The sequence below is a fragment of the Azospirillum lipoferum 4B genome, assembly GCF_000283655.1.
In the GTDB taxonomy this organism is placed as follows: domain Bacteria; phylum Pseudomonadota; class Alphaproteobacteria; order Azospirillales; family Azospirillaceae; genus Azospirillum; species Azospirillum lipoferum_C.
In genome coordinates, this window is the sequence record NC_016622.1 from 2,619,708 (window position 1) to 2,673,587 (window position 53,880).

Genomic DNA, 53,880 nt, shown 5'->3' on the forward strand with positions numbered 1-53,880 from the left:
AGATCGCCGTCACGCTGAAGGACCGCCGCCGCCTGCGCGCCAAGCTGATCGGCCGCGACGCCGCCACCGACATCGCGCTGCTGCAGATCAAGGCGGAGAGCCTGACCGCCCTGCCGCTCGGCGACTCGGACCGCGCCAAGGTCGGCGATTTCGTCGTCGCCATCGGCAACCCGTTCGGGCTGGGCCAGACCGTGACCTCCGGCATCGTCTCCGCGCTCGGCCGCAGCGGGCTGAAGATCGAGGGGTACGAGGACTTCATCCAGACCGACGCCTCGATCAACCCCGGCAACTCCGGCGGCGCGCTGGTCAATTTCCAGGGCGAGCTGATCGGCATCAACACCGCCATCATCGGTCCGGCCGGCGGCTCGGTCGGCATCGGCTTCGCCGTTCCGGTCACCATCGTCCGCTCGGTGATGGAACAGCTGCGCGAATATGGCGAGGTGCGGCGCGGCCGGCTGGGCGTCGCCATCCAGGACCTGACGCCCGATCTGGCGGAAAGCCTGAACCTTAAGGGCGACGAGGGCGCGCTGATCGCCAAGATCGAACGCGGATCGCCCGCCGACAGCGGCGGCCTGCGCAGCGGCGACGTGGTGGTGGCGGTCGACGGCCGCGCCATCCGCAGCGCCACCGATTTCCGCAACCGCATCGGTCTTCTGCGCGTCGGCACGCCGGTGCAGTTGACGGTGGTGCGCAACGGCGGGCAAAAGTCGGTGACCGTCCGCACCCAGCGCTAGAGTGTGATCGGTTCGAGCGGAAACGCTTGAACCGTGAATCACACGGAAAACCATAAGCTTAGAGTCTGTCTGGTGCTTCAATAAGCACCAGACAGACTCTAGAGTGTGATCGGCAGAGGCCCGGCGCAGGGTCGCGGACAGCAGAGGAGCCACCCCGTACCGGCATGATGCGTTCCAACCCACCCCGCCGCCCGGCCGCCCCGCCGGCCCCCTCGCCCGGCCGCAGCGCGGCCCAGCGCCAGCGCGAGATCGCGACGCTGCTGATGCGGCTCGACGCCATGCTGAAGCAGTCGGCGGAGCTTGCCCAGACGGCGCGCGAGCGGGTGTCGGTCGGCGGGCTGGCCCGCTACCGCCGCTTCAGCCGGCGCGTGCGCGACTTCTTCGCGCTTGCCGCCCTGGCGCAGGAACGGCTGGACGCCGCGCCGGAGGAGATGGAGGATCTGATCGATCCCATGACCACCGCGCTGGAACGTCTGCACGCCCGCATGGTGGTCCAGTTCGTGGAGGGCAGCGCCGGCTTCTTCTCCAGCTTCGCCCGAGTGAAGGCCCTGCCCATCGGCACCCACGAGATGTGCGGGGTGGAACTGCGCGGCGTCCTGGAAATCCGCAAGTTCCTCGACGATCCACTCTATGAGGGGGAGCGCGGGCAGGCCCTGCGTGCCGAGACCGACCGCATCGCCGCCCTGATCCGCCGCGTGATGGACCGCATTCCGCCACTGCCCGATTTCGGCGACGAGCCCAGCATCGGCCCGCGCGGCACGCTGAACAGCCCGCTGAAGGGCCCCAACGCCCATCTGCCCGCCGGCCGCAGCGTCGCCCGTCCGGCGCCGCCCCGCCCCGCCGGCATGCCGCCCGCCGCGCCCCCGGCCCCGAACCCCAGCACCGAGGTCCGGTCGCTGAGCCTCGACCAGTTCGAGGACGACGAGGACGAGTGAGCGCCCAAGCGGGCGGCGACACCATGCCCCGGGCCGCCCGCCATCGATTCGTCAGCGGCGGTGCTTCTTGCCCTCGTCCGCGGTCAGGGCGCCGACCGCGGCGCCGGCCGCACCGCCCAGCAACCCGCCATAGATGGCGCTGCCGCCGGTAACCGCGCCGATGGCCGCACCGCCGGCAGCACCGATCGCGCCGCCGGTCAGGGCACGGTTTTCGCGGTGGTTCAGGTTCGAACAGCCGCCGAGCAGGGCCGCACCGATCAGCAGCACCGTCGCCCCGGTGGTGGCCCTGCTGGCGGTCCGGTTGGTGGCCCTGGTGATGACTGTCCCCATGGTCGTCTTCATCGCTCTCTTCCTTCAAAAAAAGGCTTGGCCGCCGGGTGCCTCTCTCGGGCTGTCGCTGCGGCCATGCTTATGTTTGGTGAGCCGCGCCTTGCGCTGCTGTGACCATTTCGGGGTAACGACCTCACCCGTTCGATGCGGGGCACATCGTTCGCGTTACAGCGATCAACGAAGACGACGGGGAATGAACGACAAGACTTCCCCAAGCCGGCCGGGCCGATTTTCCCCAATCAAAGTATGGTTACCAAATGGTGTGGTAAGACCATTTGAATTGTTTTTGTTAGCCGACAAATAATTACAACTTTCCGAATGAAATCCGGCCGCGAATTGGTTACGACCTTGCCTTCCCTCTGAAGCATCGTGCTCATGGGGAGACAGAGATCGGCTCCTTGCGCTGGCATTTCGAAGCCACGCGATGAAAGGCCGGCACAGGGAAGAGTAGAGATGATGTTCGACGAAAAGCACTATGACGACAGCCGCCCACCCGACCGGAACCGATCCTCCACCCACTCCCCGCCGATGGGCCGGATCATCGAGATGGCATTCAGCGGCTTGTGGGTGATCAAGCGGCAGGGTGTGCTGACGGAGGTCGGCGGCCGACTCTATTGGCCCGACCGCCAGTCTCTGGAGCGGGCGGCGGCCCAGGCCGGCATTCCGCTGTCGGATGTCGCGGTCCATACCGGACGCCTCGACGCCGACTCCCGATAGGGGGACAGGCTCCACCCCTTCCGGGGGATGGAACCGCGACGAAGGGACAGTTGCACAGGCAGGGGGCTTCTTCCAATATCCGGAGTGCGGACAAACAGCTGGTATGGACCGTCCACAATCTCCGTTTCATTGGGGCCCATGGAAGACATCGACCGCCAAAGAACGCTGGATTATTTCGAAAGGCTGGGGAAAAAGCGCGTGCGCCTTTACACCGCCATCGACTGCGAGCGCTTTCTCGGCGACTGGCAGGTCCGCGAGTTGGCGGACCAGTGGCTCGATGCCAAGAATGCGGAAGACACGCCGCAGCCGCTGTGGCGGCGGCTGCTCGCCGACCGCCGCTGACGCTTCTCCTTCCCCGCCTGTCGGCCTAGGCCCGTTCCGGAAACAGCCCGAGCAGCCCGTCGCGCTCCTCGATGGGAGCGTGGGCGGCCTCCTCCAGGCCGGTCAGGCGGACGACGGCGAAATCATGCGGCAGCCGGGTCTGGTCGATGATGGCGACGCTTCCCCCGCCTTCCGACCAGATGGTGCGATAGGCCGTCCCGTCGATCCGCATAACACCATCCTCCGGATATCCGCCATTCCACCCGACAAAGCAGGATGACTTTGTCGGCACCTCGCAATAGGTGGTGGCCGCTGCCGCTTCAACACGGGTAGCGTTCGGCGGAACAGTCACCCGCCGGGCGGTGTTACCGTTTCCGGCCAAGCATGAATGGCCGCACCCCCCACATGGTTTCCGACACGATGCCGTTGCGCGCGCTGCGTTCCCAATCCTCCCCGCTCTACCGGCTGCCCGGTTCGGCGCTGGTCCTGATCGCCTGCACGGCGGCCGTTCTGCTGACCGTCGGGCTGTCGGCCGTCTTCGCCTGGCGCGACCGCAACGAGGCGGTGCAGCAGGCGACCGGGGTCGCCGGCAACATCGGGTTGCTGGCGGCGGAGCATGCCGCCCGCCTGATCGAGACCGGCGACCTGCTGCTGACCCAGACGGCGACGCTGGCCGGCACGACCGGCACGCCGCTGCCCGACGACCGGGCGACGCGTGACCGCATGGCCCTGCTGGCGGCCAGCACTCCGCACATGGTGGGGTTGGAGATCCGCGACGCTTCCGGCGCCCTGCGCCTGTCCAGCCTGCCGGATGCGCCCCCTGCCGCCTCACCGGCACTGCGGCCCGATGGCCGCGCCATCGGCGACGGCCGCATGGGCGGCCGGGCGGTGGTCACGCTGGCGCAGCCGCTTCCCGGCAGCGCGCCGCGCGGCTGGGCGGTCGCCGGGCTGGACGCCCGGGCCTTCCGCGACGTCTACCGCGCGCTCGACGTCGGCTATGGCCACAGCATCTCCATCCTGAAGCCGGACGGCACGCCGCTGCTGCGCGAGCCGGAGGGCGGCGGCACCATGGGCGGGCGCAAGGGCGACGACAACACGGCAAGCCACGCCGACGACATCACCGTGACGCGCCCGATCGGCGACACCGGCCTGTCGACGGTGGTGACCATCGCCACCGGCAGCGTTCTGCAGCGCTGGACGGAGCGGCTGTGGATCTACGCCGCCTTCGCCGCGGCGGCCTGCGCCACCGTGGCGGTGATCGGCGCGCTCGCCATCCAGCGGGCCCGGCGCGAGCGCGAGGCGGAGGACGCCCTTCAGCACGCCTACGACACGCTGGAGGAGCATGTCCACCAGCGCACCGCCCAGCTGGAGCGCGCCAATGCCCAGCTGGAAGCCGCAGTGACCGACAAGGAGGTGCTGCTGAAGGAGGTCCAGCACCGGGTGAAGAACAACCTTCAGGTCATCTGCAGCCTGCTGCGCCTGCAGGCGGCCCGCATCGACGAGCAGGCCCGCCGCGGCTTCGACGAGAGCCTGCGCCGCATCCAGACCATGAGCCTGCTGCACGAACTGCTCCACCGGTCCGACGAGCCGGCCCACATCAACTTCGCCGAAGCGCTGCGCCAGATGTGCGACGGGCTGGTGCGTTCCGACAACCCGACCGCCGCCCGGCTGGAGCTGGAGACGGAGGATTGGATCGTCGATGCCGACCGCGCCACGCCGCTGGCCATCGCCACCAGCGAACTCGTGTCGAACGCCCTGCTGCACGCCTTCCCGCACGGCCATCCCGGCACCGTGCGCGTGATGCTGGAGCGCGAGGAAAACGGAATGCGGCTGATCGTGCGCGACAACGGCGTCGGCCTGCCCGCCGGCATGCCGAGCCAGCACAAGCGGCCGAGCCGCGGCGGCGCCGGCAGCGGGCTGGGCCTGAACCTGGTGCAGGCCTTGTCGCATCAGGCCGGCGCCACCCTGAAGATCGAGCGCGACAGCGGCACCATCTTCACCCTGACCATCCCCAAACTGCCGATCCGCCAGCAGGCCAGGAACGCGGCGTAAGGCGGGACGCGGCCGGAGCCCGAACGGAAAGGGCCTCCCCATCCATGGACGGGGAGGCCCTTTCCGTTCGAACGCGTGCCAGGAAGACGCTCCCGCGACTACTCCAGCATGCTGCGCAGCATCCAGGCGGTCTTGTCGTGGATCTGCAGGCGCTGGGTCAGCAGGTCGGCGGTCGGCTCGTCGCTGCCCTGCTCGGCCGCCGGGAAGACGCTGCGGATGGTGCGGGCGGCGGCCTCGTGGCCTTCGACCAGCTGGCGGATCATGTCGTTCGCCTTCGGAACGCCCACTTCCTCCTTGATCGAGGCCAGCTCCGCGAACTGCGAGAAGCTGCCCGGCGCCGGATACCCCAGCGCGCGGATGCGCTCCGCGATCTCGTCCAGCGCAGTCCACAGCTCCGTGTACTGGGTCATGAACATGGTGTGGAGCGTGTTGAACATCGGCCCGGTGACGTTCCAGTGGAACGAATGGGTCTTGATATAGAGCGCGAAGGTGTCGGCCAGAACCTTGTTCAGCCCTTCGGCAATGGATTTGCGGTCTTCGTCCGAGATCCCGATGTCGATCTTCATGGTTCGATCCTTCTTGTTCGGTCCTGCATCATACCCCGGCATCGGCGTGGCCGTCACCGGCCGCCACCCCACCGTCCCCGCACATCAGCTTGGGCGCGGGCGAATGGTTTCAAGGCTGATGCGACCAATCTTCGCGGCCAATCCTCGCGGAAGGCATGGCAGACCAACGGAAGGTGAATGGCGGAACGGGCGTTCCTCAGCCCGCCCGCAGCCGGCCGATGAAGTGCTTGACCTCACGGCTCAGCGTCACCGCCTGCCCGTCGAGCAGCTCCGCCGCGCGCAGGACCTCGCCGGCGGCGGTGCCGGTCTCGCTTGCGCTGGCGGATACGGTGGTGATGGTGCGGGACACGTCGCTGGTGCCGGCGGCGGCCTCCTGCACGTTGCGGGTGATTTCCTCGGTCGCAGCGGCCTGCTGTTCCATGGCGCCGGCGATGGACCCGACGATCTCGTCGATGCCGACCACCGTCTCGCCCACCCCGCGGATGGCGGTGACAGCGGCGCCGGTCACCTGCTGCATGGTTGCGATCTGGGTACCGATGTCCTCGGTGGCCTTGGCCGTCTGGTTGGCGAGGTTCTTCACCTCGCTCGCCACCACGGCGAAGCCCTTGCCGGCCTCCCCCGCCCGCGCGGCTTCGATGGTCGCGTTCAGCGCCAGCAGATTGGTTTGCGCCGCGATGGAGTTGATCAGACCGACGATCTCGCCGATGCGGTGGGCGGCGTCGGACAGGCCGACGACATGGCCGTTGGTCTCCTCCACCGCACGCACGGCACCGCGCACCATGTCGAAGGAGCGGCGGACCTGGGCGCCGATCTCGGCGATGGAGGCCGACATCTCCTCCGTCGCGGCGGCGGCGGTCTGGACGCTGGAGCCCGCCTGGGCGCTGGCGGCGGCGACGGTGGCGGCCTGCCGGTTGGCACTGTCGGCGCGCTCCAGCATGCCGGCGGCGTTGCTGCGCACCTGATGGGCGCCAGCCCCCACCTGCTGAACCACCTCCGCCACACGGGCCTCGAACAGGTCGGCCAGCTCCTGGATGGCGCGGTGTTTTTCGGCTTCGGCCTCCGCCTTCTGGCGCTGCTGGTCGGCGGTCAGCCGCTCCACCTCGCGGGCGTTGGTCTGGAACACCTCCAGCGCGCGGGCCATGGCGCCGATCTCGTTGCGCATCCAGCCGCCCTCGACCACGCCGTCCAGCTTTCCGGCGGCGAGCTCCGTGGTGGTGCGCGAGAGTTGCTGCAACGGCCTGGTGATGGAGCGGGCGAGCACCAGCCCGGCCGCCATCATCGCCAGCAGCAGCCCGCCCATGACCAGCGCGAAGTCGCGCCGCGCCGCGGCGGTGGCATCGCGGGTGGCCTGGGTGGCGGCGGAGGTGGAGCGGCCGATGGCGGCCTGCGTCTCCATCACCTTGGCGGTCAGGGCGTCGAACTGGGCGTCGGTGTGGGCCATCATCGGGATGCCGATCAGGCGGTCGATGGCCGCCATCTGGTTCATCTCGTCCACCGCCTTGGCATAGGCGCCGAGCCGGACCGACACCTCGTCCAGCATCGCCCGCTCCGCCTCGGCCAGCGGAATGGCGCGCAGCTCCGCGATCGCGCTGCGCGCCTTGCCCAGGTTGGCGGCGATGGCGTCGCGCATGGCCTGGAGCTTCGCCTCTTCGATCCCCGACCCTGACAGGGCCAGATGCCGCGACACGTCACTGTGGATGACATAGGCGATGGCGACCAGCCGGTCGATGCGGCCCAGACGCTCCGCCGCCTCGCTGTGGATGCCGTCCACGGCGCCGAGCGCCTGCTCCGATTCACGGTCGGCCAGGACCAGGGCCGCCACCGTCAGGACGATCCCCATCAGGGGTGCCGCGAACACCCGGCCCGCCACCGACAGGCCCGACAGACGCGCAAAGACACCGCCGCTCATCCCCACTCCCCCATCAACGTCGCCGTACGGTCACCGCCGGACGCGGCGGCCGTCATTCGCCGTCGTCACTTGTAGATGCCGACATAGGCGACCAGATCCTGGCCGGGCACGCGCTTCACGTAGGTGATCTTCGGCTCGATCTTGTTGCTGGCGGGGTTCAGCCAGCGATACTCGACCCAGCCCTCGCCCTTGTCCTTGGCGACGGCCAGCACGTCCTGGACGATGAAACGGCCATCCGGGTCCTTGACGTTGATGACGCTCTGACCGACGCCGGCCGGACGCGGCGGATAAACCTTCCACACCCCGGCGAAGTCGATGACGTTGACGTAGATCTCGCCGTACTTGAACGGACCGTCGGCGTTGAAGGCCTTGGCGGCCTCGTCCAGTCCCTGGGCGGCGATCAGCTCCGCCGCCTTCAGGGTGATGGACTTCGCGTCCTCCTGGGTCGGCTTGGCCGTCTGGGCCAGGGCGGGGGTGGGCATCGGGGCGGAAACGGCAGTCCCGGCGGCGATCAGGCCGGCCACCAGCAAACGAAACCACAGGTGCATGTGCTCTATCCCCAAGGAATGGAGGCCAGCCGGCGGACGCCGGACGGCCCGCAGATTGTTGTCCGGCCGTCGCCGCTTCCGCGCGCAGCCGTATTCCGATCAAGCTACTAGCAGAAGGTTTCATGCATTTGTCCGTCCTATTTCGACACGGTCATACTGCATTGCGACATAGCAATATTTCCACAAACCTCCCGATCCACACACTTTTAAAACGTACTCCTTTGAATCCAAACGCCTTATCCGCGCAGGGTCGCCATCGGCACCGGATCCGGAACGGCCGCTGTCCACAGATGCGGCCTATCGACGCATCGAACGCCTCTCCCCCGCCGCGCCGAGCCTGCCGGATCCCCGGCGCCGCCCGCGGCTGCGTGACGGTTTGCCGCCCCTTTTTTCCATCGACAGCCGCGCTGATCGGGTGGAGCATCGAAAGTCCGATGCGGGCGTTCCGCCGGCCCCGGACCCGATGCGCCATCCCCGCACCCGTCCGCCGCCGCCCGTCGCCCCACCCGGACGTGCCGGTTTTCCAAGTGACTGTCTAGAGCCACACGCGAACGGGCCGCCAGAGCGGCCGGCACCAGCGCCCCATCCCCGGCGCGGCCCGGCCAGGACGGTCCGAAGCTTCCACGGGAGGTGTGAATGCCGCATACGCAAATCCGGACGGCGCGCTGCGCGGCGCTGGTCGGCCCCTATCTCGCCGGCAAGACGACGCTGCTCGAAAGCCTGCTGTTCGCGGCGGGGGCCGTCACCCGCAAGGGCAGCGTGCGCGACGGCAACGCCGTGGGCGACAATTCGCCGGAGGCGAAAGCCCGGTCGATGAGCACCGAGTTGAACGTCGCCTCCTTCGATTACCTGGGTGAACGCTGGTCGATCCTGGACTGCCCCGGCTCGGTGGAGCTGGCGGGCGAAGCGCAGGCGGCGCTGATGGCCGCCGACATCGCCATCGTGGTGGCGGAAGCGGCGCCGGAGAAGGCGGTCTTGCTGGCCCCGCTGTTCAAGGTGCTGGACGACCACCGCATCCCGCATCTGCTGTTCATCAACAAGATCGACACGCTGGGCGACCTGCGGGTGCGCGACGTCGTCGCCGCCTATCAGGAGGTCTCGGCCCGCAAGCTGGTCCTGCGCGAGGTGCCGCTGCGGGAGAACGGCCAGATCACCGGGCTGGTCGATCTGGTCAGCGAGCGCGCCTGGCGCTTCAACCCGCACAAGCCGTCCGATCTGGTGGCCCTGCCCGACAGCGTCCGCGACTGGGAGGCGGAGGCGCGGCAGGCGATGCTGGAATCGGCCGCCGACTTCGACGACGCCCTGCTGGAAAAACTGCTGGAGGATATGGCCCCCGACAGTACGGAGCTGTACGAGACGCTGGCGCATGAGCTGGCCGACGACCTGATCGTTCCCGTCTTCTTCGGATCGGCGGAGAACGACAACGGCATCCGCCGCCTGCTGAAGGCCCTGCGCCATGACGGGCCGGAGGTCGGCGTCGCCGCCGCCCGCATCGATATCCCGTCGGATGCGGCGGTGGCGGCCCAGGTGGTCAGGACGATGGTGGGGTCCCATGCCGGGAAGCTCAGCCTTGCCCGCATCTGGCGCGGCACCGTCACCGACGGCATGACGCTGGGCGGAGAACGGGTGTCCGGCATCTTCCAGCTGTTCGGCCGCGACCAGACCAAGGTGCCGCAGGCGGCGGCGGGCGATCTCGTGGCGCTCGGCCGGCTGGAGAAGGCGGCGACCGGCGACCGGCTGACCGAGAAGGCCAATCTCGGCCCGCCCGCCGACTGGCCGGCCGCCGCCCCGCCGGTGCATGGGCTGGCGCTGCGCGCCGAGAACCGCAATGACGAGGTGAAGCTGTCCGCCGCCCTGCAGAAGCTGCGGGAGGAGGACCCGTCCCTGACGCTCGACCAGTCGCCCGAAACCGGGGAGCTGGTTCTGTGGGGCCAGGGCGACGTGCATCTGAAGCTGGCGATGGACCGGCTGCGCAGCCGCTTCAACGTCGCGGTGAAGGGCCAGCCGCCGCAGGTTCCCTATAAGGAGACGATCCGCAAGAGCACCAGCCACCACGCCCGCTTCAAGCGCCAGACCGGCGGCCACGGCCAGTTCGCCGACATCCATGTGGAGATCCGGCCGCAGCCGCGCGGCTCCGGCATCCAGTTCGAGGATGCGGTTGTCGGCGGCGCCGTGCCGCGCCAGTACATCCCGGCGGTGGAGGCCGGCGTGCGCGAGGCGGCGGTGCGCGGGCCGCTCGGCTTCCCGGTGGTGGACTTCGCGGTGAGGCTGACCGGCGGCCAGTTCCACGCCGTCGACAGTTCCGACATGGCCTTCAAGACGGTGGCGCGGCAGGCGATGGCCGAAGCCCTGCCGGCCTGCGAGCCGGTGCTGCTGGAGCCGATCCTGACCGTCACCATCGCGGTGCCCAGCGCCTTCACGCCCAAGGTGCAGCGTCTGGTCAGCGGCCGGCGCGGCCAGCTGCTGGGCTTCGACGCCCGGCCGGGCTGGCCCGGCTGGGACGAGGTGAAGGCGTGCATGCCGCAGGCCGACATGCAGGACCTGATCGTCGAGCTGCGGTCGCTGACCTTCGGCGTCGGCAGCTACAGCGCCGAATTCGAACGCCTGCAGGAGGTGGTGGGCAAGGCCGCCGACCGCGCGGTGGAGATCCGCAAGGACATGCTGGCGGCGCAATAGGGGGGAACCCGGTCACGGCCGGCAGGCTGAACGTGTCGGCGGTCACGGGCTTGCCGGGCCGCCGCCGCATACGTATCTTACGTAAAGAACGTAGCGGAGTGAGCCATGACCGTGCCAGTGGTCGCCCAACTGTCATCGACGGACCTCAACAAGGCATCCGGCAGGGTGCTCGACAGGGCGGCGGAGGGGCCGGTGCGCATCCTGCGGCGCAACCAGAGCTTCGTCCTGCTGCGCGAAGAGGCTCTGGACGAAATGCTTGAAGCCGCGCGCGACGACAGGCCGCAATCGCTGGAGGACATGCTGGACGGCTACGATCCCGACAAGATCCGCCGGCTGGCCGGCGGCTTCCTGTCCGATCCGCCAACCGGCAAGGAAATGCTCTGAGGTGCCGCGTCCAGGCGACAATTTCGCCCGCAACGGCTATGTGCCGGCCATGGGCCATGTGGTGCATCTGGACTGGGCGCCGGCTCTGGGCCACGAGATGACCGGGCCGCATTACGGTTTGGTGCTGTCCGCCGACGCCTTCAATCTCGGGACCGGGCTGTGCATGCTGTGTCCGATCACCTCGAAGGTCGGCAAGCTCAGCGGCTTCGAACTGCCCATCGCGGCCGGCAAGGTGCGGGGTGCGGCCATCCTGTCGGCCCTGCGTTCGGTCGATTACCAGACTCGCGACATCCAGTTCGCCGCCGCCGCGGATCAGGCGGACGTGGCCGAAGCCAACCGCCGCGTCCGCATGATCTTTCCTTAAGCCCAAAACGAAAAGGGCCGGCACCCTTGCGGCGCCGGCCCTTCCCTTATACCAGCGGCTTTGAAGTGTGACTCGTCACGGTGGATTCCCTTTTGGTCCGCCCTGTGATTCGCTGCCAGCTCTCGGAAGGAGGCGGGTATGGCGGCGATTGCGATCACGCGGCTGGAGCTGAGTTCAGCGGAGTTGCGCCAGCGGGCGGTGCGTTTTGGCGATCCGGATGTAGCGCGGCGCCTTCTCGCCCTAGCTCTGGTTTTGGAGGGGCGATCTCGCGAGGACGCCGCGCGGTCTTGCGGGATGGATCGGCAAACGTTGCGGGATTGGGTTCACCGCTACAACGCCCAAGGCGTGGCGGGGCTGCGGGATCGTAAGGCACCGGGAGCCAAGCCGAAGCTGTCGGCGGAGCAGGAAGCGGAGGTGGCGTCCTGGGTCCGCTCCGGTCCGGACCTCGCCGAGGATGGCGTGGTTCGGTGGCGGCGGTGCGATCTGGCCCGCAAGATCGAGCGCCGGTTCGGCGTGGTGCTGGCCGAGCGCAGCGTTGGCGGGCTGTTGCGCCGTCTGGGGTTCCGTCGCCTGTCGGTGCGCCCCCAGCATCCTCAGCAGGATGGCGAGGCGCTCGAGGCTCACAAAAAAACTTTGCCGCTCTGGTTGCCGGCGCCCTCCCCGACACCGCCCGCGGCAAGCCGCTGGAGCTCTGGTGGCAGGACGAAGCCCGGGTCGGCCAGCAAGGGACCCTGACCCGGGTGTGGGCCGCCAAGGGCAGCCGGCCACGCGCGCCCCGCGACCAGCGCCATAGCTGGGCCTACCTGTTCGGCGCCGTCTGCCCGAGCCGTGGCGCCGCCGCGGCCTTGGTCCTGCCCAAGGCCAACGCCGCGGCAATGACCCTGCACATGGCCGAGATCAGCGGCCAAGTGAGCGACGGCCACCATGCGGTGCTCATCCTCGACGGCGCAGGCTGGCACCAGCCGGGCGACAAGCTGGTCGTGCCCGAAAACATCAGCCTTCTGCATCTCCCGCCCTATTGCCCGGAACTCAATCCGGTCGAAAACATCTGGCAGTTCCTGCGACAGAACCACCTCAGCCATCGCGTCTTCGATTCCTATGCCGCCATCGTCGAGGCCTGCTGCGAGGCGTGGAACGCTCTCGCCCAGGCACCCGAAATCATTCGCTCAATCGCCTCACGCTCGTGGGCAGCGGTCAATGTCTAAAGCCGCTGGTATTACTCAATCACCGCAGCGGCGCGGTCAGCGCAGGTTGCCGCAGGCGCGCTGGATGCGCTTGCACGCCTCTTCCAGCGCTTCCGTCGAGGTCGCGTAGGAGATGCGGAAGTGCGGGGCGAGGCCGAAGGCAGACCCCTGGACGACGGCGACGCCTTCCGACTCCAGCAGGTAGGTGACGAAATCCTCGTCGGTCTCGATCACCTTGCCGTCCGGCGTCGTCTTGCCGATGGTGCCGGCGCAGGACGGATAGACGTAGAAGGCGCCTTCCGGCTTCGGGCAGCTGATGCCGGTCGCCTGGTTCAGCATCGACACCACCAGATCGCGGCGCTCGCGGAAGACCTCGCCACGCTCCTTGATGAAGTCCTGCGGACCGTTCAGCGCCTCGACGGCGGCGGCCTGGGCGATGGAGGTCGGGTTGGAGGTCGACTGGCTCTGGATCACGCCGATGGCCTTGATGAGATCCTTCGGGCCGCCGGCATAGCCGATGCGCCAGCCGGTCATCGCGTAGGACTTCGACACGCCGTTGACGGTCAGGGTGCGGTCGTACAGCGACGGCTCGACCTGGGCCGGGGTGACGAACTCCAGGCCGTCATACAGCAGGTGTTCGTACATGTCGTCGGTCATCACCCAGACATGCGGGTGCTTGAGCAGCACGTCGGTCAGCGCCTTCATCTCGGCGCGGGTGTAGGCCGCACCAGACGGGTTCGACGGCGAGTTCAGGATCAGCCACTTGGTCTTCGGCGTGATCGCCTTTTCCAGGTCGGCGGGCTGCAGCTTGAAGCCCTGCTCGGCCGGGCAGGAGACGAAGACCGGCGTGCCTTCCGCCAGCTCCACCATGTCCGGATAGCTGACCCAGTAGGGGGCCGGGATGATGACCTCGTCGCCCTGGTTCAGCGTCGCCATCAGGGCGTTGTACAGCACCTGCTTGCCGCCGACGCCGACGGTGATCTGCTCCGGCGTGTATTTCAGGCCGTTCTCGCGCTCGAACTTGGCGCAGATCGCCTTCTTCAGGGCGGGGGTGCCGTCCACCGCGGTGTATTTGGTGTCACCGGACTCGATCGCCTTGATGGCGGCGGCCTTGATGTTGTCGGGGGTGTCGAAGTCCGGCTCGCCGGCGCCCAGGCCGATGACGTCGCGACCGGCCGCTTTCAGCTCGCGGGCTTTGTTGGTCACGGCGATGGTCGGCGACGGCTTGATGCGCGAGAGACGGGACGCGATAATCGACATGGCGGCGGGCCCCCTCAGGGCTATGGTGACGGTGTGGCGGAGACGTCGTTGAGACGCCTGCCCCTCCGGGTGGAAGGCGCGAGGCCGGACCTTACTTCCGCTCCACCCCGGTTGCAAGGCCGGTCGGCCGGTGAAAACCGCCCGGTTCCGCGGTTTTTCCGCGCTGTGGCCGCGCCGTACCGAGGCATCGTCGGCCGGCAGACCCGCAAAAATCCGCGGGTATTCCCAGCGGTGCGCGGGTCGACCCCGCGGTATTACCAAATCCCGCAGCCATCATGCGCAGCATTATTTCTTACAGCACAAATGAACGGCATGACGGCGCATCCCCGTCATACCCGCTTCACTTGACAGCTTGGGCTTTGCGGTGTGTAAAGTTTCGCCTGGGGGACTTAATTCAAGGAAGGGATAAGAACCGTGTTTTCCCGTATCGTGCTTGCGGCCTCGGCCGCACTGATGCTGACCGGCGGCGTTGCTCTGGCCCAGGACGTCATCCAGACCCGCAAGGCCGGGTTCGAGGACTACAAGAAGGCGATGGGCGAGATCAAGGACGCGGTGGGCAAGGGCGATCTGGCCGCCGTCGGTCCGGTGGCCGACCGCGTCGACGCCTTCGCCGCCAAGATCCCCGGCCTGTTCCCGCCCGGCTCCGACAAGGGCAAGACGGCGGCCAAGGAAGTGATCTGGGCGAATTTCCCGGACTTCACCGCCAAGGCACAGGATCTGCAGGCCTCCGCCAAGGCGCTGAAGGTCGCCGCCGCCTCGGGCGACAAGGCCGCGACGGGCAAGGCGTTCGGCGCCATGGCCGACAGCTGCAAGGCCTGCCACCAGCGCTACCGCTCCGAATAAGCGGCAGCCCTTATGGAAAAGGCCCTTCCCCGCCGACGTGGGGAAGGGCCTTTTCTTTGGCGGAACGCTGCCTGAATCCTTACTTGAACACGATTCCTTACTTGAACACGGGCTGCGGCGTGGCCGGCGTGCTGGCCGGCAGCAGCGGATACTCGACGCGCGGCTGCTGGCCGGTCAGCGTCGTCAGGAAAGCGGTGATCTTGTCGATCTCCTGGTCGGACAGGGTGGCGCCGAGCTGGCTCGACCCCATCACCGCCACCGCCTGGCGCAGATCCCACACCTTGCCGGAATGGAAATAGGGGGCGGTCAGCGTGACGTTGCGCAGGGTGGGCGCGCGGAAGACATATTCGTCGTCGGCGGTCTTGGTGACGGCGAAGCGGCCCTTGTCGCCCGGCGGCAGGATTTCCGCGCCCGGCTTGGCCACCACGCCGAAGGGGAAGTAATCGTGGCCGCCGACATTGACGCCGTTGTGGCAACCGGCGCAGCCCTTGTCGATGAACAGCTCCAGCCCGGCCTTCTGCGTGTCGGTCAGCGCGTCGGCCTTGCCCTCCAGATACTGGTCGAAGGGGGCGGCTGGGGTGGTCAGCGTCGCCTCGAACGCCTCGATCGCCATGGCGACATTGTCGAAGGTCACCGGATCCTTCTCGTTCGGGAAGGCGTCGGCGAACTTGGCCTTGTAGGTGGGGATGCTGTTCAGCACGGCCATCACACGGTCGGGCGTGCTGTTCATTTCGACGCCGGCCTGGATCGGACCCTTGGCCTGGGCCTTCAGGTCTTCCGCCCGGCCGTCCCAGAACTGGGCGACGTTCAGCACGGCGTTCAGCACGGTCGGCGCGTTGCGCGGCCCCTTCTGCCAGCCATGACCGACCGAGGTCTCCAGCCCGTCGACGCCGCCGAGCCCCAGATTGTGGCAGCTGTTGCACGAGAAGATGCCGCTGGCCGACAGGCGCGGATCGAAGAACAGCATCTTGCCGAGTTCGATCTTCTCGCGCGTGACCGCATTGTTGCGGATCGCCGGCAGGGTGGCGGGCAGCGGCTTGAACAGTTCGCGCGCACGGCCCATCAGGGCGTCGCCGGCTGCAGGGGGGTCGGCGGCCGGCGCCGTGCCGGCGGTTGCGGCAAGGATGCCCAGGGCGGCGGCGGTCGCAACCAGCAGGCCTTTCAGCGCTGCGGTCGGACGATGTCCGGATTGTGCGTGCATGGCTGGCTATCCCCCGGCGCGGCCGACATCCACCACAACCTTCGGCTTCAATCAGGCAAAGGCCGATCGATCCCGGAAGTCGGGCCTGCGTCATTGGTTCGTTGAGGTTTGGCTGGGATCAATCTGGAGTCATTCTAGACAAGCAGGCGTCCAGCCATAGACGACGAGTTGTCGCACACAACCAATGACATATGTCCGCATCCGGGGGAGGAGGCGGGTTCAGCCGGCGGCGCGCAGCACCAGGAAGACCAGTCCGGCCGACGCGACCAGGATCGCCAGCGCCAATGCCGCAGGCGCCCGCCACGGCTCCGCCGTCGCGAGGCGGCCGGGCAGGCTCTTGCGGCCGGTCACCATCGGCCGGATCAGATTGTCCTTCTTGACCAGCAGATAGAAGAACACAGCCGCCACATGCAGCCCGACCAGCACGAAGATGCCGTTGGCCAGCAGGCGGTGGACCGTGCTCAGCGCCGCCACCGTGGCGCCGGAGGCCATCGGCACCAGCGGCCCGTCGACCAGGATATCGTCGCTGGTGAACAGGCCGCTCGACGCCTGGACCAGCAGGACCAGCAGCAGCGCCACCACCATCAGCGCGCCCAGCGGGTTGTGCCCCAGGGTGAAGGCGGCTTCCCCGCCCGCCCGCGACCGCCTCAGATAGTCCAGGATGGCGCCCGGCCCCTTCACGAAATCGGCGAAGCGTGCGGTCTGGCTGCCCACCACGCCCCAGGCCAGCCGGAACAGCACGAGAATTAGGACTGTTTCCCCCGCCAACATATGAATGGGAAGCATACCAAGCTCGGCCGACAGAATCGCGACAGCCACCGCTGCGACCAGCGCCCAATGAAACAGCCGGGTCGGCAGGTCCCAGACCCGAACCTCACGCCCATGTTTCTCCCGAGTCGCGGTATGACCACTTGCCATCGCTCGATCCTCGCAGTGTTCGGCCGTAATTTCGGCGCTTGTCGTCTGCGGCAAAGGGACGGATTCTTTATCCTGATCCTGAGAATGCCGCAGTTCCGTGGTGGCATCGGTCGAATGGCCTGTCAACAGGCTTGAAGCGGCGCCCGGCCGGCGGATATGAGAATGCGACGCATCAGCCGGCCTGCCGGCGCAAAGACAGCCATAACTCCCCCTCACCCCCCGGTTACAAGGACCAAAGGCCATGCCCGACAAACAGCTCCTCCACCTCGTGTTCGGCGGCGAACTCGTGCGTCCGGACTCGGACCAGTTCGTCGATCCGTCGAAGCTGCACATCGTCGGCATCTTCCCGAGCTATGAGGACGCCTACAAGGCATGGCGCGGCGCCACCGGCCAGACCATCGACGACGCCCACACCCGCTATTACATCGTCCACCTGCACCGCTTCCTCGACCCGGCGGCGGACGATCACAAGCACTGAAGCCTGCGAACCGGCGCGCGGCGGGTGAGACCCTGGTGCAGGGAACCGCCCGCCGCACGGCGGCGTTGACCGGTCGATGACCGTCTATTTCACCAGCGACACCCATTTCGGCCATGGCGGCGCCCGCGGGCGCTTCCGCCGCCCCTTCGACTCGACGGCCGAGATGGACGCGGCGATGGAGGCGAACTGGAACGCCACCGTCGGCCCCGGCGACGAGGTCTGGCACCTCGGGGACTTCGCCCTGCACATGCGGCCGGACGCCATGGCGGAGCTGCTCGGCCGGCTGAACGGCACCAAGCATCTGATCGCCGGCAACAACGACGGCCCGGCCACGCTGGCGCTGCCCGGCTGGGCCAGCGTGCAGCATTACGCCGAACTGACGCTGGACGGCGTCGATCTGGTGATGTGCCACTATGCCTTCCGCAGCTGGAACGGCATGCACCGCAAGGCGCTGAACCTGCACGGCCACAGCCATGGCCAGTTGAAGCCGCAGCCGCGGCAGATCGATGTCGGCGTCGATGTGTGGAATTTCCGCCCCGTCACCCTCGCCGAACTGACCGTCCCGCGCCAGCGGCGCAAGAAGGCGCCCGAAGGCGAAACGCCCCCCTGATCACGCGATCTGCCGCAGCCGTTCCGTCAGCAGCCCGCAGGCGGCGTCCGCCGGCACCGGGCGGCCGGTCAGCCAGCCCTGCACCTGGGTGCAGTTGTGGTGGCGCAGGAAATTGGCCTGCTCGGTCTTCTCCACCCCTTCGGCGACCACATGCAGGCCCAGCATGTCGGCCATGGCGATGATGGTGGACACGATGCCGGCATCCTCGCGCTCGTTCGGCACGCCGTTGATGAAGGAGCGGTCGATCTTCAGCGTGGTGATCGGCAGCCGCTTCAGATAGCTCAAGCTGGAATGGCCGGTGCCGAAATCGTCCACCGCCACGCGGATGCCCATCGCCTTCAGCGCCGCCAGCACGCTCAGCGCATGGTCGAGGTCCTGCATCACGGCACCCTCGGTGATCTCCAGCTCGATCAATCCGGGGGGCAGGCCATGGCGGTCGATGATGCGGCGGAAATCATCGGCGCTGCGGTTGCGCAGATGCTTGGGCGAGATGTTGACGGCGACCGGCACCGGCTCCATGCCCGCATCCAGCCACTCGCGCATCTGCCGGCAGGCCTCGTCCAGCACCCAGTCGCCGAGCGGAACGATGAAGCCGGTCTCCTCCGCCACGGGAATGAACTCGCCGGGCGGGATCATCGTTGCCCGCTCCGGCCCCTGCCCCGGCTTTTCCCAGCGCAGCAGCGCCTCGAACCCCTCCAGCGAGAAGTCGATCAACGACACCTTCGGCTGGTAATGCAGGCGGAACTGCTTCAGCGCCAGCGCCGCGCGCAGGTCGCCGTCCAGCGCCAGCTGGCGCCGCGCCTGTTCGGCCAGCTCGGGGCGGAAGAAGGCATGGCGGCGACCGCCCATCCGCTTGGCGGCATAAAGCGCCGTCTCGGCGGCGCGCAGCAACGCCTGTGGGTCCATGACGTCAGCCGCCGCGTTCCAGCCCGCAGCCCCCGCCAGATCGTCGGGGTAGACGGCGATGCCCACCGCCGGACGGACATAATGCTCGCAGCCCGGCAGCGTCACCGGAGCGTCGAAGGAATCGAGGATGCGTTCGGCGATGGCCGCAGCCTCCTGGGCGCCGCGGATATCCTCGACGATCACGGCGAAATCGTCGGTGCCGATGCGGCCGACCGGATCGTCCGGGCGGACGGCGGCGGCCATCCGCCGCGCCACCTCCTGCAGCAGCGCATCGCCGGCCTGATGGCCCAGCGTGTCGGTGATCAGCTTGAAGCGCGACAGGTCCAGGCACAGCACGGCGAAGGGGCGGCGGTCGCGATGGCTGCGCTCCACCGCCTTTTCCAGCCGCGACTCGATCATCGCCCGGTTGGGCAGGCCGGTCAGCCGGTCGCGGGTGGCCAGCCGAATCAGCTCGCGTTCGTGCCGCAGCCGGTCGGTCACGTCGGCCAGCGCGCAGACGAAACCACGCCGCCCCCGCACCACCAGCGGCGAGACGCTGAGCGAGGCGTCGATGCGGCCGCCCTCTCCGGGCCGTTCGATCCCCAGCGCCTGCTCCCGCACCGGCGCCGCCGTCTCCGCGTCACCGGCCATGGCGGCCAGCAGTGACTCGATCCGGGCGCGGTCGGGGGCGGCGAACAGGCTGGACAGCGGACGCCCGCGCAGCTTTTCGGCAGGTACGCCGAGCAGGGCGACGGCGGCGGGATTGTGCTCCTCGATCCGGCCGCGGGCATCGACCAGCAGGATCGCCTCGCTGACATTGTTCATGATGCCGGCCAGCCGCTCGTCCCGTTCGATCAGGGCGATGGCGGCACGGCGGAAGAACTCCATGGCGCGGGCCATCGCGCCGAATTCGTCGCGACGCTCGCGGCCGGGAATGTCGATGTCGGTCCGCCCCTCCGTCAGCTGGCGCATGCGGTCGGACAGGATTTCCAGCGGGCCGACGACATGCTGCGACAGGAACAGCGATCCGGGCCAGCTCAGCACCAGCAACACCGCCAGGAACAGCAGGAATCCCGACGCCTCCATCAGGAAGGCGCGGTCGAGATCGCCGACATCGCCGGCAGCGGCGATGGCCCAGCCCCATGGTTCGAACCGGCCTTCGGCCGTCACGGAGCGATCCATCGGCGGCCAGCCGGGCCGAACGACGCCGTCCGTGAAAATCGTGACGTGGAAAGGCTTGGCCGCCAGCGCCCGCAGGGCCGTCTGCGCCCGGTCGCGCGCCTCCTCGGCCGACATGGCGCCCGACGCGGCCGACCGGTCCAGGTCGCGCAGAAGCCCGCCCGCGGACTCCACCAGCGCGGCTGCGACCCGTTCGCGTTCGGCGATCATGCCCTGGCGCAACAGGTAGAGCGCCGGGATCGCCGCCATCAGGCAGCCGATCAGGCCGATCCAGGTCAGCCAGCGAATCTTGCGGCGCAGCGTCATCGTGCCTGGCGTCGCTCTCTTATCCGTTACGATAACGGATGGTTAGTCGTTTTGGGAAAGTGACGACTTCGTTTCAATCGTGCAATTTAATTTTTACTTCGCACGCGCAACAGACGGCCGTCCAATCGATACGAAGGTTGCAGACTGCGGCGCTTTGCCTCGCCTGAAGCTTTCTTAGCGATTACAGGCAGCGATGTTTCAAGCAGACTTGCCCGGCCGTATCTTCCACCGAAGCGGAAAGGCCTGCCGGGCAAGGGCGATCGATGTTGAGTGTCAGAGCTTTACCGCATCCGACCTGCCTCAGCCCTGGCTGGGATAGAGCCGCTGGAAGCCGTCGGTGACGCGGGCGATCACCGCCGGGTCGCGGTCGCGCCAATAGCGGGGGTCACGCATCAGGGTGCGCAGTTCGGCCTCGCCATCCCCGCCGCCGGGGCGGGATCCCGCCATCGACAGGGCGGACGGCTCGCTGCCGGTCATCATCGAATAGAGCGCCATGACACCTTCGTAGGAGGTCGCCAGCCCTTCGACCGCGGCCGGCGGCAGAGTCTTGCCGGCCCAGGCCAGCAGTTGCCGCGACACCTCGCGCCAGCGCTCCTCGCCGCCGAACCGGGCGACCAGCCGTTCGACCTCGCGTTCCGCCTGGAACTCGGCAGCGACGGTCTGGATCAGCGGGACCATCCGCTCGGCCGCGAGGTCGTACAGAAGCTGCGCCTGCGCCGGGGTGTAGCCGGCCTCGAACAGGCGGCCGTTGATCTCCGGGTCCGGCTGGAACAGCCCATGGTCGCAGGCGATGCAATAGCCCTCCGCCGACTCCGGCGCGCCCAGCAGGCGACGAAGCTGCACCGGATCGAGGCTGGACAAATCGAGGCTGGCCGGATCGAAGGACGCGGGGTCGGGAGGCGCCACGGCCGACTCGGCCGGCTGCTGCTGCTGGGATTGGGAAAGCCGGTGCTCCAGCTCCAGATAGGATTTCAGCAGCGCCTCGACGCGCAGCGCGCCGGTCTTGGGATCGCGGAACTTCTCGGGGATCGGCAGCGGCGGAACCGCATCGGCAGCGGGTGCGGCGGCGGATGCCTCGGTCAGCAGAGTGTCGGCCATCATCAACTCCTGCAGGATAGGGAAAGGGGGAAGGGCATGCCGCCGGTCAGCCCGCCCGCCCGCGCGCGATCAGCGCGAGGATGGTGGCGACCAGCTGGCGCTGTCCTTCGAGGTGGCGCAGGGCGGCCTCCGGCGCGTCGGGTCCCAGCGCGCGGTCGAGCGTCATCGCCCGCAGCACCGCCAGCACCCGCGCACCGTCGCCGCCGGCGAAGCAGCGGGCGAAGCTGGGCGCCGGATCGGTCCCGGCCGCCGCGGCGGGGATTGGACCGGCCGGGGGCGGCGTCTCCAGCCAATCCCAGCCGGCCCGTTCGACCATCGGCGGCTCAGCCATTGGGGACCCCGGCATTGGACAACTCGGCATCCGGGGTCGCCCCGGTCTCCGCCCGCATCAGCTTGGCCGGCACGCCGAAGGCCTCGCCCAGCCAGCGGGCGGTCGCCGCCGCGTCGACGGCGGTCTCGGCCTCCGGCCCCAGCGCCTTGACGCTGTCCAGCCAGCGCAGCGCCGCCTGGACGTCGCGCTGCGCCTGCGCCTGCGCCAGCGGGGAGCGGTGCTGCAACTCCACCAGACGGCCATCCACGGTGATGTCGGGGATCTCGCCGCGCCGGCGCAGGATCGCCACCGCCCGCAGCAGAAGCGGCGTCATCAGCTCCGCCTGCAGCCGGCCATAGGTGGCGCCGAGCAGCCGGGCCATCTCCACCGAGCGTTCCAGCACCTCGGTCGCAGTCATGCGCGCCGACTCCACCGGCCCCAGCCGGTCGATCAGCAGCGCGTGGCGGATGCGCCCGCGCAGGTCGTCCAGCACCAGCTGCGACACGTCGAACCGGCCGGGATTGGCCAGCGGCGTCAGCCCGGCCGACCCCATCGCCTTCGGGATGATGGTGCCGGGCACCAGCCGGACGGTGGCGGGATTCAGCACCCCGTCATCCTCCGCCTGCCAGATGCCGGTGACGGCGATGGAGGCGTTCTTCAGCACCAGCTCCACCACCTTGTTGGCGGTCTTGATGTCGGGCAGCGCCTTCATCACCGGCGAGCGGCCATAGGTCTCCCCCGGCGCCTTCAGCCAGCGGAAATTGACGAAGGGCGACTGGGCGAAGCGCCCCTGCGCCAGCCAGGACGGCTCGGCCAGCCCGCTGTCCAGCACCACCGCCCAGCGATAGGCCGTGCCGTCGGGCAGCACCGCTTCGACCAGCGGGAAGCGGCTGTCGGGTTCGTCGGCCGCTTGTTTGCGCAGCTCGTCGGGCAGCTCCGCACCGGGAAAGCGCTGGAGGATTTGGGCCAGCGTCGCCTCGCTGCGGCGGAAGGTGGCGTCGAGCCGGCCGTCCGGCCCCTCCTCCAGCACCGCTTCGGCCAGCGGCACGGCGGTGAAGCGCAGGCTGGACGGCGCGCCGGGTGCGGCCTCCTCCATCAGGAGGCTGGCGGTGCCGACGGTGACGAGGTCGAGGAAGGCCTGATGCACCTCCACCGCGAAGTTGGAGCGGTCGAAATGGGCCTGCACGATCCCGGCGGCCCGGTCGAGCAGCGGAGCGATGCGGTCGCGCTCCGCCCCCACCAGTGCCGGACCGGGCTGGAAGCCGAACCAGCGCGACCAGGGCGGCGTCAGCTCCGACAGCAGGCTGGCGGCCAGCTGTTCCACCGCATCGGGGGCGGTGCCGTCGAACAGGCGGTCGACGCGCCGCTCGCCCGGCGTTCCGTCGCCGCGGAAGGGCCGGCCGTTGGGCAGCGCATGGTCGTAGCAATCCTGCCAGTGGCTTTCCCAAACGGCCCGGCGTTCGCGGGCGGCGCGGTAACGCTCCAGCAGGGCCTCCGGCTCCGACAGGTCCTTAGACCTGCCTGCGGCGGGTTTCACGGCTGCGGATGCGGGCATGCGCGGGTTCCTCCGATCAGGTGGCGGTGCAGTTGCCAGGGGGTCAGCACCCAGCGGGCGCGCAGGCCGATCAGGCGCTTGACCGCCTCGACGCAGGTGAAGGGTCCCCAGGGGGCGGGGCCGTCGGGGCGGCGCAGCGGGGCGGGATCGACCGTCAGCCCCTGGGCGCGGTACCAGCCCGGCAGGTCGAAATCGGCCGGCAGATCCAGCACCGCGACGTCGGTGAAGCCCGCCAGCGGATCGACCGCCACCCAGCGCCGCCCGTCGTTCAGCAGGGCCAGACAGTGGCGGAAACCCGGCTTCAGCAGCCGCAGCCACCACAGCGGCGCCTCCCCGCGATAGACCACCCAGGCACCGGTCAGGGCCGTCGTCATCGGGCGATGCCCTTGTCGCGCAGCGCTGGGGCGATCACCTCGAAGGCTTCCTTCCACAGGGAATGGGCGCGCTGTTCGCGGAAGCGCTCCGGCTCCGGTGCGCTCTGGCGGCGGCCGTAATGGACCAGCACATGCAGGTGGTCGCGCAGCAGCTTGCGCGCCCGATACAGCCGGTCTACCACGCGCAGCACATCCTGCGGTTCGCAGGGCCGCTCGACCAGCCCGCGGCCGGCGACGACGCGCGCGCCGGCCGCCTTGGCGTCCTGTGCCTGCACCGCCCAGAACCACGCCTCCTCCGCCCCGGCGAAGGGCTCGCCATCGGCACGGTAAGGCCCGGCGTGCAGCGGAACGACATGGGACAGGCGGGCGGCGGGCAAAGCGGGGGCGGCCGGACTCAGCATGCTGGTCTCCTTGCGGCTTCGGATTTTTGAAAGAGAGCGGCGCCGGGCCAGGATTGCGGCCGCGCCATCTGTTTGCGTTATGTTCCGGCCAATGGACGCGGTCAATAGATTTATGAAAAAGTTCCTAGGGACGCTGTCGCCCATTTATGAGATTATCGTCCCATGCTGAAACATACGGACATCTGGCGGGCCATCGACCGCCTCGCGGCACAGCACGGGCTCTCCGCCTCCGGGCTGGCGCGGCGCGCCGGACTGGACCCGACCACCTTCAACAAGAGCAAGCGCACGACCAGCGACGGCAAGCTGCGCTGGCCATCGACGGAAAGCATCTCCAAGGTGCTGGACGCCACCGGCGCGTCCCTGTCGGAATTCGTGTCGCTGGTCGGCGACGGCGCCGGCACCACCCCGCTGCAGCGGGTTCCGGTGATCGGCTATGCCCAGGCCGGTTCCGCCGGCTATTTCGACGACGCCGGCTTCCCCGCCGGCAGCGGCTGGGACGAGCTGCTGTTCCCCAGCCTGGGCGACCCGCATGCCTATGCGCTGGAGATTTCCGGCGACAGCATGGAACCGGTCTATCGCGACGGCGACACCATCATCGTGTCCCCCGCGGCACAAATCCGCCGCAACGACCGCGTCGTCGTCCGCACCAAGGGCGGCGAGGTGATGGCCAAGCAGCTGATCCGCGAGACCGCGACCAGGATCGAGCTTCTGTCGATCAACCGCGCCCACCCCGACCGCAGCATCCCGCTGTCGGAGGTCGCCTGGATGGCGCGGATCATCTGGGCGAGCCAGTGAGGTAGGGTTCGGCTTCGGGTGCCCCCTCCCCATCCCTCCCCCTCTTCGAGGGAGAGGGGGTAGGAGCTTTGTCGACGCACGGCGGCAGTCCCCTCTCCCACCGAAGGTGGGGGAGGGTTAGGGAGGGGGCAAAAGCCTCTCGCACCCCCAACCCTTCCTAGGAAAATTTCCCTTTACCGCCGCCCCCGGCAAGCGCTACCGTCCATTCCATGGACCGCGCCGCAAGCCTGGACAGCCTTCACCGCACCCATGACGCCCGCCCGCCGACGCCCGAGCTGCGCACCGCTTTGTTCGGCGGTGCCGCCCGCGCCAACGCCGTCAAGCGCGCTGCAACGCTCCGCCTGCACACGGACCTCGCGGCCGAGGCGCGCCTCGCCACCGCCCGGCGTCGCCGCGCATTGAGCGCCGCAACCTGCAGGACCGACGCGTGGCTGACCCGTTTGGCCGCCACGCTGGCCCATCACCGCCGGGCGGCGGTGGCTCTGCTCGATCAGCGGAACGCGTATTCCCAATAGAGCGCCCGCGCCCGCTGGAAGATCGGACCGGCCGCGAAGCTGCGGTCCTCCACCTTGGTCACCGGCACGCATTTGGCGTGGTTGCCGGTGGAGAAGACCTCGTCGGCCTCCAGCACATCCCGAGTGGTCAGGGTGCATTCCTCCACCGTCACCCCGTCGCCCCGCAGCAGGGCGATGACGCGCTGGCGGGTGATGCCGTTCAGGAAGCAGCCGTTGGGAACCGGCGTCCGCACCACGCCGTCCTTGGCGATGAAGATGTTCGACGTGGCGAACTCCGCCACATTGCCGATGGCGTCCAGCATGATCGCGTTCTGGAAACCGCGCTTGCGCGCCTCGGTCAGCGCCAGCCCGGCGTTGGGATACAGGCAGGCCGCCTTGGCCTCGGTCGGGGCCATGGTCGGAATCGGGCGGCGGCGGGTGGAGATGCAGGCGGCGAAGCCGGTCGGCTGCGGCAGCGGGTCCTCGTAGATCGACAGGACGAAACGCGTGCTCTCCGGCGCCGGGGCGACGAAGCCGTCATCGGCGTAGAACATCGGACGGATGTACAGCTCCGCATCCTTGGGGAAGCGGCGGATGCCGTCCCAGCACAGCTCCTCGATCTCGCCGGCGGTGACCATCGGCTCCAGCCCCAGGACCAGGGCCGAGCGGATGGCGCGGGCGCAATGCAGGTCCAGGTCGGGGGCCACGCCCTGGAAGGCGCGCGCGCCGTCGAAGACCGTCGAAGAGAGCCACAGCGTGTGGGACAGCGGTCCGACAATCGGCGGATTGCCCTCCACCCATTCGCCCTGGATCCAGCTCCACGCCTGGCCTGCCATGCCGCCCATGATTGGTCCTTCCCTAGGATAGAAATGTGTTCGTCCGCTGGGCGACGCCGGTTCGCGCCGCCCATTGGTGGTTCGTCGTCGTTGGTGATCTCCCGAAGAGCATACCCCCTCGCCGCCGCCGGTCAACCGGTCCGCACGCAATCGTCCCGTGCGATGGAGCGGAATGCGGAGTCGGCCGTTGATAGGGGAGAGCGCGCAATCGCCACCGGCCAACAGAGGGAGAGCATCCCATGCCGACCACCGCCCCCAGCCCGTTCCCCGGTCCTCACGAGGATGTCCCGGTCGTCGACCTGCCGGGCACCGACAACCCCGACCTGCCCGATCCCGGCGGCCCCGGCACCACCGACAGCCCGGCTCCCGGCAACGACCTGCCGCCGTCGCGCCCGACCGACCCGGATTTCGTCTGAGGCCCGCAAAACGAAAAAGGCGCCCCCGAAGGGGCGCCTTTTCCTTGTCGCAGACGCTGCCCGCGATCAGCGGCGCACGACCATCAGCTTCTTGATCTCGGCGATGGCCTTGGCGGGGTTCAGACCCTTCGGGCACGCCTTGGTGCAGTTCATGATGGTGTGGCAGCGATAGAGGCGGAACGGATCCTCGAGGTTGTCGAGGCGCTCGCCCGTCATCTCGTCGCGGCTGTCGACGATCCAGCGATAGGCCTGGAGCAGGATCGATGGGCCGAGGTAACGGTCGCCGTTCCACCAGTAGCTGGGGCAGGAGGTCGAGCAGCAGAAGCACAGGATGCACTCGTAGAGGCCGTCCAGCTTGGCGCGGTCCTCCGGCGACTGCAGCCGCTCGCGGCTCGGGGCCGGCGACTGCGACTGCAGCCACGGCTTGATCGAGGCGAGCTGGGCATAGATGTGCTTCAGGTCGGGGACCAGATCCTTCACCACCGGCATGTGCGGCAGCGGGTAGATCTTGACGTCGCCCGGAACCTCGTCGATGGCCTTCAGGCAGGCCAGCGTGTTCGTGCCGTCGATGTTCATCGCGCACGACCCGCAGATGCCCTCGCGGCAGGACCGCCGGAAGGTCAGCGTGCTGTCGACCTGATTCTTGATGTAGATGATCGCGTCCAGGATCATCGGCCCGAACTTGTCGAGGTCGACCACATAGGTGTCGACGCGCGGGTTCTGGCCGTCGTCCGGGTTCCAGCGGTAGATCTTGAAGCTCTTGGCCCGCTTGGCGCCGTTCGCGACGTTGACGGTCTTGCCGACACCGACCTTGGAGTTGGCTGGCAGGTTGAATTCAACCATGGCTGATTTCCTTTATCCGGCGGGCCTTAGTACACACGGGCCTTCGGCGGGAAGACCTCGACCTCATCGGTCAGGGTGTACATGTGGACCGGGCGGTAATCGATCTTCGTCTCGCCATTGTCCGCGACCCAGATGACGGTGTGCTTCATCCAGCCTTCGTCGTCGCGGTTCGGATAGTCTTCACGCGCATGCGCGCCGCGGCTTTCCGGACGGTTCTGGGCGGAGTGCAGGGTGGCGACCGCCTGACCCAGCAGGTTGTCCAGTTCCAGCGCCTCGACCAGATCGGAGTTCCAGACCAGCGAACGGTCGGAGATGGCGATCTCGCCCTTCTTGGCATAGACCGCGTCGATCTTCTTCACGCCCTCGTCCAGGACCTCGCCGGTGCGGAAGACGGCGCAGTTGTTCTGCATCGTCCGCTGCATCTCCAGCCGCAGGTCGGCCGACTTGATCGAGCCCTTGGCGTTGCGGATGCGGTCGAACCGCTCCAGCGCCTTGTCGCAAGAGTCCGGCTTGACCGACGGGGCCTTGCCCGGCTTGACGATCTCGGCGGCGCGGATGGCGGCCGCACGGCCGAACACCACCAGATCGAGCAGCGAGTTGGAGCCCAGGCGGTTGGCGCCGTGCACCGACACGCAGGCCGCCTCGCCGATGGCCATCAGGCCCGGGACCACCTGGTCCGGGTTCTCGGCCGTCGGCGACAGCACCTCGCAGTGAACGTTGGTCGGGATGCCGCCCATGTTGTAGTGGACGGTCGGCAGGACCGGGATCGGCTCCTTGGTCACGTCCACGCCGGCGAAGATCTTGGCCGTCTCGGCGATGCCGGGCAGGCGCTGGTGGATGATCTCCGGCGGCAGATGCTCCAGGTGCAGGTGGATGTGGTCCTTGTGCTCACCCACGCCGCGGCCTTCGCGGATCTCGATGGTCATCGAGCGGGACACGACGTCGCGCGACGCCAGATCCTTGGCCGACGGGGCATAGCGCTCCATGAAGCGCTCGCCGTTGGAGTTGGTCAGATAGCCGCCCTCGCCGCGCACGCCCTCGGTGATGAGGCAGCCGGAGCCGTAGATGCCGGTCGGGTGGAACTGCACGAACTCCATGTCCTGCAGCGGCAGGCCGGCGCGCAGGATCATGCCGCCGCCGTCGCCGGTGCAGGTGTGGGCCGAGGTCGCCGAGAAATAGGCGCGGCCGTAGCCGCCGGTCGCCAGCACCACCAGCTGGCCGCGGAAGCGGTGCAGCGTGCCGTCGTCCAGGTTCCAGGCCAGCACGCCCTTGCAGACGCCGTCCTCCATGATGAGGTCGAGCGCGAAGTATTCGACGAAGAACTCCGCCTCGTGCTTCAGCGACTGCTGGTAGAGGGTGTGCAGGATGGCGTGGCCGGTGCGGTCGGCGGCGGCGCAGGTCCGGTAGGCCTGGGTCTTGCCGTACTGCGCGGTCATGCCGCCGAAGGCGCGCTGGTAGATCTTGCCTTCGGGCGTGCGGCTGAACGGAACGCCGTAATGCTCCAGCTCGATGATCGCCGGAATGGCCTCGCGGCACATGTACTCGATGGCGTCCTGGTCGCCCAGCCAGTCCGACCCCTTCACGGTGTCGTACATGTGGTAGCGCCAGTCGTCCTCGCCCATGTTGCCGAGCGCGGCCGAGATGCCGCCCTGCGCCGCCACGGTGTGGCTGCGGGTCGGGAACACCTTGGTGATGCAGGCGGTCTTCAGGCCCTTTTCGGCCATGCCGAAGGTGGCGCGCAGACCGGCGCCGCCGGCGCCGACGACGACGACGTCATAAGTGTGGTCGATGATGTTGTAGGCGGTCGCCATGGTCGTCAGGCTCCGATGAAGATCTTCACGACGGCCAGCACGCAGGCGGCCGCCAGGGCGAAGGACAGGAACTTGACGCCGATGATCAGCGCCATCTTCTGCCATTCGACATGCACATAGTCCTCGATGACCATCTGCAGCCCGGACTGGGCATGGTGGAAGGTGACCACGGCGGTGAGGACCATCATGACGGCCGAGAAGGGCGACTTCATCCAGGCGACGAAGGCGGCGTGATCGGCACCCAGGTGACCGATGACCCCGAAGACGAACCAGACGGTCAGCGGGACCAGGGCGATCGCGGTCAGACGCTGCGACCACCAATGTTCGGTACCATGCTTGGCGGAACCCAGACCGCGCGCGACCTGCAGCGGCGAACGGAGGGTCTTGCTATTGGACGCCATGTCTTATCTCCTCACCACACGGCCAGGCCGACGATCCAGGTCAGCACGGTCAGCACCGCCGCCGCGCCGAGGACGACCTTGTTGTTGCGGTCGGCGTCGGTCAGTTCGAACGACTTGCCGGCATCCCAGACCAGATGGCGGACGCCGTTGCACAGGTGGTAGTACAGCGCCGCCGACCAGCCGAACATCAGGAGCAGGCCGAAGAAGGAGCCGATGAAACCCTGCGCGCGCGCGAACGCCTCCGGACCGGCGGCGGCGGCGACCAGCCACCAGACCAGCAGAAGCGTGCCCACAGCCAGCCCGACGCCCGTGATGCGGTGCGTGATGGACATGACTGCGGTCAACGGGAGTTTGTAGACTTGAAGGTGCGGGGAGAGCGGCCGACCGCTGCCGTTTGCCATTGCGTCGTCCTCTGTTCGCGGCCGGGCGCGGCGCAACATGACGATTGCCGCGGCGGCTGGGTGGTGCGTGCCCTTTTGGGACGGCTGTCCGTCCTATTGGTTGGCGCAATGAATTACGCTCACGCAGCATCCGAGTCAACGGCGGGGGGTGGCCGAAAGTGCTGGTGTGACGATTTTGGCGCAGCGCGGGAAGTGGCTGAAAAGAAACGGCCTTCGGGTCCTGTGGTAATACCAGCGAAAGCGGCCAGTCGCAGGCCGTCGCGCTTGGCTCCCCGCTACTTGTCGAAGCGGCGCACGTTCTCGACCATCATCGAGTACATCTGCGTAATCAGTTCCGCCGGACGCAGGCGGCCGAACGGAATGTTGTCCTTGGCCCATTCGACCAAGCCCGGCGGCGGCTTCACCGGCGCCACCTCGTACCCCGCCTTCTTCAGCGCGGCGGTCACCGCCTTCGCCTGCTTGGCATAATCCTCGTTGAAGAAGGACTTGTCGGCGTCCTTGATCGCCTTGGCGATGATGTCCTCGATGGGGGCGGGCATGCCGATGCTGGAACCGGGTCTGGTTGGCGTGGATGGCGACACCCTGTCACAGACAGCGGGGATGGCGCAATCCGCTCGCCGGCTCCGGCGGTCCGCCGGTCAGGCCGGCAGGTCGCCCGCCTGCATCCGGGCGAGAATGTCCTGGTGGTCGCGCAGGGCATGACGGAAGGGAGAGCGCATATGGTCCGACATCCGCTCCATCGCCTTGGCATGCAGCCGCTCAGGATCCCCCAACAAGGCGGCCAGCGCATGGATTTCCGCCATTCCATAGGCGCAGCGCCGCGGTTTGGAGCGCAGCAGGAAATGCATCGATCCGGCGGTGATCAGCCCGCGCCCGTGCCGGCGCGCGATCGATTCCAACCCTTTGCGGCTGTAGAAGAAGACATGCTGGCCGTTGTTCTCGCCGAAGTAATACCAGCTGCGGTCCTGTCCGCTGTAAAGCTCGGTCGTGACGATCAGGATGTCCGGATCGAAGCCGAACAACGCCTCGATGTCGCGCGCCGGATCGGGCAGATGCTCCAGCACCTCGAATGCGGTGACCACGTCCGCCCGCTCCACCCCGGCCTGTTCGGCGGAATGGAAGGGCACATAGAAGTTCGGCGTATAGGGCTCGTGCAGGAAGACGTTCCAACCGCGGTCCCGCATGATCCTTGCGAACAGGCCGTTGCCGCCGGCCCAGTCGAGGCAGACGGCATCCGCGCCGACGCCGAGCATCGACAGGATCAGGTCCACCCGCATCGACAGATCGAAGCTGCGGGCGACGATGCCGACATCGGTGAGAGGACGGGGATCGGCATAGGCGTCGGCCAGCCAGTACGGCCTTTCCGTCTGCATCGATCCGCAGCCCTTGCATTCGAAGAAGCCGGCCCGGTGACGCCCCATCAGCAGCAATTCGAACCTGGGAACGCTGTCGGCACCGCACAGGCGGCAGGGCACCGGTACCGGATCGCCTTGTCCGATCCCCATTGCGCTGCCTTCCGCGGCCATGTCGAAGCGTCCTTTCGCAATGCCCTGCAATCCGCCCTTACGACGCCAGCGCCGCGTCCTTCTCCGCGATGACGGCGGCTATGGCGGCGCGTTCGGCGGCGGTCATGCGCAGGCTGGCGCTCTTCAGCTGGCCGCAGGCGGCCATGATGTCCTCGCCGCGCGGGGTGCGCACCGGGCTGGCATAGCCGGCATTGTTGACGATGTCGCCGAAGACCTGGATCGCCCGCGCGGTCGACCGCTCGTAGGGCGCGCCCGGCCATTCGTTGAAGGGGATCAGGTTGATCTTGGCCGGGATGCCTTCCAGCAGCTTCACCAGCGCCCGCGCATCGGCCGGCGTGTCGTTCACGCCCTTCAGCATCACATATTCGAAGGTGATGCGCCGGGCGTTGGACAGGCCGGGATAATTGCGGCAGGCCTCCATCAAATCCCGCAGCGGATATTTGCGGTTGATGGGCATGATGAGGTTGCGCAGCTCGTCGGTCACCGCATGCAGGCTGACCGCGAGGTTGACGTTCAGCTCCTCGCCGCAGCGCTCCATCATCGGCACGACGCCGGAGGTCGACAGGGTGATGCGCCGCTTGGAGATCGAGATGCCGTCGCCGTCCATCACGATCTTCAGCGCCTTGGCGACGTTGTCGTAATTGAACAGCGGTTCGCCCATGCCCATCATGACGATGTTGGACAGCATGCGCCCGTCGGGCGGCGCCGGCCATTCGCCCAGCATGTCGCGCGCCAGCATCACCTGCGCGACGATTTCCGCCGAATCCAGGTTGCGGACCAGACGCTGGGTGCCGGTGTGGCAGAAGCGGCAGGTCAGCGTGCAGCCCACCTGCGAGGAGACGCAGAGCGTGCCGCGATCCTCCTCCGGAATGTGGACGCTCTCCACCTCCTGCCCGTCGGGCATGCGCAGCAGCCACTTGCGGGTGCCGTCCGCCGACTTCAGGTCCTTCACCACCGTCGGCCGCGCCACGATATAGGCGTCGGCCAGCTTTTCCCGCACCGGCTTGGCCAGCGTGGTCATCTCGGCGAAATCGGTGGAACCGCGGTGATAGATCCAGTGCCAGAGCTGGCGTGCCCGGAACTTTTCCAGGCCGACGGCCAGCATCTCGGCTTCCAGCTCTTCGCGGGACAGGCCGACAAGGTTCTTGCGTCCGTCGGCATCGGTCGCCGGCAGAACGAAGGCGGAGGCATGATTGGAGGCGCTCATGGCCCCATTACATAGGGCCATGAGCGTGCGGAGTCAAAAGACTCGAAGGGAAAAACCCGAGTAAACCGCTGCGGCGATCAGCGCTTCACGCCGCAGGCCTCGTTGATCGCATCGTAGGCCTGCCCGACGCCGGCCAGGCTGTAGGTGTCGGTGGTCCTGGTGCCGCGGCTGGACACGCCCTTCACCACCATCTGCCTGCCGTCGCGAAGCGCCGCCGTCACCGCGCGGTCGCTCTCGGCATCGCGGGCCCAGGCGGTCTCGCCGTCGGTGAACAGCTTGAACTCCTTGCCGTCGACCGAGACCTCGGCTTCGCTGCCCTTCTTGAACGGATAGCCGACGATGATGCTGACGACGTCCAGGGTCTTTTCCGACGGGCGGTGAGTCACCAGCGCATAGATGTCGCCGCGCTTGGCCTTCGGCTCGGTCTTCTTGGGCTGGCTGGAGATGTAGCAGACCTTCTGCCCCTTCTCCTCGAACGCGAAGGCGTTCCAATCCTTGAAGGTGCCGAGATGGCGCGGATCGGCGGCGGCGGCCGGCGCGGCAGTCAGGGCGACGGCGAAGAGGGTGGAGAGGACAGAACCGGCAAAGGCGGCCCCGGCAAATCGGCGGACGGCGTTGGGAAGCAACATCGGTCTTGCGTCTGCTCGTTGTTGGTCCGTGGGGTGCGGGGCGGACACTACCCCAAACGGACAGACCATTCCAAGACCGGCGGGTCCGGATTGGCCCGTTTCTCACAGCCGGCATTGCACGCCGCGTGACATTTCGGCACGCTTGATGACAATGATCGGCCATGAACTTGCCGCTGGCGTAACCCTGGGTTCACGCTATACCTGCGCCCGGCATGAACGCGACGGGGACTGGCATGGCAAAGCTGCTGGTGGTGGAAGACGATCCGGTCACGCGCAACCTGATCCGCGCGATCCTGACCCGCGAGGGCCATGAACTGACCCTGTGCGCCAGCGCTCCGGAAGCCATCGGCATCCTCTATGTGGAAAAGTTCGATCTCGTCCTGACCGACATCATCATGCCGGACCATGACGGGTTCGAAGTGATCAAGGCCGCCCGCACCCTGCGGCCGGAGATGCCGGTCGTCATCCTGTCGGCCATCGAGGACAAGGTTCCGTCCGAATTGACCGCCGCCGCTTTCGCCAGGCTGGGCGTGACGCGCGTCATCTCCAAGCCGGTCAACCCGACCCTTCTCGCGTCCGAGGTGGTGGCGGCCATCGTTGCGGGTTGAGGGCTGAGGTTTCCGGCCGACATTTCCGGTCGGGCGGTACGTCACGGCGCCGCAGGCGTGGTTCCATCGTCGCAGGCGCGGATATCGCCGGCCGACCTTTCGTCATCGGTTGAATGAATGGTCATATGGGATTACTTTGGCGGACGCGCAGCACGCACGCGCAACCGCTGAGAATGCCATGCTCCACGACGATGCACGGCCGGAGACGGCCGGTCCGGTCGCCAAGCCGCCCTTCAAGATCCTGGTCGTCGATCCCGATCCGTCGCTGCTGGCGACATCGCGGGCGGCGCTGGACGGGCTGTCCATCGAAGGCGCCGGCGTCGCGCTGGTGGGTGCCGCCTCCGCCGCCGAAGCGCGCAACGCGCTGCAGCAGCATCCCGACACCGCCCTGATCCTGCTGGAGATCGCGCTGGAAAGCGAACGGGCCGGGCTGGATCTGGTGACCCACCTGCGCCGCGAGCTCGGCAACCAGCGCACCCGTATCCTGGTCTGCGCCGGCGACGCCGGGATGCCGGCGGAGGACGAGACAATCGCCGCCAACGATGTCGGCGACTGGCGGGTGAAGGCGGAGCTGACGCCGCGAGCGCTCCGTGCCGCCGTGGCCGGACAGCTGCGCACCTTCGCCAGCCTCCAGGCGCTGGCCGCCGGGCGCAAGGGGCTGGCCCGCATGCTGGTCGCCACCACCGGCCTCCTGGAGATGCGCACGCCCGACGTGCTGTTCCCCAACATCCTGCCGCGCGTGGTCGGGCTTCTCGGCATCGGCCACCATGCGCTTTTGTGCATCCAGGGCGACACGCTGCCGCGCGACCGCAAGATCCGCGTGCGCGCCTCCACCGGCCGCTTCGCCAAATGGAAGGACGTCGAGGTGTCGGCGCTCGGCGAACCGCGGGTGGAGGCTGCGCTGGAGCGGCTGTCGCCCAGCAGCGAAACCATCATCGAGCCGGATTTCTGCGCGCTTCGCCTGCGTGCCAACGGCGGCATCACCGGCATGATCTATGTCGAGGGCCGCAACGACGGCACCGCCCGCGAATGGCAGCTGCTGGAGCTGTTCCGCAACAAATGCTCCATCGCCTTCGAGAACGCCCTGCTGATCGAGGAGCTGAACACCTCGCAGAAGGCCACCGTCCTGGCGATGGGGGCGCTCGCCGAATACAAGGACAACGCCGCCAGCGGCCACCTGCAGCGCATCGAGAGGCTGGTGGGGTCCATCGCCCGCGAGCTGCACCAGCGCGGCAAGTTCGGTGACGAGCTGGACGCCGATTTCGTCGAGAAGGTCGGGCTGGCCGCCCTGCTGCACGATGTCGGCATGCTGAGCGTGTCCGACGAGACGCTGGGCATGCCGGGCGAGTTGACCGGCATCGACATGCAGATGATCCAGCGCCACACCGAGATCGGCCACCGCATCCTGGCCGAGGCGGCGGTGCCGCTGCGCGGGCGCTCGCTGCTGTCCATCGCGGCGGAGATAGCGCGCTATCACCATGAACGCTATGACGGGTCGGGCTATCTGGAAGGGCTGAAGGGCAACGCCATTCCCATCGGCGCCCGCATCATGGCGGTGGCCGACGTGTTCGACGCGCTGATCACCAGCCGCCAGTACCGCAGCGCCTGGGCGGTGGAGGACGCGATCTCCTGGATCGTCGAACGGGCCGGGCGCGACTTCGACCCCGACGTGGTCGACGCCTTCGTCCATGTCATCCGCCGCTTCCAGACCGACGATCCCGGCTGGTTCCCCAAGGCCGGCGGCGGCCACGGCATGCTGGGCGGCGCCATCGGCCGCAAGCTGCGCGCCCTCTTCGGCCGCCGGGCGGAGGCGATGTAGGCGGCCCTGGGGAGGGCGCATCGCTTTTGGCAGGTTCTTCACGCCCATCGGCATCCGCGCCACTCTCCACCCGCCGCGTCCCCCGCTATCCTCATGGCGCATCCCACACCGGAGACCACGCCATGCTGGACCTGCGCCCCAACTGCGAATGCTGCGACCGCGACCTGCCGCCCGCGGCGGAGAACGCCTATATCTGTTCCTTCGAATGCACCTTCTGCGCGGATTGCCGCGCCCGGCTGCCGGGGCAGCGCTGCCCGAACTGCGGGGGCGAGCTGGTGCGGCGGCCGATCCGTCCGGCAGCCAAGCTGGCGGCCAACCCGCCCTCGGCCACCCGCATCGTGAAGCCGGACGGCTGCGCCGCACTTTTCTGAAGTCAGCCGAATTGCCAGCGCTGTCGCTGGCGTTCGCCGCGCAAATCGGCCAGACTGTGCCATCGCTCCCGGGGAAACGCCCCGTGCAGAGCGCAGGGACCGTCACCGCATGCTTACGCTCTACAGCTTCCCCACGCCCAACGGACGCAAGGCCTCCATCCTGCTGGAGGAGCTGGGGCTGACCTACGCCGTCCACCGCGTCGATCTGGCCGCCGGCGAGAACAAGCGGCCCGATTTCCTGGCGATCAGCCCGATCACCAAGATCCCCGCCCTGGTGGAGGTTCTGCCGGGCGGCCGGGTGCGACGCCTGTTCGGTTCCGGCGCCATCCTGCTGCATTTCGCCGAGCGCACCGGCCGCCTGCTGCCCGAGGACGAGGACGAGCGGGCGGAGGCGATGAGCTGGTTCATGCTGGGCGTCAGCGACCTCGGCCCGACCGCCATCGACATGCAGCGCTTCGCCGCCCGCGCCCCCGACCGCATCCCCCACGCCATCGACCTCTACAAGGGCGAGCTGATGCGCTGCTATTCGGCGCTGGAGGACCGGCTGGGCGCCGCGGAGCACCTGGGCGGCACCACCTATTCCATCGCCGACATCGCCTGCTTCCCTTTCATCGCCGCCGCGGCGGTGGCGGGCGGCGGGCTGCTCGACCGCTTCCCCCACCTGAAGCGCTGGCACGATGCCATGGCCGAGCGGCCGGCGGTGCGGCGCGGCATGGCCGTTCCCGACATGGCCGTTCCCGATACGGCGGCTCCCGGTTAGCCATTCCGTTTCCGTAACGACAATTGCACCACCTTCCCAGAACGGCATCCGGCCGTTCCAACCAGTGTTAGAGACATGCCGATCAACAACCGCATCGCCGCTTTCCAGGACGACATGACCGCGTGGCGGCGCGACATCCACGCCCACCCGGAACTCGGGTTCGAGGAAAAGCGCACCTCCGACATCGTCGCCGCGAAGCTGGCGGAGTTCGGCATCGCGGTGCATCGCGGCCTGGGCGGGACCGGCGTGGTCGGCACGCTGAAGGGGCTGGGCACCGGCAGCGGCCGGGCCATCGGCCTGCGCGCCGACATGGACGCGCTGCCGATGCCGGAAGCCAACGACTTCGACCATGCCTCGCGCCATGCCGGCAAGATGCATGCCTGCGGCCATGACGGCCACACCGCCATGCTGCTGGGCGCCGCCCGCTATCTGGCAGAGACGCGGAACTTCGACGGCACCGTCCACTTCATCTTCCAGCCGGCCGAGGAAGGGCTGGGCGGCGCGAAGCGGATGATCGACGACGGCCTGTTCCGGCAGTTCGACTGCGAGCAGGTCTATGGCCTGCACAACTGGCCGGAGCTGCCGGCCGGCCAGATCGCCGTCCATCCCGGCCCGGTGATGGCGGCGGCCAACCAGTTCGAGATCCATGTGACCGGCCACGGCGCGCATGCCGCCATGCCCCATCGCGGCATCGACCCGGTGCTGGTGTCCGCCCACATCATCACCGCGGCGCAGAGCCTGGTCAGCCGCGGCACCAACCCGGCCGACAGCGCGGTGGTGTCGATCACGGTGGTGGAGGCCGGAACCGCGGCCAACGTCATCCCCGACGGCGCGCGGATGCTCGGCACCATGCGCACCTTCACCGAAGAGAACCACCGCCGCATCCAGGAACAGTTCGCCCGCCTCGTCTCCAGCATCGCCGAGGGGCTGGGCGCCAAGGCCGAGCTGCGCTTCCGCCCCGGCTATCCCGCCACGGTGAACAGCGAGCCGGAGGCGCGAGTCGCGGCGGCGGCGGCGGCCAGGGTGGTGGGCGAGGAGAATGTCGTCTGGGCCCCCGCCCCGACCATGGCGGCGGAAGACTTCGGCTATATGCTGAAGGAGCGGCCGGGCGCCTACATCTGGCTCGGCCATGGCGGCCACAGCGGTCCGTCCTGCCGCCTGCACAACCCGCATTACGATTTCAACGACGCGATCCTGACCACCGGCGCCGGCTATTGGGCCTCGCTGGTCGAGACGATCCTGCCGCGGAGCGCCTGACCGTCCCATGAAGCTGCCGTCCCGTCTCCGCCTGATCCCGCTGGTTTTCGCCCCCATCCTGCTGCTGGCCGGCTGCCAGACCGGCACCGACCGCGCCGGGGGCAACCTGCTGCCGGCCCAGGCCGAGGCCGGCACCGTCTGGCAGGGCAACCACAGCAGCGCCGCCGAACGCGCCTATGTGGTCGCCCGCGACGGCGCCGAATGGACGGCGCTGTGGGCACGGGTCGGCGAACCGGCCCCGACCTCCCTGCCCGGCGGCCGGATGGCGGTTGCGGTGTTCCTCGGCCCCCGCGACACGGCGGGTTACGGCGTCAGCATCGACAGCGTGCAGCAGAAGGGCGCCGATCTGGTCGTCGGCTACCGCGAGACGGTTCCCGGCCCGGCCCAGGCAGTGGCGCAGAGCCGCACCAGCCCCTACGCCATCCGCCTGCTGCCCAGCGCGGCGGGAACGCCGAAGTTCGTGCGGGGGAAGTGAGGTTCGGGGTAAGGCGTATTGCCCCCTCCCCATCCCTCCCCCTCTTCGAGGGAGAGGGGGTAGGACGCTTGCGGGAGTTCTAAGCAAAAGGCAGCGGCAGTCCCCTCTCCCACCGAAGGTGGGGGAGGGTTAGGGAGGGGGCACCGCCAAACCACCCCTCACCGCGGCATCTGCCAAGGCAACTCCCCACCCACCAGCTTGCCCGCCACGTCCGGCGGCAGCGGGCGGGCGAAGTGATAGCCCTGGCCGTAGTCGCAGGCCAGCGCCCGCAGCAGATTGGCGTCGGCGCTGGTCTCGATGCCCTCGGCGATGACGTCGAAGCCCAGCAGGCGCGCCAGATCCATGATGATGCGGACGATGGCGCGGTTTTCCTCCGACTGGTGCATGGCCGAGACGAAGGAACGGTCGACCTTCAGGCTGTCGATGGGCAGCTTGTGCAGGTAGGACAGCGACGAATAGCCGGTGCCGAAATCGTCGATCGACAGCTTGATGCCCAGCGCCCGCAGGTCGCGCAGCAGGCGGATCGACTGCTCGGCCTTGTCCATGACGGCGCTTTCCGTCAGCTCCAGCTTGATCCAGGACGGCTCCACCCCGGTCTCGCGCAGCACCTCGCGCACGACCTGGACGAAGTTGGGATCGGACAGCTGGTGGGTGGACAGGTTGACGCTCATGAACAGCGGGGCGGAGCCCGGTTCGCGCCGGTCCTGCCACTCCGCGATCTGCAGACAGGCCTGCCGCAGCACCCAGGTGCCGAGCGACACCACAAGGCCGGTGCTCTCGGCGATGGGGATGAAGATGCCGGGCGGGATGTTGCCGCGTTCGGGATGGTTCCAGCGCATCAGCGCCTCGAACCCGGCAAGCCCGCCGGTCACCATCTCCACGATGGGCTGATAGGCCACCCACAGGTCGCTGCCGCTGGCCAGCGCGCCGCGCAGGTCATGCTCCAGCCGCACCTGTTCGACCACATGGGAATGCATCGCCGGATCGAACCAGGCCTGCCGGCCGCCGCCCTGTTCGCGGGCGCGGGCGGTGGCGATCTCGGCGTCGCGCAGCACGTCCTCCGGCCGCTCGTGGCCGGGCTGGGCCTCCACCACGCCGATGCTGGCCGACAGGAACACCGTACCGCCGGAGCTGGAGCGGGCGGAGCGCACCACCGCCGCCAGCTCGTCGATGGCGGCCTCCAGCGCCGGCCGGTCGCAGGTGCCGCCGGCCAGCATCGCGAAGGCATGGTCGCTGACCCGCGCGATCAGGTCGAAGGCGGCGGCCTGCGCCCCCATCCGCTGCGCCAGATCGTCCAGCAGCTCGTTGGCGAAGCCCTGGCCCATGCTGCTGCGGATTTCGGCGAATCGGTCGATGTCGAGGATGACCAGCGTGAACGGCTCGCCCATGTTGCCGTAGTCCGCCATGTGCTTCAGCAGCATCAGGCGGTTGGCCAGCCCGGTCACGGGATCGTAATAGGCGAGGCGGAACAGGTCGTCCTGCACCTGCCGGCGTTCGGTCATGTCCTGCAGGATGACGAAATAGCCGGTTATGGCGCCGTCTTCCGACCGGTGCGGGGCGTGCAGCCGCGTCACGTAGCGCTGCTGCCCGTCGGCCTGGGTGACCCACCCCTCCGTCTGCACCGTCTCGCCCGACAGCGCCCGTTCGGCCAGCGCCTTGGTGCTGCGTTGCAGTTCCGGTCCCAGATGCTGACCGATGGTGGTGCCGACCGCCTTGTCCAGGCTGGTCCCCATCATCTCCAGATAGGCACGATTGGCGTAGATGTGCCGCCGCTGCGGATCCATCAGCGCCACCCTCACGGTCATGGCGTCGAGAATCTGACGCAGGGCGTCAAGCCCCGGCGCACCGGAGGCGGCACCCGACAGAGCGTCGGCCAGCGCGGAGATTCGGGGATCTGGACTCATGGCGAGGTAAGAGCGGGGTACTCATCAGGAAAACGATACCCAACACTTACGCGAAGTGTCACCCGCCCGTCAAAACCAAAGGCACCCGGTCGCAGCAGAGCTTGGAGGTTTCTACAGCCGGTGCGACGAAGACACAGCCGCATATTATAGTATTCACTCAAGCCGGGGTTGCAAACTGAATCGAACCTCAATCCCGGCTTTTTGTGTCGTCCGGCACCTTCGTTCGGGGAAGATCGATATTTCGGCTGCACTCCTTGCCACACTCCTTGCGGCCTGGGATTGTATCCTTGCGCAGCCATCCGCTCCGGAGTCGTTTGTGTGCACTGCAGGAACGCGAACAGGGCATGGCTGTGCCCTGTAAAGGAAAGACATCGGCAACCGCCAGCGGTTCTATACTGCCAAGGCAAGTGGGGCCAACGCGTGCGGGCCACCGCAAGTGAGGTTACCGCCGCCCGGCACCGCCCCGCCCGTGCATCGCCCCCGTCTCGATTGGCGATGACGGCAACGGTCACAATCAATGGGCAGGAATCACGCCATGGCTCTCAAGGACATTCTGGTGGTCGTCGACGATACGCCCGCGTCCGCAGCGCGTCTCGACCTCGCGGCCAGGCTCGCGGTCCGGTGCGATGCGCATCTGACCGCGCTCTACGCCTTCACCGACATCGTGTTCCCCGGCTATATCGAGGCCGAATTTCCGCAGGAACTGCGCGAGAGCCGTCGCCAGACGCGCAACGACCAGACGGCCGGCATGGCTGCGGCCTTCGAGGATGCCATGCGCCACCATGGCCTGACCGACCGCTCGGAATGGCTGGTTCAGGAGGGCGACCCCACCATCGCCGCCGCGGTGCGCGGCCGCTATGCCGATCTGGTGGTGGTCGGCCAGCCGGCGCCGGAGCGCGACCGCGATCAACCCGTCGCACAGCCGGCCGACCTGCTGTTCGAATGCGGCCGGCCGCTTCTGGTCGTACCCTATGCCGGCCGCTTCCCGACCGTCGGCGAACGGGTGCTGGTCGGCTGGAACGGCAGCCGCGAGGCGGCGCGCGCCATCGGCGACGCCATGCCCCTGCTGGCCGCCGCCAAGCGCGTCGTGGTGATGGCCGCCAATCCGAAGCCCGGCCCCAACGGCCTGGGCGACGAGCCCTGCGCCGACATCGCCCGCCACCTGTCCCGCCACGGCTGCCGCGTGGAGGCCACCCACGTCGCCACCGATGTGGTGGAGCCCGGCGACACCGTGCTGAACATGGCCGCCGACGAAAGCTGCGACCTGCTGGTGATGGGCGCCTACGGCCGCTCCCGCTTCCGCGAGCTGGTGCTGGGCGGCATGACCCGCTTCATGCTGCAGCACATGACGGTTCCGGTGCTGATGAGCCATTGAGGCGGGATGGGGGTAGGCTTCGGGTGCCCCCTCCCCACCCGTGGGGTTAAGCGACCACCCGTCTCCCGAGTCCCTCCGCAACCGTCGCGAGTCGCCCCTTGCCGCCCGTGGGGAAAAGCGACCGGCCGGTCTTTTCCACCTCCATCCCCGTGGGGCAAAGCGGCTGATTCGTGGGGAAAAGCGGCGCGACTCGGGCTTTCCCCATGGGGTTAAGCGGCGACTCAACTAATAGGTCTAACAACTAACCGTCGACTAGCACGGTCGCCTAACCCCACATTGACTCAGGCGCCCGCCGCTCACCAGGATGCCACAACATCTGGGCGGGGCGGCGATGGGCGACATACACAGGCTGGTGATCGAACATGGGCGGGACAAGGCGCGCGCCCTGGTCCGGCCCGAGGAACGGACGCTGGTGGACATCGCCGCCGACATCCTGGCGGACGAGAACCAGCATCTCGGCATCACCTACAGCGGCTTCTGCCTGACCAGCCTGCCGCACAAGAAGCTGGCCGACGACGCCCCCTGGGAAAAGCGCGGCCATCAGGTGACGCTGCTGGTCGAACCGGGCCGGCTGAAGGTGAACGGCAAGGTGAAGCTGTTCGGCGTGCCCTATGGCGCGCGGGCGCGGATGATCCTGATCTATCTGCAGACCCAGGCGGTACGCACCGGCCGGCGCGAGGTGGAGCTCGGCCGCTCCATGCGCGACTGGCTGACCCGCATGGGCATCAGCGTCGGCGGCGAGACCTTCCGCGGCTTCCGCGAGCAGTCGCTGCGCATCTCCGCCTGCACCCTGAAATTCTTCTGGGACGGCGAGAATGCCGACGTGTTCGAGAAGGGCGGCATCGTCAAGCGCGGCCTGATCTTCCACGACGACCTCGGCGACGACCGCCAGGGCACGCTGTGGAACGACGTGGTGCAGTTGGACGAGACCTTCTTCCAGGCCCTGCGCGACCACCCGGTCCCGCTGCTGGAGGAGGCGGTGCGGCAGTTGAAGGACCGCTCGCTCAGCCTCGACCTCTATGTCTGGCTGGCCTACCGGCTGCATTCGCTGAGCCGGCCGCAGCCGATCTCCTGGCCGTCGCTCTATGCCCAGTTCGGCGCCGGCTACGACCAGATGAAGCATTTCAAGCCGCGCTTCGTGCAGGCCCTGCAATACGCCCTGGCGGCCTACCCCGACGCCAAGGTGGAGCCGACCGACGAGGGCGTCGTCCTCCACCCCAGCCGCCCACCCATCGCCCGCCTGCTGGCGTGACGGCGTGGGGTTAAGCGACCGGGGTGAAGTCGTCGTCGCGCTTGCCCCCTCCCTAACCCTCCCCCACCTTCGGTGGGAGAGGGAACTCCGCCGCTCTGGCGATTAACCTTACGCCCGCAAGCATCCTACCCCCTCCACCGCGAAGCGGGGGAGGGATGGGGAGGGGGCAGTTGCAGCAATCACCCCCCGGTCGCTTCCCCCCACACCCCCGAAAACGCACCAAATCCATTGACCCACGTCATTGGACCGCCCTCCCCTCCCCCTTAAGATCGCCGCCAGTTCCCGAACCGGAGAGGTCCGCCTTGGACGCCCTGTCGCTGCTGGATGCCGGACTGAACCAGTGCGCCGTGGTCATCGACCGCGACAGTGGGCTGCTGCTGGCCCTGCTGACCGCCGGGCTGGTCGGCGGCACCACCCATTGCACCGGCATGTGCGGCCCCTTCGTGCTGGCCCAGGTCTCGGCTCGGCTGGAGCGGGTACCGCTGTCGGCGATGTCGGAATTCCGGCGCCTGACCGGGGCGGCGGTGCTGCCCTACCATGCCGGCCGGGCGACGACCTATGCGCTGATCGGCGCGCTGTCGGCCTCGGTCGCCGGCCATATCGGGGCGCTGCCCGGACTGCGCTGGCTGTTGGTGGCGCTGCTGGCGCTGGCGGCGCTGTTCTTCCTCGGCTATGCCGCGGGCAGCGTGCTGTCCTGGCTGCCGAAAGCGCCGTCGCTGGGAAGCGGCGGAGTTCAGCGCTGGTGGGGGGAGCGGGTGTCCGGCATCGCCCGGCCGCTGTTCGGCAACCCGACCGGCTGGCGCGGCTATGGGCTGGGGGTGGCGCTGGGCTTCATTCCCTGCGGGATGCTCTATGGCGCCATCGCGGTGGCGGCGGCGAGCGGCAGCGCGCTGACCGGCGCGCTCGGCATGGCCGCCTTCGCGCTCGGCACGGTGCCGAGCCTGCTGGCGGTTGGGCTGGCCGGCCATGTCGCCGGCCGCACCTGGCGCACCGCCGTCGCCCGGGTCGCCCCGGCGATCATGCTGGTGAACGCCGGGGTGCTGGGCTGGATGGCCTGGAAGCTGGTTGCGTAAACCGGCCCCTCAACCTGCTTCAGTGGATACCGCAGCCGCCGCCCTTCAGCGCGTCGCCGAGCGGAACCTGCCCGCTGCCGGGCTTCAGGGGCTGCTGCTGGCTTTCATGCGGTGACCAGCCGGCGAGATAGAGCACCTCGAAGGTCACCGGGATGCGCCCGTCCGGCTCGGCGTAGAGTTCGGCATAGCGCCGCGCCGCGTCGAACAGCAGCCCGCGGCTTGCGGGAACCTTGCGCCGCGCCAGCACCGCGTTGGTCTCGCCCATGCCGCGCAGGTCGCGCATCAGGGCGAAGGCGTCGGAATAGGTGACGGTGATGACGTCGCTGTCGACCACCGGCAGGGCGAAGCCGGCGCGTTGCAGCAACCCGCCGGCATCCTTGATCTCGGCGAAGGGCGACACGCGGGGGGAGACGCCGCCGGCAACCTCCATCTCCGCCTCGTACAGGCAGCGGCGCAGCTCGGCCAGGGTCTGGCCGCCCAGCATCGAGGCGCAGAAGAAGCCGTCGGGCTTCAGCGCCTGCCTGATCTGCACCAGGGCGCCCGGCAGGTCGTTGACCCAGTGCAGGCTGAGATTGCTGACCACCAGATCGAAACTGCCGGGGGCGAAGGGCAGGAACTCCTCGTCTGCCGCGATGGCTGGGTTGCCCAGGCCGCCGGCGGCCCGGGCGAAGTCCGGCGACAGGTCGCAGGCGACCAGCCGTTCGATCCCTTTGCGGCCTTTCAGGATGCGGGCCATCGCCCCGTCGTGGCAGCCGACGTCCAGCGCCAGCGGGAAGGGACGGATCACATCCTCCAGCCGGTCGGCCAGCCGGTCGGCGATCTCCTCGAACAGGAAGGAGTGGTCGGAGAATTCGGCGACGGCGCGGTCGCGGCGGCGGCGGACCAGCGCGCGGTCGAAGACGGTCATGCTGTCGGGGCTTGTCATGGCCGCACTATACCCCAGCCCGGCGGCACGACAACCGTGCTACACTCGCAGCCCAGCCGTCTTCTCCACAGCACCACTCCCGAACGGGCCTTCAAACCGGACAGGCATCTGCATGGGCATCGACGAGGCCATCGCCGTCAGTCACGAAGCGCTGATGGTCATTCTGAAGATTTCGCTGCCGCCGCTGGGCATCACCGCCCTTCTGTCCGCAGTGATCATGCTGTTCCAGAGCGCCACCCAGATCAATGAAGCATCGCTGCAGCAGGACACCAAGTTCTTCGCCACGTTGCTGATCCTGTTCGTCACCGGCCCGGCGATCTTTTTGGCGCTGCGCGACTACACCGGCGTGATCTTCGAACGCATCGCCATGCTGCAGTGACGGGACCGTCCGGATGCAGGCGCCTGTTCCCTTCTCCGCTCCCCTTGCAAGATTGGGCCGCACCGCCGCCGGCGCCGCCACCCGGCTGCTGGACGCCCTGCTGCCACCGCGCTGCCTCAGCTGCGGCGAGGCGGTCGACCGGCAGGGGGGACTCTGCGCGCGCTGCTGGAGCGGCCTGACCTTCATCGCCCCGCCGCTGTGTGCCTGCTGCGGCCTGCCCTTCGAATACGAGGCGCAGGAGGGCACCCTGTGCGGTGCCTGCATGGCCGCCCGTCCGCCCTTCGCCCGCGCCCGCGCCGTTCTGATCTATGACGACGGCAGCCGGCCGCTGGTGCTGGGCTTCAAGCATGGCGACCGCATCCATGCCGCCAAGGCCTACGGCGTCTGGCTGGCCCGCGCCGGGCGGGAGTTGCTGGAGGACGCCGACCGGCTGGTGCCGGTGCCGCTGCACCGCGCCCGGCTGTTCCACCGCCGCTACAACCAGGCCGCCCTGCTGGCGCAGGCGCTGTCGCGGCACAGCGGCGTGCCGGCCATGCCCGACCTGCTGCAACGGCAGCGCGCCACCCCGACCCAGGGCGGGCTGGACCGTCAGGGCCGCCACCGCAACGTCAAGGGCGCCTTCCGCCTGCGGCCGGGGCAATCGGTCCAAGGGCTGGTGACGGGGCAGCGGCTGATTCTGGTCGACGACGTGTTGACCACCGGGGCGACGCTGGCGGAATGCACGCGGGTCCTGCTGCGTGCCGGGGCGGCCAGGGTGGATGTGCTGACGCTGGCCCGCGTGGTGCTCCGCTGACGCTTGAAAAGGGCCGGATCCGGCGGTTCTGATCGGCGATGCTGACCGGCGTTGCGCGCGGGTTGCAACGTCTGGCGCCTCTCGCAGGTTGATCCTATACTTTCTCCACGTCCAAAAGGAGCCCAGCGGCATGGCCGACGTCGTCATCTACACCACGCCCTTCTGCCCCTACTGCATGCGGGCCAAGAGCCTGCTCGACGGCAAGGGCGTGACATACGAGGAAATCGACCTCTACGCCCAGCCCGGCCGCCGCAGCGAGATGATCGAGCGGTCGGAAGGCCGGACCACCGTCCCGCAGATCTTCATCGACGGGAAGCCCTATGGCGGCAGCGACGACATCCACGCGCTGGACCGCGCCGGCAAGCTCGATCCGCTGCTCGGCATCGCGGCATGAGCGAAGCCATCGCCGGCAGCGGCATGCTGAAGGCCGCCTGCGTCCAGGTGAATGCGGGCACGGAGCTTGAGCCGAACCTGCGCGCGGCGGGCGACCTCGTCCGCCGCGCCCGCGATGCCGGGGCGGATTTCATCGCCCTGCCCGAGAATGTCGGCTGGATCGTCCAGGGCCGCGACAAGACCATGCAACGCGTCCGCAGCGAGGCGGAGCATCCCGGCATCCCCTTCTTCGCCGATCTGGCGCGGGAGACCGGGGCCTGGATCCTGGGCGGCACCCTGCATGTCCTGCTCGACGACGGGCGCGCCGCCAACCGCAGTTACCTGTTCGACGCCGGCGGGCGGATCGTCGCCTCCTACGACAAGATCCACATGTTCGACGTCACGCTGAAGAACGGCGAAGCCTATCGCGAATCGGCCAGCTTCCGGCCGGGCGAGCGTGCCGTGGTGGCGTCCAGCCCGTGGGGCGGCATCGGCATGACCGTCTGCTACGACGTTCGATTCGCCTATCTGTACCGGGCGCTGGCCCAGGCGGGGGCGTCGATCCTGACCGTGCCGGCCGCCTTCACCGTGCCGACCGGCCGCGCCCACTGGCACACGCTTCTGCGCGCCCGCGCCATCGAGACCGGCTGTTTCGTGATCGCCCCGGCCCAGACCGGCAGCCACGACCAGGGCCGCCAGACCTACGGCCATTCCCTGCTGATCGCCCCCTGGGGCGAGGTGCTGGCCGATGCGGGCACCGATGTCGGCTTCATCACCGCCGACCTCGACCTGGACCGCGTGGCGGAAGCCCGCGGCATGGTCCCGTCGCTGACCCACGACCGTGCCTTCGAGGTGGAGCGGGTGGGGTAGCGCCCTCTCCCGGCACCTGGGAAAACCGCGTTTGGGGTTTGAGCGACGACGTTGCACTTCGGATGCCCTTCTCCCCCTGCGGGAGAAGGGTTGGGATGAGGGGTGTTGCCGGCTGAAAGCCGGTGGAAATCAGATTCGCGACCCCTCACCCCAACCCCTCTCCCGCAAGGGGAGAGGGGCTTTGTATGCGCACGAAATCCATGCCATAGCCCTGCCCTGCATCAGGGGACGGGGACAGCTCCCTTCAGCGCCCCTCCTGGGTCAGCCGCAGCCACGCCATGGCCACAGCCAGCGCGGTGCCGATGGCCCCCTCGGCGCGCACCGGCAGGTCGAGGTCGCGGATCATGCTGTCCAGCCGCAGGTCGACCGCATGCTTCACCGCGTTGCGGATCTTGCGGTCGTAATAGAGGCCCGACACCTCCACCCGCTCCTGCGTCAGCGGCCGGCCGGTCAGCCGTTCCGCCATGGCGACGGAGAAGTCCAGGTAATAGCCGACCAGTGGTCGGTCGCCGATGAAGGCATGCAGCAGGTCGCCGGCCTCCCCCAGCCCGCTGTCGCTGCCGGGATGGAGCAGCAGGGCGCTGCCGGTCAGGATGCGCGGCCCGCGGATGCGGATGGCGGCGAAGGCCAGCGGCCTCGCGGCCTCAAGATCGAAGCCGGTCGCCTCGCAATGGATCGCCACATGTTCGCGACGGTCGCCGTGGCGGTCGCCGTGACGGTCGATGTCGGTGTGGGTTGACTGGACCATCGCCGCCTCAGTGGTTCAGGCGGAAATGATGGGCGATCAGCTCCTTGAAGCTCTTCACCAACGCCAGGCAGTCCTTGAACTGGTCGTGGTCGAGCTTGCCCAGCCGGTCGGGATAAACGAGGTTGTCGATCGCCAGTTCCGCCCCCTCCTCCGCCCCTTCGGTGTCCTGGGGCAGATCGACGCGCGCCTTCAGCCGGATCGTCGACAGGATGGTGAAGGCCTCCACCAGATCGCCGGCCATCTTGCGGTCCAGCGCGCCCAGTTCGGCCAGAACCTGGATGCGCTCCACCGTGTTGGTCTCCGCCCGGTGCTTTTCCAGCGCCAGCGCCCGCACGCCATGGACGATCGGGAAGATACCGGCCTTCTTGATGTCCACCGGCTCCCCCCGCCGCCGGTCGAACAGGGCGGCGAACAGGCCGCCCGGCGTGTCGAAGGACAGGGTCGGGCGGGCGAACTGGGTGAAGAACATCTGGTTGTCCTGCAGCCGGCCCAGCAGATAGTCCTTCGCGTCCTGCAGCAGCGTGGCGTCGCCGGCCACCGGAGCGGCATCGTAGAAGATGGCGAGGTTCATCTGCGCCGCCTCGTCGGGGCGGTGGATCCAGCTGAAGATCGCATCCTTGTAGCCGGCGAGCGGCCGCGTCCATTCCGGGTTGGACAGCATGATGTTGCCCGGACAGGGCGGATAGCCGAACGCGACCAGATGGCTGGTGAACTCGGCGGCGATGCGCGGCAGGTCGGGGCAGTCGAAGCCGTCGCGCAGGATCAGGCCGTTGTCCTGGTCGGTCTTCAGCAGCTGTTCGCCGCGGCCCTCGCTGCCCATCACGATCAGGCAGCTGTTCGCCAGCAGCTCCGGCGGGGCCAGCAGTTCGAACAGCTTGCGGAAGATGCGGCGGTTCAGCTCCGTCACCAGATCGGCGATGAAGGACACCTTGACCCCGGTGGCGTGCAGGGTGCGGATCAGCTCGACGATGGAGCGGCTGGCCCGGCGCAGGTCGTCGGGGTTGGTCGCATGCTCCACCTGCACGCCGATGACCTGGGAATGGTTGGACAGCACCGCCAGCAGGTCGCTCTGCCCCAGCAGCCCGGCGATGGCCCCGTTTTCCGTCACCACGACGCGGCGCACCGCATGCTTGGTCATCAGGACCAGCGCGTTGAACAGCAGGTCGTCGCGGTCCAGCGTCAGCAGGCCATAGCGGGCGAGCGGCCCGACCGGGTCGGTCACCGGCCGGCCGTCCAGCACCACCAGATCGCGCAGGTCGGTGCCGGTCAGGATGCCGACGGCACCGTCGACCCCGCGCACCAGAACGCTGCTGGCGCGGTTCTGCCGCATCGCCTCGGCCGCGTCGCGCAGGCTGGCGCCGGCCTCCACGAACAGCGGCGGGTGCAGGTAGGCCTGCCGGATGCGGGCCATGGTCAGCGCCGCCATCTCGCGGTTGGAGCGCTCGGCCGCCAGATCGCGCATGCGCTGGGCGAAATCGCCGAGGATGGCGGTGCCGAAGGCGGGATTCTCGGCGGCCAACGCCTCCAGCGCCGGGCGCGGGATCAGGTGGCAGACGCAGTCCTCCGCCGCGACGAAGCGGCGGGCGCCGGTACCGTACCCTCCTCCCGCCGTGCCATAGAGCGCCTGCAGGCCGAAGCGGTCACCCGGCCCGTAGACCGCCGCCACCTCGCCGCCGCGGCGTTCCTGCACGCTCCCGCGCAGGACGACGAACAGCGAGTCGGTCGGCTCCTCCCGGCAGAGGATCACGGCCTCGCGCGGATAAAGGGCGATGTCCAGCGCGCCGGCCAGCGCCGCGCGCTGGTCCGCCGTCAGCAGGTCGAAGGGGGGCCGGCCGAAATCGAAGTCCGGGGAGGCGGTCGGCGTCGCGTGCTGCACGGGCGGGCTCCGTCACAGGAGGGCGGGGCATAAAAAAGCGCCCCCGGATCGGATCCGGAGGCGCTTTTCAGGATACACCCGCCGGGCGCGGTGCCGGAAGCGGGTGCGACATTTGGCGGCGTGGTTCGGTCACCGCACGGGCTTGAGCGTCCCCCGAAAGGGGGGAAGGGTGCGGTGCGAGGCGCGATCCCTTCCCTGGTCTTCCTGCTCCGCCCGTTTTGTCCGGACGGCAAGCCGCTTGGTGGGCTGACCGCTTAGTGGGCGGAGGCACCCTCGGCACCCAGGCCGGTCTGCGACCGGATGTACTGGGCTTCGAAGTCCTTGCGCTCCTTCTCGGCCTGCGCGCTGTTGTCGGTGATCGAGAAGAACCAGATGCCGACGAAGGCGATGGTGATCGAGAACAGGCCGGGGTTGTCGTAGGGGAACAGCGCGGCCGGGTTGCCCAGAACCGCCTTCCACACCGTCGGACCCAGGACCAGCATAGAGACCGCCGAAACCAGGCCCAGGGTGCCGCCGATGACGGCGCCGCGGGTGGTCATCTTGTTCCAGAACATCGACATCAGCAGGATCGGGAAGTTGGCCGAAGCGGCGATGACGAAGGCCAGACCGACCATGAAGGCGACGTTCTGGTTCTCGAAGGCGATGCCCAGGACGATCGACAGGACGCCGATGACGACGGTGGTGATCTTCGAGACGCGGATTTCGTCGGCCTCGTTGACGCGGCCCTTGGCGAAGACCGAGGCGTAGAGGTCATGGGAGACCGCCGAGGCGCCGGCCAGCGTCAGACCCGCGACCACCGCCAGGATGGTGGCGAAGGCGACCGCCGAGATGAAGCCGTAGAACAGATCGCCGCCGACCGCATGGGCGGTGTGGATGGCCGCCATGTTGGTGCCGCCGATGACGTTGGCGATCACCGCCTTGGCGCCGGCCGCCGGGGCCGCCGTCAGGAAGGGATAGGCGCCGGTGGCGTCGGGGGCCAGGATCATCAGGATGGCGCCGAAGCCGATGATGAAGGTCAGGATGTAGAAGTAGCCGATGAAGCCGGTGGCGTAGAAGACCGACTTGCGGGCTTCCTTGGCGTCGGCGACGGTGAAGAAGCGCATCAGGATATGCGGCAGGCCGGCGGTGCCGAACATCAGCGCCATGCCCAGCGAGATCGCGGAGACCGGATCGCTGATCAGCGCGCCCGGCGACATGATCGCCAGACCCTTCGGGTGGATGTCGACGGCGGCCTTGAACATCGCCTCGGGGCTGAAGCCGAACTTCGCCAGGATCATGAAGGCCATGAAGGAGGCGCCGGACAGCAGCATCACCGCCTTGATGATCTGCACCCAGGTGGTGGCCAGCATGCCGCCGAAGGTCACGTAACCGATCATCAGCACGCCGACGATGATGACGGCGACCAGATAGTCGAGGCCGAACAGCAGCTGGATCAGCTTGCCGGCACCCACCATCTGGGCGATCAGGTAGAAGGTGACGGTCGCCAGCGAGCCGCAGGCCGACAGGGTGCGGATCGGCGTCTGCTGGAAGCGGTAGGAGGCGACGTCGGCGAAGGTGTATTTGCCGAGGTTGCGCAGCCGTTCCGCGATCAGGAACAGGATGATCGGCCAGCCGACCAGCCAGCCCACCGAGAAGATCAGGCCGTCGAAGCCGTTGGCGTACACCAGGCCGGCGATGCCCAGGAAGGACGCGGCCGACATGTAGTCGCCGGCGATGGCCAGACCGTTCTGGAAGCCGGTGATGCCGCCGCCGGCGGCGTAGAAGTCCTTGGCCGACTTCGTCCGGCGGGCCGCCCAGAAGGTGATGCCCAGCGTCAGGAGGACGAAGATCATGAACATGATGATGGCGGACCAGTTCGTCGCCTGCTTCGTCACGGCGCCTTCGACGGCGGCGGCGTAAGCGGAGGCGGGAACCAGCGCGCCCGCCATGGACGCCAGGGCGGCGGCCGGGGCGGCGATGCGGGTGGTGGCGGCGCGGATCACTTCGATTCCTCCAGAATCTGGCGGTTCAGCTCGTCGAATTCGCCGTTCGCCCGATAGACGTAGATGCCGGTCAGGATGAAGGCGGACACGATGGTGAAGACGCCGACCGGAATGCCCCAGGTCGTAACGCCGGAGCCGATCGGCGTGCCCAGGAAGCTCTTCCCGAACGCCACCAGCAGAATGAAGCCGAAATAGATGACCAGCATGGCAATCGACAAAGTCCAGGCGAAGGCGGACCGTTTGGCCACCAGTTCCTGGAACTTTGGATTGTTCAGGATCCGTGTTGCATTTGGAGTCATGTGCGTCCCCTCATCGAGTGCCGGCGATTGTTCGACGGTCTTTAAGACACTCGGGCATTTTCCGTCCGGGCGATCGCGTCCGGGCTTCTCCCCGTAATTCGTACGCCCTTGACCTGCCCAATTGTTTGATACAGATCATTGTTGGGCGCACCCCCTACCTTGGTCGATGGGAAGGCGCACCGACCAGGGACGATCCCCCGGAAACCGAGGCTCGGGCAGGGCTGCAGCCGGACATGAGAAAGGCGCGCCAGTTTCCGGGCGCGCCTTACAAACAGTCAGCTTTTCAAATGGTTTCGTTGGGAATCAGTGGTGCGCCGCATCCGGCGCGGCGGTCCGGTCCCTCAGGAATCGGTCCGCGGGATCCACGGAATGCGGTGAAATGTCACACCCTCCTCGTGGAGTTCGGCGACCTCGTCGTCCGACGCCTCGCCATAGATGCCGCGGGGATCGGTCTCGCCGTAATGGATGCGCCGCGCCTCCTCGGCGAAGCGGTCGCCGACATAATCGCAGTTCTTCTCCACGCTGCGCCGCACCTCGGTCAGCTGCCGCATCACCTCGGCCACCGCCTCGCGCTGGGCGTCGTTCAGGCTGGGCGGCAGGGCGGCGACCATGTCGGCGGCGCTGGGCAGTGGAACCGGGGCGGGAATCGGCGCCGGCAGGGTTGCGGGCGCGGCGTTGGACGGGGCAGCCGGGGCAGCGGACGGCGGGGCGTTCGCCGCGACGGCTTCGGCCTGGTCGCGGGCGCGGTCGGCGGCCCTGGCGACTCCCTTGGCGATGCGCGGGGCCATCGGCGCCTTGCCGACGACGGTGTCGCCGCAGATCGGGCAGGCGATCTGGTGCGCCGCCGCCTGTTCGTCATAGGCGGCGCCGTTGCGGAACCACGCCTCGAACCGGTGGTCGGCCGAGCATCTCAACGCGAAGAGGATCATATCCCCACAAGCCCCAAACTAACCCGCAGCTGGAAGATCCGCCCCGGTGCGCCGGTCCGGGTTGCGGCGCGACTCGGTATTTGTCCTAATTCAGCACGACCGGGCCGCGCCGTCAAACGCCGGGCGGGTCCGTTGTCCATACCTCCTGTGATATCGTTCCCGCGGCCCCGGAAAAGAAGTCCCGCCGAGGAGAATCCGACCATGTCCACGCCCCACCCGCTTTCGCCGCCCTCCCCCTGGGTGGAGCGCTTCGCCCCGCTGGTGCGGGCGGGCGGCCCGGTGCTCGACCTCGCCTGCGGCGGCGGGCGGCATCTTC

58 protein-coding genes and 1 pseudogene (2 of these 59 running past the window's edge) are annotated in these 53,880 nt (G+C 68.3%); 29 read left to right on the top strand and 30 right to left on the bottom strand.

Going from position 1 to position 53,880, the window contains the following annotated elements:
- A protein-coding gene (locus AZOLI_RS12125; RefSeq protein ID WP_014248945.1) for a Do family serine endopeptidase crosses the window boundary here: on the top strand, positions 1-734 show its 3' portion. Its footprint begins 412 nt before the window's first position; the window shows 734 of its 1,146 coding nt (coding positions 413-1,146); its start codon lies beyond the left edge, outside the window; its stop codon occupies positions 732-734.
- Positions 735-898: 164 nt separating this feature from the next.
- Positions 899-1,669, top strand: coding sequence for a hypothetical protein (locus AZOLI_RS12130; RefSeq protein WP_014248946.1), 771 nt, complete (start codon positions 899-901; stop codon positions 1,667-1,669).
- Positions 1,670-1,720: 51 nt separating this feature from the next.
- On the opposite strand, the gene AZOLI_RS12135 is transcribed toward AZOLI_RS12130, so the two are convergent.
- Positions 1,721-2,011, bottom strand: coding sequence for a hypothetical protein (locus tag AZOLI_RS12135; RefSeq protein WP_014248947.1), 291 nt, complete (start codon positions 2,009-2,011; stop codon positions 1,721-1,723).
- A 441-nt stretch (positions 2,012-2,452) separates the two neighbouring features.
- Here AZOLI_RS12135 and AZOLI_RS12140 point away from each other — a divergent pair, with 441 nt between their 5' ends.
- Complete coding sequence (locus AZOLI_RS12140) at positions 2,453-2,716, top strand: hypothetical protein (RefSeq protein ID WP_014248948.1); 264 nt, start codon at positions 2,453-2,455, stop codon at positions 2,714-2,716.
- Positions 2,717-2,914: 198 nt separating this feature from the next.
- Positions 2,915-3,058, top strand: coding sequence for a hypothetical protein (locus AZOLI_RS12145; RefSeq protein ID WP_014248949.1), 144 nt, complete (start codon positions 2,915-2,917; stop codon positions 3,056-3,058).
- 82 nt (positions 3,059-3,140) lie between these two features.
- Here AZOLI_RS12145 and AZOLI_RS12150 read toward each other — a convergent pair.
- Positions 3,141-3,269, bottom strand: a pseudogene (locus AZOLI_RS12150) (S-methyl-5-thioribose-1-phosphate isomerase); the annotation flags it as partial.
- A 173-nt stretch (positions 3,270-3,442) separates the two neighbouring features.
- Between AZOLI_RS12150 and AZOLI_RS12155 the strand changes: the two are divergent.
- Positions 3,443-5,089, top strand: coding sequence for a sensor histidine kinase (locus AZOLI_RS12155; protein ID WP_014248951.1), 1,647 nt, complete (start codon positions 3,443-3,445; stop codon positions 5,087-5,089).
- A gap of 98 nt (positions 5,090-5,187) precedes the next feature.
- On the opposite strand, the gene AZOLI_RS12160 is transcribed toward AZOLI_RS12155, so the two are convergent.
- The 3 genes from AZOLI_RS12160 to AZOLI_RS12170 form a co-directional block, all read right to left on the bottom strand.
- Positions 5,188-5,655 carry a Dps family protein gene (locus tag AZOLI_RS12160; protein WP_014248952.1) on the bottom strand — a complete coding sequence of 156 codons (468 nt, stop codon included), beginning with the start codon at positions 5,653-5,655 and terminating at the stop codon, positions 5,188-5,190.
- A gap of 196 nt (positions 5,656-5,851) precedes the next feature.
- Complete coding sequence (locus AZOLI_RS12165; protein ID WP_014248953.1) at positions 5,852-7,564, bottom strand: methyl-accepting chemotaxis protein; 1,713 nt, start codon at positions 7,562-7,564, stop codon at positions 5,852-5,854.
- A 65-nt stretch (positions 7,565-7,629) separates the two neighbouring features.
- Entirely contained in the window at positions 7,630-8,112 is a 483-nt protein-coding gene (locus tag AZOLI_RS12170; protein ID WP_044550108.1) for a cache domain-containing protein, read from the bottom strand.
- A gap of 636 nt (positions 8,113-8,748) precedes the next feature.
- Here AZOLI_RS12170 and AZOLI_RS12175 point away from each other — a divergent pair.
- The 4 genes from AZOLI_RS12175 (at position 8,749) to AZOLI_RS31115 (ending at position 12,741) form a co-directional block, all read left to right on the top strand.
- On the top strand, positions 8,749-10,788 hold the full coding sequence (locus AZOLI_RS12175; RefSeq protein ID WP_014248954.1) for an elongation factor G: 2,040 nt from the start codon (positions 8,749-8,751) through the stop codon (positions 10,786-10,788).
- 105 nt (positions 10,789-10,893) lie between these two features.
- Positions 10,894-11,172, top strand: a complete 279-nt coding sequence (locus AZOLI_RS12180) for a hypothetical protein (protein ID WP_014248955.1) — start codon at positions 10,894-10,896, stop codon at positions 11,170-11,172.
- A 1-nt stretch (position 11,173) separates the two neighbouring features.
- Positions 11,174-11,536, top strand: a complete 363-nt coding sequence (locus AZOLI_RS12185; protein WP_014248956.1) for a type II toxin-antitoxin system PemK/MazF family toxin — start codon at positions 11,174-11,176, stop codon at positions 11,534-11,536.
- A 138-nt stretch (positions 11,537-11,674) separates the two neighbouring features.
- Positions 11,675-12,741 (top strand): IS630-like element ISAli3 family transposase gene (locus tag AZOLI_RS31115; protein ID WP_076611116.1). Its coding sequence is split into 2 segments (ribosomal slippage): positions 11,675-12,161 and positions 12,161-12,741, totalling 1,068 coding nucleotides; the frame shifts between segments, so codons are not numbered across the junction.
- Positions 12,742-12,777: 36 nt separating this feature from the next.
- On the opposite strand, the gene AZOLI_RS12200 is transcribed toward AZOLI_RS31115, so the two are convergent.
- Positions 12,778-13,980: an aspartate transaminase gene (locus AZOLI_RS12200; RefSeq protein ID WP_014248957.1), complete on the bottom strand. Its 1,203-nt coding sequence runs from the start codon at positions 13,978-13,980 to the stop codon at positions 12,778-12,780.
- 414 nt (positions 13,981-14,394) lie between these two features.
- Here AZOLI_RS12200 and AZOLI_RS12205 point away from each other — a divergent pair, with 414 nt between their 5' ends.
- Entirely contained in the window at positions 14,395-14,823 is a 429-nt protein-coding gene (locus AZOLI_RS12205; RefSeq protein ID WP_014248958.1) for a c-type cytochrome, read from the top strand.
- Between the two features lie 97 nt (positions 14,824-14,920).
- Here AZOLI_RS12205 and AZOLI_RS12210 read toward each other — a convergent pair whose 3' ends face one another.
- A complete protein-coding gene (locus AZOLI_RS12210) occupies positions 14,921-16,024 on the bottom strand; it encodes a cytochrome-c peroxidase (RefSeq protein WP_014248959.1) in 1,104 nt (367 codons plus the stop codon).
- A 219-nt stretch (positions 16,025-16,243) separates the two neighbouring features.
- Positions 16,244-17,284: a cytochrome b/b6 domain-containing protein gene (locus AZOLI_RS12215; RefSeq protein WP_343206304.1), complete on the bottom strand. Its 1,041-nt coding sequence runs from the start codon at positions 17,282-17,284 to the stop codon at positions 16,244-16,246.
- Between AZOLI_RS12215 and AZOLI_RS12220 the strand changes: the two genes are divergently transcribed.
- Together AZOLI_RS12220 and AZOLI_RS12225 are read left to right on the top strand one after the other, a co-directional pair.
- Complete coding sequence (locus AZOLI_RS12220; RefSeq protein WP_014248961.1) at positions 17,184-17,420, top strand: DUF4170 domain-containing protein; 237 nt, start codon at positions 17,184-17,186, stop codon at positions 17,418-17,420. The two genes, AZOLI_RS12215 and AZOLI_RS12220, sit on opposite strands and share 101 nt — an antisense overlap.
- Before the next feature lie 76 nt (positions 17,421-17,496).
- Positions 17,497-18,030: a metallophosphoesterase family protein gene (locus AZOLI_RS12225; protein ID WP_014248962.1), complete on the top strand. Its 534-nt coding sequence runs from the start codon at positions 17,497-17,499 to the stop codon at positions 18,028-18,030.
- Here AZOLI_RS12225 and AZOLI_RS12230 read toward each other — a convergent pair whose 3' ends face one another.
- The 6 genes from AZOLI_RS12230 to AZOLI_RS12255 form a co-directional block, all read right to left on the bottom strand.
- Entirely contained in the window at positions 18,031-20,400 is a 2,370-nt protein-coding gene (locus AZOLI_RS12230) for an EAL domain-containing protein (RefSeq protein ID WP_014248963.1), read from the bottom strand.
- 300 nt (positions 20,401-20,700) lie between these two features.
- On the bottom strand, positions 20,701-21,501 hold the full coding sequence (locus AZOLI_RS12235; RefSeq protein WP_244442481.1) for a capsid assembly protein: 801 nt from the start codon (positions 21,499-21,501) through the stop codon (positions 20,701-20,703).
- 43 nt (positions 21,502-21,544) lie between these two features.
- Positions 21,545-21,829 (bottom strand): hypothetical protein, encoded by a 285-nt coding sequence (locus tag AZOLI_RS12240; protein WP_014248966.1) that lies wholly within the window; start codon positions 21,827-21,829, stop codon positions 21,545-21,547.
- Complete coding sequence (locus AZOLI_RS12245; RefSeq protein WP_044550111.1) at positions 21,822-23,363, bottom strand: portal protein; 1,542 nt, start codon at positions 23,361-23,363, stop codon at positions 21,822-21,824. Before AZOLI_RS12245 ends, AZOLI_RS12240 begins: the two co-directional genes overlap by 8 nt.
- Positions 23,342-23,737, bottom strand: coding sequence for a hypothetical protein (locus tag AZOLI_RS12250; protein ID WP_014248968.1), 396 nt, complete (start codon positions 23,735-23,737; stop codon positions 23,342-23,344). The genes AZOLI_RS12245 and AZOLI_RS12250 overlap by 22 nt, the downstream gene beginning before the upstream one ends.
- Positions 23,734-24,138 carry a hypothetical protein gene (locus AZOLI_RS12255; RefSeq protein WP_014248969.1) on the bottom strand — a complete coding sequence of 135 codons (405 nt, stop codon included), beginning with the start codon at positions 24,136-24,138 and terminating at the stop codon, positions 23,734-23,736. The genes AZOLI_RS12250 and AZOLI_RS12255 overlap by 4 nt, the downstream gene beginning before the upstream one ends.
- Positions 24,139-24,300: 162 nt before the next feature.
- Between AZOLI_RS12255 and AZOLI_RS12260 the strand changes: the two genes are divergently transcribed.
- Together AZOLI_RS12260 and AZOLI_RS12265 are read left to right on the top strand one after the other, a co-directional pair.
- Positions 24,301-24,933, top strand: a complete 633-nt coding sequence (locus AZOLI_RS12260) for a S24 family peptidase (RefSeq protein WP_014248971.1) — start codon at positions 24,301-24,303, stop codon at positions 24,931-24,933.
- Between the two features lie 209 nt (positions 24,934-25,142).
- The gene (locus AZOLI_RS12265; protein ID WP_014248972.1) at positions 25,143-25,448 is read left to right on the top strand and encodes a hypothetical protein; all 306 of its coding nucleotides are present in this window, start codon (positions 25,143-25,145) and stop codon (positions 25,446-25,448) included.
- On the opposite strand, the gene AZOLI_RS12270 is transcribed toward AZOLI_RS12265, so the two are convergent.
- Positions 25,424-26,272 (bottom strand): branched-chain amino acid aminotransferase, encoded by an 849-nt coding sequence (locus AZOLI_RS12270; RefSeq protein ID WP_014248973.1) that lies wholly within the window; start codon positions 26,270-26,272, stop codon positions 25,424-25,426. The two genes, AZOLI_RS12265 and AZOLI_RS12270, sit on opposite strands and share 25 nt — an antisense overlap.
- A 230-nt stretch (positions 26,273-26,502) precedes the next feature.
- On the opposite strand from AZOLI_RS12270, the gene AZOLI_RS32875 reads away from it, so the two are divergent.
- Positions 26,503-26,679: a hypothetical protein gene (locus AZOLI_RS32875; protein WP_014248974.1), complete on the top strand. Its 177-nt coding sequence runs from the start codon at positions 26,503-26,505 to the stop codon at positions 26,677-26,679.
- Between the two features lie 66 nt (positions 26,680-26,745).
- On the opposite strand, the gene AZOLI_RS12275 is transcribed toward AZOLI_RS32875, so the two are convergent.
- From AZOLI_RS12275 to AZOLI_RS12310, 8 genes are all read right to left on the bottom strand, one after another.
- A complete protein-coding gene (locus AZOLI_RS12275; RefSeq protein WP_014248975.1) occupies positions 26,746-27,522 on the bottom strand; it encodes a succinate dehydrogenase iron-sulfur subunit in 777 nt (258 codons plus the stop codon).
- Positions 27,523-27,548: 26 nt separating this feature from the next.
- Positions 27,549-29,333 (bottom strand): succinate dehydrogenase flavoprotein subunit, encoded by a 1,785-nt coding sequence (sdhA, locus tag AZOLI_RS12280; RefSeq protein WP_014248976.1) that lies wholly within the window; start codon positions 29,331-29,333, stop codon positions 27,549-27,551.
- A 5-nt stretch (positions 29,334-29,338) separates the two neighbouring features.
- Positions 29,339-29,734, bottom strand: a complete 396-nt coding sequence (sdhD, locus tag AZOLI_RS12285) for a succinate dehydrogenase, hydrophobic membrane anchor protein (RefSeq protein WP_014248977.1) — start codon at positions 29,732-29,734, stop codon at positions 29,339-29,341.
- A gap of 11 nt (positions 29,735-29,745) precedes the next feature.
- Positions 29,746-30,135, bottom strand: a complete 390-nt coding sequence (sdhC, locus tag AZOLI_RS12290) for a succinate dehydrogenase, cytochrome b556 subunit (RefSeq protein WP_014248978.1) — start codon at positions 30,133-30,135, stop codon at positions 29,746-29,748.
- Between the two features lie 275 nt (positions 30,136-30,410).
- Positions 30,411-30,674, bottom strand: a complete 264-nt coding sequence (locus AZOLI_RS12295; protein WP_014248979.1) for a hypothetical protein — start codon at positions 30,672-30,674, stop codon at positions 30,411-30,413.
- 99 nt (positions 30,675-30,773) lie between these two features.
- Complete coding sequence (locus tag AZOLI_RS12300) at positions 30,774-31,640, bottom strand: class I SAM-dependent methyltransferase (RefSeq protein WP_044550115.1); 867 nt, start codon at positions 31,638-31,640, stop codon at positions 30,774-30,776.
- A gap of 58 nt (positions 31,641-31,698) precedes the next feature.
- Complete coding sequence (gene rlmN / locus AZOLI_RS12305) at positions 31,699-32,868, bottom strand: 23S rRNA (adenine(2503)-C(2))-methyltransferase RlmN (protein WP_014248981.1); 1,170 nt, start codon at positions 32,866-32,868, stop codon at positions 31,699-31,701.
- A 77-nt stretch (positions 32,869-32,945) separates the two neighbouring features.
- Positions 32,946-33,497, bottom strand: coding sequence for an invasion associated locus B family protein (locus tag AZOLI_RS12310; RefSeq protein ID WP_014248982.1), 552 nt, complete (start codon positions 33,495-33,497; stop codon positions 32,946-32,948).
- A 233-nt stretch (positions 33,498-33,730) separates the two neighbouring features.
- Between AZOLI_RS12310 and AZOLI_RS12315 the strand changes: the two genes are divergently transcribed.
- The 6 genes from AZOLI_RS12315 (at position 33,731) to AZOLI_RS12340 (ending at position 38,787) form a co-directional block, all read left to right on the top strand.
- The gene (locus AZOLI_RS12315) at positions 33,731-34,105 is read left to right on the top strand and encodes a response regulator (RefSeq protein ID WP_014248983.1); all 375 of its coding nucleotides are present in this window, start codon (positions 33,731-33,733) and stop codon (positions 34,103-34,105) included.
- 178 nt (positions 34,106-34,283) lie between these two features.
- A complete protein-coding gene (locus AZOLI_RS12320; protein ID WP_014248984.1) occupies positions 34,284-35,924 on the top strand; it encodes an HD domain-containing phosphohydrolase in 1,641 nt (546 codons plus the stop codon).
- 122 nt (positions 35,925-36,046) lie between these two features.
- Complete coding sequence (locus AZOLI_RS12325; protein WP_014248985.1) at positions 36,047-36,295, top strand: DUF1272 domain-containing protein; 249 nt, start codon at positions 36,047-36,049, stop codon at positions 36,293-36,295.
- A 109-nt stretch (positions 36,296-36,404) separates the two neighbouring features.
- Complete coding sequence (locus AZOLI_RS12330; RefSeq protein WP_014248986.1) at positions 36,405-37,055, top strand: glutathione S-transferase family protein; 651 nt, start codon at positions 36,405-36,407, stop codon at positions 37,053-37,055.
- 75 nt (positions 37,056-37,130) lie between these two features.
- Complete coding sequence (locus tag AZOLI_RS12335) at positions 37,131-38,312, top strand: M20 aminoacylase family protein (protein ID WP_014248987.1); 1,182 nt, start codon at positions 37,131-37,133, stop codon at positions 38,310-38,312.
- 7 nt (positions 38,313-38,319) lie between these two features.
- Complete coding sequence (locus AZOLI_RS12340; RefSeq protein WP_014248988.1) at positions 38,320-38,787, top strand: protease complex subunit PrcB family protein; 468 nt, start codon at positions 38,320-38,322, stop codon at positions 38,785-38,787.
- 158 nt (positions 38,788-38,945) lie between these two features.
- Here AZOLI_RS12340 and AZOLI_RS12345 read toward each other — a convergent pair whose 3' ends face one another.
- Complete coding sequence (locus AZOLI_RS12345; RefSeq protein ID WP_014248989.1) at positions 38,946-40,691, bottom strand: putative bifunctional diguanylate cyclase/phosphodiesterase; 1,746 nt, start codon at positions 40,689-40,691, stop codon at positions 38,946-38,948.
- A gap of 535 nt (positions 40,692-41,226) precedes the next feature.
- Here AZOLI_RS12345 and AZOLI_RS12350 point away from each other — a divergent pair.
- The 3 genes from AZOLI_RS12350 to AZOLI_RS12360 all read left to right on the top strand — a co-directional run bounded on the left by AZOLI_RS12350 (position 41,227) and on the right by AZOLI_RS12360 (position 44,391).
- Positions 41,227-42,066 (top strand): universal stress protein, encoded by an 840-nt coding sequence (locus AZOLI_RS12350; protein ID WP_014248991.1) that lies wholly within the window; start codon positions 41,227-41,229, stop codon positions 42,064-42,066.
- Between the two features lie 304 nt (positions 42,067-42,370).
- Complete coding sequence (locus tag AZOLI_RS12355) at positions 42,371-43,318, top strand: replication protein RepA (protein WP_429725866.1); 948 nt, start codon at positions 42,371-42,373, stop codon at positions 43,316-43,318.
- Positions 43,319-43,620: 302 nt separating this feature from the next.
- On the top strand, positions 43,621-44,391 hold the full coding sequence (locus tag AZOLI_RS12360; RefSeq protein WP_014248994.1) for a sulfite exporter TauE/SafE family protein: 771 nt from the start codon (positions 43,621-43,623) through the stop codon (positions 44,389-44,391).
- Between the two features lie 19 nt (positions 44,392-44,410).
- On the opposite strand, the gene AZOLI_RS12365 is transcribed toward AZOLI_RS12360, so the two are convergent.
- Positions 44,411-45,316, bottom strand: a complete 906-nt coding sequence (locus tag AZOLI_RS12365) for a methyltransferase domain-containing protein (protein ID WP_014248995.1) — start codon at positions 45,314-45,316, stop codon at positions 44,411-44,413.
- A 112-nt stretch (positions 45,317-45,428) separates the two neighbouring features.
- On the opposite strand from AZOLI_RS12365, the gene AZOLI_RS12370 reads away from it, so the two are divergent.
- The 4 genes from AZOLI_RS12370 (at position 45,429) to AZOLI_RS12385 (ending at position 47,730) form a co-directional block, all read left to right on the top strand.
- Positions 45,429-45,695 (top strand): flagellar biosynthetic protein FliQ, encoded by a 267-nt coding sequence (locus tag AZOLI_RS12370; RefSeq protein ID WP_014248996.1) that lies wholly within the window; start codon positions 45,429-45,431, stop codon positions 45,693-45,695.
- Between the two features lie 13 nt (positions 45,696-45,708).
- On the top strand, positions 45,709-46,488 hold the full coding sequence (locus tag AZOLI_RS12375) for a ComF family protein (protein WP_081505936.1): 780 nt from the start codon (positions 45,709-45,711) through the stop codon (positions 46,486-46,488).
- 130 nt (positions 46,489-46,618) lie between these two features.
- Positions 46,619-46,882, top strand: a complete 264-nt coding sequence (grxC, locus tag AZOLI_RS12380; RefSeq protein WP_014248998.1) for a glutaredoxin 3 — start codon at positions 46,619-46,621, stop codon at positions 46,880-46,882.
- Positions 46,879-47,730: a carbon-nitrogen hydrolase family protein gene (locus tag AZOLI_RS12385; RefSeq protein WP_014248999.1), complete on the top strand. Its 852-nt coding sequence runs from the start codon at positions 46,879-46,881 to the stop codon at positions 47,728-47,730. Before grxC ends, AZOLI_RS12385 begins: the two co-directional genes overlap by 4 nt.
- A 244-nt stretch (positions 47,731-47,974) precedes the next feature.
- Here AZOLI_RS12385 and AZOLI_RS12390 read toward each other — a convergent pair whose 3' ends face one another.
- From AZOLI_RS12390 to AZOLI_RS12410, 5 genes are all read right to left on the bottom strand, one after another.
- Positions 47,975-48,478, bottom strand: a complete 504-nt coding sequence (locus AZOLI_RS12390) for a DNA polymerase III (protein WP_014249000.1) — start codon at positions 48,476-48,478, stop codon at positions 47,975-47,977.
- Between the two features lie 7 nt (positions 48,479-48,485).
- Positions 48,486-50,354, bottom strand: a complete 1,869-nt coding sequence (locus AZOLI_RS12395; RefSeq protein ID WP_014249001.1) for a DUF294 nucleotidyltransferase-like domain-containing protein — start codon at positions 50,352-50,354, stop codon at positions 48,486-48,488.
- A 254-nt stretch (positions 50,355-50,608) separates the two neighbouring features.
- Positions 50,609-52,282 (bottom strand): cation acetate symporter, encoded by a 1,674-nt coding sequence (locus tag AZOLI_RS12400; protein ID WP_044550892.1) that lies wholly within the window; start codon positions 52,280-52,282, stop codon positions 50,609-50,611.
- Between the two features lie 50 nt (positions 52,283-52,332).
- On the bottom strand, positions 52,333-52,635 hold the full coding sequence (locus AZOLI_RS12405; RefSeq protein ID WP_014249004.1) for a DUF485 domain-containing protein: 303 nt from the start codon (positions 52,633-52,635) through the stop codon (positions 52,333-52,335).
- Positions 52,636-52,976: 341 nt separating this feature from the next.
- The gene (locus tag AZOLI_RS12410) at positions 52,977-53,564 is read right to left on the bottom strand and encodes a DUF1178 family protein (protein WP_014249005.1); all 588 of its coding nucleotides are present in this window, start codon (positions 53,562-53,564) and stop codon (positions 52,977-52,979) included.
- Positions 53,565-53,765: 201 nt separating this feature from the next.
- Here AZOLI_RS12410 and AZOLI_RS12415 point away from each other — a divergent pair, with 201 nt between their 5' ends.
- A protein-coding gene (locus tag AZOLI_RS12415) for a class I SAM-dependent methyltransferase (RefSeq protein WP_014249006.1) crosses the window boundary here: on the top strand, positions 53,766-53,880 show its 5' end (the start). The gene runs 446 nt beyond the window's last position; 115 of the gene's 561 nt are visible here — the first part of the coding sequence; its start codon is at positions 53,766-53,768; its stop codon lies off the right edge, out of view.

Excerpts from the sequence above, each read along its gene's own strand:
- AZOLI_RS12130 (WP_014248946.1), top strand. The coding sequence starts at position 899 with ATGATGCGTTCCAACCCACCCCGCCGCCCGGCCGCCCCGCCGGCCCCC.
- AZOLI_RS12135 (WP_014248947.1), bottom strand. The coding sequence starts at position 2,011 with ATGAAGACGACCATGGGGACAGTCATCACCAGGGCCACCAACCGGACC.
- AZOLI_RS12140 (WP_014248948.1), top strand. The coding sequence starts at position 2,453 with ATGATGTTCGACGAAAAGCACTATGACGACAGCCGCCCACCCGACCGG.
- AZOLI_RS12155 (WP_014248951.1), top strand. The coding sequence starts at position 3,443 with ATGGTTTCCGACACGATGCCGTTGCGCGCGCTGCGTTCCCAATCCTCC.
- AZOLI_RS12160 (WP_014248952.1), bottom strand. The coding sequence starts at position 5,655 with ATGAAGATCGACATCGGGATCTCGGACGAAGACCGCAAATCCATTGCC.
- AZOLI_RS12165 (WP_014248953.1), bottom strand. The coding sequence starts at position 7,564 with ATGAGCGGCGGTGTCTTTGCGCGTCTGTCGGGCCTGTCGGTGGCGGGC.
- AZOLI_RS12170 (WP_044550108.1), bottom strand. The coding sequence starts at position 8,112 with ATGCACCTGTGGTTTCGTTTGCTGGTGGCCGGCCTGATCGCCGCCGGG.
- AZOLI_RS12175 (WP_014248954.1), top strand. The coding sequence starts at position 8,749 with ATGCCGCATACGCAAATCCGGACGGCGCGCTGCGCGGCGCTGGTCGGC.
- AZOLI_RS12180 (WP_014248955.1), top strand. The coding sequence starts at position 10,894 with ATGACCGTGCCAGTGGTCGCCCAACTGTCATCGACGGACCTCAACAAG.
- AZOLI_RS12200 (WP_014248957.1), bottom strand. The coding sequence starts at position 13,980 with ATGTCGATTATCGCGTCCCGTCTCTCGCGCATCAAGCCGTCGCCGACC.
- AZOLI_RS12210 (WP_014248959.1), bottom strand. The coding sequence starts at position 16,024 with ATGCACGCACAATCCGGACATCGTCCGACCGCAGCGCTGAAAGGCCTG.
- AZOLI_RS12220 (WP_014248961.1), top strand. The coding sequence starts at position 17,184 with ATGCCCGACAAACAGCTCCTCCACCTCGTGTTCGGCGGCGAACTCGTG.
- AZOLI_RS12215 (WP_343206304.1), bottom strand. The coding sequence starts at position 17,284 with ATGCCGACGATGTGCAGCTTCGACGGATCGACGAACTGGTCCGAGTCC.
- AZOLI_RS12225 (WP_014248962.1), top strand. The coding sequence starts at position 17,497 with ATGACCGTCTATTTCACCAGCGACACCCATTTCGGCCATGGCGGCGCC.
- AZOLI_RS12230 (WP_014248963.1), bottom strand. The coding sequence starts at position 20,400 with ATGACGCTGCGCCGCAAGATTCGCTGGCTGACCTGGATCGGCCTGATC.
- AZOLI_RS12235 (WP_244442481.1), bottom strand. The coding sequence starts at position 21,501 with ATGATGGCCGACACTCTGCTGACCGAGGCATCCGCCGCCGCACCCGCT.
- AZOLI_RS12240 (WP_014248966.1), bottom strand. The coding sequence starts at position 21,829 with ATGGCTGAGCCGCCGATGGTCGAACGGGCCGGCTGGGATTGGCTGGAG.
- AZOLI_RS12245 (WP_044550111.1), bottom strand. The coding sequence starts at position 23,363 with ATGCCCGCATCCGCAGCCGTGAAACCCGCCGCAGGCAGGTCTAAGGAC.
- AZOLI_RS12250 (WP_014248968.1), bottom strand. The coding sequence starts at position 23,737 with ATGACGACGGCCCTGACCGGTGCCTGGGTGGTCTATCGCGGGGAGGCG.
- AZOLI_RS12255 (WP_014248969.1), bottom strand. The coding sequence starts at position 24,138 with ATGCTGAGTCCGGCCGCCCCCGCTTTGCCCGCCGCCCGCCTGTCCCAT.
- AZOLI_RS12260 (WP_014248971.1), top strand. The coding sequence starts at position 24,301 with ATGCTGAAACATACGGACATCTGGCGGGCCATCGACCGCCTCGCGGCA.
- AZOLI_RS12265 (WP_014248972.1), top strand. The coding sequence starts at position 25,143 with ATGGACCGCGCCGCAAGCCTGGACAGCCTTCACCGCACCCATGACGCC.
- AZOLI_RS12270 (WP_014248973.1), bottom strand. The coding sequence starts at position 26,272 with ATGGGCGGCATGGCAGGCCAGGCGTGGAGCTGGATCCAGGGCGAATGG.
- AZOLI_RS32875 (WP_014248974.1), top strand. The coding sequence starts at position 26,503 with ATGCCGACCACCGCCCCCAGCCCGTTCCCCGGTCCTCACGAGGATGTC.
- AZOLI_RS12275 (WP_014248975.1), bottom strand. The coding sequence starts at position 27,522 with ATGGTTGAATTCAACCTGCCAGCCAACTCCAAGGTCGGTGTCGGCAAG.
- sdhA (WP_014248976.1), bottom strand. The coding sequence starts at position 29,333 with ATGGCGACCGCCTACAACATCATCGACCACACTTATGACGTCGTCGTC.
- sdhD (WP_014248977.1), bottom strand. The coding sequence starts at position 29,734 with ATGGCGTCCAATAGCAAGACCCTCCGTTCGCCGCTGCAGGTCGCGCGC.
- sdhC (WP_014248978.1), bottom strand. The coding sequence starts at position 30,135 with ATGGCAAACGGCAGCGGTCGGCCGCTCTCCCCGCACCTTCAAGTCTAC.
- AZOLI_RS12295 (WP_014248979.1), bottom strand. The coding sequence starts at position 30,674 with ATGCCCGCCCCCATCGAGGACATCATCGCCAAGGCGATCAAGGACGCC.
- AZOLI_RS12300 (WP_044550115.1), bottom strand. The coding sequence starts at position 31,640 with ATGGGGATCGGACAAGGCGATCCGGTACCGGTGCCCTGCCGCCTGTGC.
- rlmN (WP_014248981.1), bottom strand. The coding sequence starts at position 32,868 with ATGAGCGCCTCCAATCATGCCTCCGCCTTCGTTCTGCCGGCGACCGAT.
- AZOLI_RS12310 (WP_014248982.1), bottom strand. The coding sequence starts at position 33,497 with ATGTTGCTTCCCAACGCCGTCCGCCGATTTGCCGGGGCCGCCTTTGCC.
- AZOLI_RS12315 (WP_014248983.1), top strand. The coding sequence starts at position 33,731 with ATGGCAAAGCTGCTGGTGGTGGAAGACGATCCGGTCACGCGCAACCTG.
- AZOLI_RS12320 (WP_014248984.1), top strand. The coding sequence starts at position 34,284 with ATGCTCCACGACGATGCACGGCCGGAGACGGCCGGTCCGGTCGCCAAG.
- AZOLI_RS12325 (WP_014248985.1), top strand. The coding sequence starts at position 36,047 with ATGCTGGACCTGCGCCCCAACTGCGAATGCTGCGACCGCGACCTGCCG.
- AZOLI_RS12330 (WP_014248986.1), top strand. The coding sequence starts at position 36,405 with ATGCTTACGCTCTACAGCTTCCCCACGCCCAACGGACGCAAGGCCTCC.
- AZOLI_RS12335 (WP_014248987.1), top strand. The coding sequence starts at position 37,131 with ATGCCGATCAACAACCGCATCGCCGCTTTCCAGGACGACATGACCGCG.
- AZOLI_RS12340 (WP_014248988.1), top strand. The coding sequence starts at position 38,320 with ATGAAGCTGCCGTCCCGTCTCCGCCTGATCCCGCTGGTTTTCGCCCCC.
- AZOLI_RS12345 (WP_014248989.1), bottom strand. The coding sequence starts at position 40,691 with ATGAGTCCAGATCCCCGAATCTCCGCGCTGGCCGACGCTCTGTCGGGT.
- AZOLI_RS12350 (WP_014248991.1), top strand. The coding sequence starts at position 41,227 with ATGGCTCTCAAGGACATTCTGGTGGTCGTCGACGATACGCCCGCGTCC.
- AZOLI_RS12355 (WP_429725866.1), top strand. The coding sequence starts at position 42,371 with ATGCCACAACATCTGGGCGGGGCGGCGATGGGCGACATACACAGGCTG.
- AZOLI_RS12365 (WP_014248995.1), bottom strand. The coding sequence starts at position 45,316 with ATGACAAGCCCCGACAGCATGACCGTCTTCGACCGCGCGCTGGTCCGC.
- AZOLI_RS12370 (WP_014248996.1), top strand. The coding sequence starts at position 45,429 with ATGGGCATCGACGAGGCCATCGCCGTCAGTCACGAAGCGCTGATGGTC.
- AZOLI_RS12375 (WP_081505936.1), top strand. The coding sequence starts at position 45,709 with ATGCAGGCGCCTGTTCCCTTCTCCGCTCCCCTTGCAAGATTGGGCCGC.
- grxC (WP_014248998.1), top strand. The coding sequence starts at position 46,619 with ATGGCCGACGTCGTCATCTACACCACGCCCTTCTGCCCCTACTGCATG.
- AZOLI_RS12385 (WP_014248999.1), top strand. The coding sequence starts at position 46,879 with ATGAGCGAAGCCATCGCCGGCAGCGGCATGCTGAAGGCCGCCTGCGTC.
- AZOLI_RS12390 (WP_014249000.1), bottom strand. The coding sequence starts at position 48,478 with ATGGTCCAGTCAACCCACACCGACATCGACCGTCACGGCGACCGCCAC.
- AZOLI_RS12400 (WP_044550892.1), bottom strand. The coding sequence starts at position 52,282 with ATGGCGGGCGCGCTGGTTCCCGCCTCCGCTTACGCCGCCGCCGTCGAA.
- AZOLI_RS12405 (WP_014249004.1), bottom strand. The coding sequence starts at position 52,635 with ATGACTCCAAATGCAACACGGATCCTGAACAATCCAAAGTTCCAGGAA.
- AZOLI_RS12410 (WP_014249005.1), bottom strand. The coding sequence starts at position 53,564 with ATGATCCTCTTCGCGTTGAGATGCTCGGCCGACCACCGGTTCGAGGCG.